The following is a 57,671-nucleotide window of genomic DNA, read 5'->3' on the forward strand; positions in this document are numbered from 1 at the left end:
CATCACAATGGCGACACCGCGTGTTTTGGCAAAACGAGTAAGATAAGCCGCGGTTTCACGCACCTGCGCCACACTCCCCGGTGATGATTGGATATCCGCCATATGCATCACCTGAATCGAGTCGATCACCATCAGCCTGGGTTGTTCCTGCTCGGCAATCAGGCAGATCTGCTCAATGCTGGTCTCCGACAACATATTCAAACCACCGGTAGGCAGGCCAAGGCGGTGAGCGCGCATCGCGACCTGCTGCAAAGACTCTTCACCGGTGACATACAGGGTTTTCATCTGTTGGGAAAGTTTACACAGTACTTGCAACAGCAAGGTACTTTTCCCGGCCCCGGGGTTACCGCCGATAAGGATCGCACTACCTGGTACCACGCCCCCACCCAACACACGGTCGAACTCGACAAAACCACTGGAAAAGCGCGGCAGCTCTTCCAGACTGATGTCCGAAAGCTTCTGTACTTTGCTGATCCCGGTCTCCCCGGCATAACCACTGAAGCGCTCATTGCGAGCAGCCGAAGAAGAGACAGCAGCCAGACGCACCTCAGTAATGCTGTTCCAGGCATGACAGGCGCTGCATTGCCCCTGCCAACGCGGATAATCTGCGCCGCATTCATTACACACAAACGCTCGTTTGGCTGCTTTTGCCACAAGTTACCTCAAATCAAATTTCAAACTGCCGCTGAGGACACAAAATACGCCCATCAGGTCAGCATGGCGAATCGACACCTGCGCTTGCTCATAAACCTTGGGTTTGGCATGGTAGGCAATGCCCAACCCGGCAACCTGCATCATCTTCAGGTCGTTGGCACCATCACCAATTGCCACCGTTTGTTGTGGCGGGATCTGCAGCTTTTCAGCCAGTGCCTGTAGGGTATTGGCTTTATATTGCGCATCCACCACCGTCCCTAACACTTCACCGGTTAATTTACCGTCACGGATTTCCAATTCATTGGCCGCGACTTCAACCAGCTTCAACTTGTCACGCAGGTACTCGGCATAGTAGGTAAACCCGCCAGAGGCAATGGCGACATGCCAACCCAGTGCCTGCAGTTTATGGACCAGGCTGGTCAACCCTGGCATCAATGGCAGTTCATCCCGTACCTGCTTGAGAATATTGGCATCAGCACCTTTCAGTGTGCCCACTCGCTGGCGCAAACTGGCGGCAAAATCGAGCTCACCCCGCATCGCACGCTCAGTCACCTCGGCTACCTGCTCACCCACCCCCGCCAGCTTGGCAATTTCATCAATGCATTCAATCTGAATGGCCGTTGAATCCATATCCATCACCAGCAAACCCGGGGTGCGCAAATGCGGAATATGGCTCAACGGCGCCACATCCAACCCACTCTCCGCCGCCAGCAATTTGGCGCGTGTCGATAATGTCCCCGCCAGACGGACAATCTGATAGTCCTCCACACACCAGGCGGTGACAATCACCATCGGGACGGCCAGTTTGCGCTGGAACTGCGTGATACACGCTTTATCCAGTTTTCTGCCATATAATAGCCAACCGGTATTACCGGCACGATAATCCAGTGGCATCACTTCGTCACCGCTTAGCGAAAGCGGTAGCCCCGGCCATTGAGAGATCTCAGCGGGAAGATCACAATAGGTCAGACTATTTGGCATCATTTACTCCTGAAAAAACGCGCATCAATACGTCACTTCAAACCACAAAAAAGCAACTTGAAAGAGAGTGGGTAAAACTATCCTATCGTTGGCGGTTCTGGCAACATAAAGCGTCCAATCGTTGAAGGAAGCCTTATGGCTAAAGCTAAACTGAAATTCCGCCTGCATCGCACTGCTATTATCTTGATTTGCCTAGTATTACTGGTGTTGTTAATGCAGGGCGCCTCCTATTTTAGCCTGAGTAATCAAATGGCGCGATCTGAACAGGTGGAAGAATTGGCACAAACGCTAACCAAGCAAGTTGCTTTCAGCCTGGTGCCATTAATGGATAACAGCAATATTGATAGTCAGAATATTGACGCTATTCTCAAGCAGTTGACCGCACATAGTCGAATTCTGGATGCCAGTGTCTATCAGTTGGATGGTTCACTTGTTGTCCGAGCAGGAGAGCTGATTAATGTTCGTGACCGCCTGTCACTGGATGGTAAACGTGCGGGCAGCTATTTCACCCATCAGTTAGTGGAACCGATTGAGAGTAAAGAGGGGCCGCTGGGGTTTATTCGCGTTACGCTGGATACCCATACGCTGGCAACAGAATCCAAGCAGGTGGATAACACCACTAACCTGCTGCGCCTGATGATCCTGATGGCGCTGGCTATCGGCATTATTCTGGCGCACACACTACTCCAAGGGCGCCGTAGCAACTGGCAGCAGTCACCCTACTTGCTGACTGCCAATACACCGCTGGCAGAAGAACAGGCCACAGTTGAGCCTGCGGTAGAAGATAATGCGGGTGAGCCCCACAAGTAACCTCTACCCTAAATTTATGAGGCACACTCGCAGGTGTGCCCCTACTCGTGGGTATCTTATTCCTGATCCCCCAACAACACCGACTCCAACGCAATCACAATCATTTCGTTAAACGTGGTCTGGCGCTCATCGGCGGTGGTCGCTTCGTGACGCAGGATATGGTCGGATACGGTACAGATAGTCAGCGCTTTACAGCCAAACTCTTCATAGAGTTCTGCTGCGACGCCATAAATACCTGCCGCCTCCATTTCCACGCCCAAAATGCCGTACTTCTTCATCACCTGGAACATCTCTGGGTCTGGGGTGTAAAACAGATCAGCGGAGAAAATATTACCTACCCGCGCCGGTATTCCCTGCGCTGCTGCGGCATCAACGGCATTGCGCACCATGTCGAAATCGGCGATAGCCGCATAGTCATGATCTTTAAAGCGCATACGGTTCACTTTAGAGTCAGTACAAGCCCCCATACCGATCACCACATCACGCAGTTTAACATCGTCACGTACCGCACCGCAGGAACCCACGCGGATGATCTTCTTCACGCCGAATTCGGCAATCAGCTCACGGGCATAAATAGAGCAGGAAGGGATGCCCATACCATGGCCCATAACAGAAATTCTGCGGCCTTTATAAGTGCCAGTAAATCCCAGCATGCCACGCACCTGGTTAACTTCTACCGCATTGTCCAAAAAGTTTTCTGCAATATATTTAGCCCGTAACGGGTCACCCGGCATCAGGACAACATCAGCAAAATCGCCCATTTCGGCATTAATATGTGGTGTAGCCATTTTCTTTTCCTTCCACGTCAAATTGTTAGATTTCCGTCGTCATTCAGAGGGTAGCCAGACGACGGATGTTGGCGTTATTACAGCATCGATTGACCATAATCCATCGGCGACAGACCAAAATAAACGGCAACAGTCTGGCCGATATCAGCAAAGGTTTTCCGGTGGCCTAATGAACCGGGTTTGACTTGCGGGCCATAAACCAGCACCGGAATATTCTCGCGGGTATGGTCTGAACCTGGCCAGGTAGGATCACAACCATGGTCGGCGGTGAAAATAATGATGTCATCGTCGGTCACCCGCTGGAGTAATTCTGGCAGACGACGATCAAACTGTTCCAGTGCTGCTGCATAACCGGCCACATCACGGCGATGCCCATAGGAAGAGTCAAAATCCACAAAGTTGGTGAAGACAATGGTGTTATCACCGGCCTTTTCCATCTCGACCAAGGTGGCATCCAGCAACTCGTCAATGCCGGTCGCTTTTACTTTCTGGGTGATCCCCACGTTGGCATAGATATCGGCAATCTTGCCAATAGACACCACTTCTCCGCCCTTCTCTTCCACCAGTTTTTGCAGCACCGTCGGTGCCGGGGGTTCAACAGCCAGATCATGGCGGTTACCGGTACGCTGGAAGTGACCCGGTTGGTCACCGACAAATGGCCGCGCAATCACCCGACCGATGTTATAACCCCCTTGCGTCAGCTCTTCGCGGGCAATTTCACACAGTTGGTACAGGCGCTCCAGGCCAAAGGTCTGTTCATGACAGGCGATTTGAAATACCGAGTCTGCAGAAGTGTAGAAAATCGGCTTGCCGGTCTTCATATGTTCTTCACCCAGTTGATCAAGGATCACCGTACCGGAAGAGTGACAGTTGCCGAGGTAACCCGGCAGATTAGCCCGGGCAACCAGCTTATCCAGCAGGGCCTGCGGGAAGCTATTCTGGTGATCAGAAAAGTACCCCCACTCGAACAGCACCGGCACACCGGCGATCTCCCAATGCCCAGAAGGCGTATCCTTGCCCGATGAGAGCTCACTGGCATAACCATAGGCGCCAATAATCTCGGCATGGTTATCCAACCCTACCGGGAAGTGGCCGCTAGACTCTTCTGCCGCCTTACCCAGCCCCAAACGGCTCAAATTTGGCAACGTCAACGGGCCACTACGGCCCACATTGGCTTCACCACGCGCACAAGCAGCAGCAATATGGCCCAAAGTATCAGAGCCTTGATCGCCAAAACGCTCGGCATCTTCGCTGGCACCAATGCCGAATGAGTCTAATACCATTATAAATGTACGCTTCATTATCTCTCCTGTGTGCTTTCACACTTGGTTATTTCGGCTGCAACAGTATTGGCTGCAACTGACATAAATTATTGAGCGATGCGCTGGTACACCACCGGTGTTACCGCTGGGGCTTGATCACCCAAAACAATCGCATTACGTAGCGCATCTGCGGCCTGTTGCCAGCTCTGTTCATCGTTAGCGTGGATCACCGCTAACGGCTGCTGGTTATCCACACACATTCCTAAGCGAACCATATCCGTCAAGCCAACACTATAGTCAATACTGTCAGCAGCGCGAGTGCGACCGCCCCCCAGAGCAACCACCGCCATACCTAACGCCCGGGTATCCATAGCGGTAATGATTCCTGGCTGTTCAGCATAAACCGGCTTACTGAGTGTCGCCTCCGGCAGGTAGTGTTGGTAGCGCTCAACAAAATCGACCGGCCCTTGCTGCGCGGCCACCATACGGCCAAAGCGTTCCGCAGCCTGACCATTGTCCAACACCGTCTGCAATTTATCCCGGGCATCTGCCTCATCGCGCGCCAGGCCACCGGAAAGCAGCATTTCCACGCACAGCGCCATGGTAACGTCCAACAAACGTGGATTACGGTATTCCCCAGTCAGGAAACGCACCGCTTCCCGCACTTCCAAGGCATTACCGGCACTGGAGGCCAACACCTGGCTCATATCCGTCAACAATGCGCTGGTTTTGCAACCAGCACCATTGGCCACGGCAACAATCGCCTGCGCCAAATCTGCTGAAAGTTGATAGGTTGGCATAAAGGCCCCGGAACCCACCTTAACATCCATCACCAAAGCGTCGAGCCCTTCCGCCAGTTTTTTCGCCAGAATAGAGGCAGTAATCAGTGGAATTGAGTCAACGGTGGCAGTGATATCGCGGGTGGCATAGAAACGTTTGTCCGCCGGAGCCAACGAACTGGTCTGGCCGATAATCGCCACCCCCACTTGCTTGATGATTTTGCGGAACTGCGGGTCATCAGGGAAAATATTAAAACCCGGGATGGATTCCAGTTTATCCAGTGTACCACCGGTGTGCCCCAGACCACGGCCAGAGATCATCGGTACATAACCGCCACAGGCGGCCACCATTGGGCCAAGCATCAATGAGGTCACATCCCCCACCCCACCAGTGGAGTGCTTATCTATAACCGGGCCATTGAGGGATAAATCTTGCCAGTCCAGCACGGTGCCGGAATCACGCATTGCCATGGTTAGCGCCACACGCTCTGCCATGGTCATATCGTGAAAGTAGATAGTCATTGCCAGTGCGGCAATCTGCCCTTCGGAAACCACATTGTCACGGATCCCGTTAATGAAAAAGCGGATCTCCGCTTCGCTCAGTGGCTGACCATCACGTTTTTTACGGATTATTTCTTGTGCCAGGAACAAGGCATCCTCCTATTAAAAAGGCATTTATTCAGGGCTATTCAAGCTGACCGAGGGAAACACGGGGAAATGCCGATTGCTGCAGGATAACCTGCCTGGCTGCCCATTTGGCGACAACAGGCCAACACGTTGCTGTTGGTGTCATCTTGGTTGAATGCGAGTAAATTCAGCGCAGATAGCACCGAGGTGGTTAATTCAGTCATAAAACTCTCCAACTTATCACTTTGGTGTTGGCGAGCGGACTTGGTTCCTTGAAGATAGCGCATGAGATGAGTGTCCCACGGCGGCAACTGAGATCCTTCTCACCGCGTGTAGCCCTTCAATATTGAATAGCCTGTCTTACTATTTGAACATGATAACGCCAGGTCATTAGTGATTAACATCACAACACAGTAAAACGAATTGCAATATAACATAAATTTTTGTGACTTTTATCACGCAAAATGATGTTATCCGCTCTGGGAATTCACGTTGTAACTAGGTCGCATCAGATATCATCATTAAACACCCAGACCTTCTGAAACATAAGGGCAGACCCGCAGGCCTGCCCTTATCGATAACCTGACGCCTTGCTGTTCGTCGTTACAAAGCCAAGAAAAACCCGGCAATAGTGGCACTCATCAGGTTGGAAAGCGTCCCCGCTGCCACGGCTTTCAAGCCGAAACGGGCAATATCATGGCGGCGGTTAGGGGCCATGCTACCCAGACCACCGAGCAGAATGGCAACGGAAGAGAGGTTGGCAAAACCACACAAGGCAAACGAGATAATCGCCTTGGTATGGGGTGACAATACCTGTAACCCTGCTGCTGCCACCACGTCATCTGGACGCAGGTAAGCACCAAAGTTCATAAAGGCCACGAATTCATTAACCACTATTTTTTGGCCAATAAATGAACCCGCCGTCATCGCTTCATGCCACGGCACACCAATCAGGTAAGCCAGTGGGGAGAAAATCCAACCCAGGATCAACTCCAACGAGAGCTGTGGATAGTTAAACCAACCACCAACGCCCCCCAAGATACCGTTGAGTAATGCGATCAACGCAACAAAGGCCAACAACATCGCCCCAACATTGAGCGCCAGTTGCATACCGGATGCAGCCCCTGAAGCGGCGGCATCAATCACGTTGGCTGGGCGATCCTCAGCAGCGATCAACTTCATGGCATCATCTTGATCACGGGTTTTTTCCGTTTCCGGCACCATCAACTTGGCAAACAGTAATCCACCCGGTGCTGCCATAAACGAAGCCGCAATCAGATACTCCAGCGGTACCCCCATTTGGGCGTATCCCGCCAATACCGAACCCGCTACCGAAGCCAAACCACCGCACATCACGGCAAACAGCTCAGACTGGGTCATGGTGGCAATATAGGGGCGCACCACCAATGGGGCTTCGGTCTGACCCACAAAGATATTGGCAGTGGCTGACAATGATTCAGTACGCGAAGTGCCCAGCAATTTCTGCAAACCACCACCGAGGACCTTAATCACCAACTGCATAATCCCCAGATAATAGAGCACCGCAATCAGCGAAGAGAAAAACACAATCACTGGCAGCACACGTAATGCAAAGACAAAACCGCCACCACCAAAGACTTCAAACATTTTGTCGGAAACCAGGCCGCCAAAGATAAAATTGACCCCTTGATTACCGTAGGCGATGACATTGGCCACCCCTGACGACATACCGCCAAGAATTTGCTGCCCCACCGGGACATAAAGAACCAGCGCCCCAATAGCGACTTGAATAATAAAAGCACCGAGCACAGTACGCAGATTGATGGCGCGTCTGTTGCTGGAAAGCAGCACAGCAATGGCGATCAGTACCATCATACCGACCAGGCTCATGATGAGTTGCATGGAAAATACCCCTGTTGCGAAAAAGAAACCCTCAGTACCGTTCAATATAACGAATAGCCTAAGGGTGATAACCTGCGCAATTATACTGGGCCAACCACCGCAAGACTCGATTTATGTCACAAACATATACAACTTGAGGTAAACCAATGCCACATAATGTGATGGATAGCACGTTTTCAGTGGTAAACATGTCGCCTGCTGGGGATTGACTGCCATATGAGTCAACCTCAATCGCAAGAAGCGCCGTTAATTCAATGCAAACAGGGAACAGGCGTTCTGCTGGAGATGTTCAGCAATTTCATCTGGCGGTTCTGGCCGAAGTTGGCAAAGAGCCTGAAACACCTCCAGCACCCGCTCTGGCCGGTTTGCTTGCCCTTGGTAACCAGCTAATGGCATATCTGGCGCGTCCGTTTCCAGCAGTAGACAACTCAGTGGCAACTGAGCCACCACGCTACGGGTTTTCTGCGCGCGCGGGTAGCTGATGGTGCCCCCAACACCGATGTAATAACCCAAGCCAACAAACGCCTCGGCCTGCGCCAAACTACCAGCAAAACCATGCACCACCCCACCACGGGGAACATCGCACCGGCGTAGGACCGCTGCCAGTTGATCATGGCTACGGCGGGAATGCAAAATCATCGGCAGATCGTACTGTTTAGCTAACTTAAGTTGCGCCTTGAGCAACGCTTGTTGCCGCATAAACTGTGGGTTGGCCATAAACAGATCCAAACCCGCCTCCCCCACCGCCACCAATTTGGCGGGCTTGGTGGCCAGTAAACCCGCCAGTTGCTCCAGCTGTTGATCCTGATGCTCGGCGATATACAACGGGTGTAGGCCCAATGCAGCAAATAACGGGGTATGGTCAGCGGCTAACTGCAGAACACGGGCAAAATTTTCAGCGGTGACCGCTGGCACAATAATCTGCCGCACGCCCGCTTGAGCAGCCCGAAGTAGGCTGGCGGGTTCATCACCACTAAAAGGGGGAAAGTCAAAGTGACAATGGGTATCTGTAAAAATGTAGCTCACAGCACACCCTCTATTAGAGTAAGATCGTTACCCCGCCGCCTTTAATCTATGGCGACGGGCACTGAGAACGACTTAGTGTTCCCGCGTTTTGCGGAACAGCACTTCAGGATAACGCTCCTGCGTTAGGTTGAGGTTTACCATGGTGGGGGCAATATAGGCTAGATTTTCACCGCCATCCAACGCTAGGTTCAGCTCACTCTTGCGCTTGAACTCTTCAAATTTCTTCACGTCATCACACTCCACCCAACGGGCCGTGGAGACGTTCACCGACTCATACAGCGCTTCCACGTTGTATTCGCTTTTCAGGCGGGCAACTACCACATCAAACTGCAACACCCCAACCGCCCCCACGATCAAATCGTTGTTGGCAATGGGGCGGAACACCTGTACTGCCCCCTCTTCCGAGAGTTGCACCAACCCTTTCAGCAGTTGTTTCTGCTTCAGTGGGTCACGCAAACGGATACGGCGGAACAGTTCAGGGGCAAAGTTCGGAATGCCGGTGAACTTCATATCTTCACCCTGGGTAAAGGTGTCGCCAATCTGAATGGTACCGTGGTTATGCAGGCCAATAATATCGCCAGGGTAGGCTTCTTCAACGTGGGAGCGGTCACCAGCCATAAACGTCAGAGCATCAGAGATCACCACGTCTTTGCCAATACGTACCTGGCGTAGTTTCATCCCCTTCTCATAACGGCCTGATACCACGCGCATAAATGCCACACGGTCACGGTGTTTAGGGTCCATATTAGCCTGGATTTTGAACACAAAACCGGTGAATTTTTCTTCTGCGGCGACCACTTCACGGGTGTCAGTTTTACGTGGCATCGGTGCGGGCGCCCAAGACACCAGCCCATCAAGCATATGGTCAACACCAAAGTTACCCAGCGCAGTACCAAAAAATACTGGGGTCAGTTCACCTGCCAGGAAGGCTTGCTGATCAAACTCGTGGGACGCCCCTTGTACCAGTTCCAGTTCGTCACGCAACTGGGCGGCCAGGTCTTCACCCACCGCGGCATCCAGATCCGGGTTATTCAACCCTTTAACAATGCGCACTTCCTGAATGGTATGGCCTTTACCACTCTGATAGAGATAAGTTTCATCTTTATACAGATGATAAACCCCTTTAAACAACTTACCGCAGCCGATGGGCCAAGTAATGGGTGAGCAAGCGATTTTCAACTCGCGCTCCACTTCATCCATCACTTCCATCGGATCACGAATATCACGGTCCAGTTTGTTCATAAAGGTGAGGATCGGCGTATCACGCAGACGGGTTACTTCCATCAGTTTACGCGTCCGGTCTTCCACCCCTTTTGCCGAGTCGATCACCATCAGGCAGCAGTCCACGGCGGTCAGCGTGCGGTAAGTATCTTCGGAGAAGTCTTCGTGCCCTGGGGTATCCAGCAGGTTAACCAGGCAATCCTGGTAAGGAAACTGCATCACCGAGGTGGTAATCGAAATACCACGCTGCTTTTCCATCTCCATCCAGTCTGATTTGGCATGCTGATTGGAACCACGGCCTTTTACCGTACCGGCGGTCTGGATAGCCTGCCCGAATAACAGTACTTTTTCAGTAATGGTGGTTTTACCGGCATCAGGGTGCGAAATGATGGCGAAGGTTCTTCTTTTGTTGATTTCATTAAGAAAATCTTGGTTTGCCATATATAAATTCTTTTAGTTTGTACACGGATTTGTACACACTTTTGGAAGTACTCTCTTTTCAGTTCTTCGCTTGTCAAATCCGTCGTGTTAATCGTAATTGGCGGCTATTTTCGCTGATCATGACTTTATAAACAATCAATGGTTGTCTAATCGGTTACCATTTAGTCTCAGCGTGCGCCAGTACTCAATCTATTCAAGACTTGACTGGAGCAGAATGTTGGCTCACTGATGAAAGGTTCGCTGACACGCCAGGCGATGGAGTACACGTTGAATCACTGGACATCGCTGGTCGGCTATTGTGAATACGGCTATTGTGAATATGAGCAATGCGTTGGCGGAGAATGCGATACGGCCTTTTGCGGTGGGCAGAAAAGCGTGGTTGTTTGCCGACAGTTCGCAAGGGGCCCGAACCAGTGCCTGCTGCTATTCACTGATAGAAACAGCGAAAGCCAACAAGCTGGAACCTGCGGCCTATATCCAACATGTGCTGGAACGCATTGGTGAAGCGGATACGGTGGACAAGATAGAAGCACTGTTACCGTGGAATGTCGACTGATTGGGTATAAAGCTTATGAATATAATAAAAACGTGCAGCTCCAACATACATTAGAACTGCACGAGGCATTTTTTAACTAACCATGATTACTTAAGGTTTACGTCTAGTAGACCAGAAGCAAGCGCAGGCGCTAGGCCCGGAGTTAGTGGCAAGCGAGGAATGACTAGACAGTGCATTAAGTGGTAAATATCTTGTTTACCATCCCATACTACGCTTGTACCTGCTTGGTTATTTACATCAAGCTCTTGCCACCATGAACAACCTTCGTAGTCGATTAGGTAAGTACGGCAGTAGTCCCACCATGTGCGGTACCAATCTTCGTATTTCTTCTCGCCTGTCACTGCGTATAGTGCGTAAGCAGTACCAATCGCTTCAACAGGAGCCCAACGAATACGCTGACGTACAACTGGCTTACCGTCCCAGTCAACTGAGTAAACGAAGCCCGGTGCGCCATCTACGTGCCATGCATCACGTACAGTGGCATCAAACAGACCAATTGCATCTTCTAGCAACCATTCTGGGCAATCTGCACCGATTTCTAATAGCGTTGCACGTAGGTGACAGATTAAACGGCCCCACTCAATCCAGTGACCCGGTGTACCGCCGTAGGCGCGGAAGTGACTTGCTGGGGTTTCTTTGTTGTAGTCTGGAAGTGGATTCCAGTTAGCATCAAAGTGTTCGTTTACACGGTAGCTTAGGCTCTTCGCTGTTTTGTTGATCATGAACTCAGTGATGTTTAGAGCGCGATCTAGCCACTTCTTATCTTTGGTTACATCGTAAACGATTAGGAATGCCTCCACAGAGTGCATTGCCATGTTACCACCACGGTAATCTTCCGTTTCAGTCCACGTTTGATCCCACGACTCGTAACACATCTGCTTCTCTTCAACCCAGAAGTGTTTTTCGTACACGGTAATCGCTTCATCAAGTAGAGCGTGAGCACGTGGGTGCCCCGTTGTAACCGCACTTGCCGCACCTAATAGTACGAATGCGTGTTGATAGCCTTGTTTAGATGAGTCAACGATACCATCGCCTGAGTTATCGATTGTCGCGTACCAACCACCATGAGTGTGGTCTTTTAGTGGGCCTTCAAGAGCAGCAATCCCGTGCTCTACTAGGTCATACGCGCCTGGACGCCCCATGTGTGCAGCAAGTGCGTAACAGTGTAGCATGCGTGCAGTGATCCAAAGACGAGTGCCCATCTCTTCACGAATGTTACCGTTGTTACCCACCCAACCAAATCCGTTAGGAACAACTGAACGACGGCCGAATTCAAAGATACGATCTGTTTCAGTATCTAACCAAGAGGTGTGAGATTTGGTGTTAATCCACTTCATATTTGTTTCCTATTATTTCTTATATCCATTTAATTTGGGTATTTAACTTAAGCGGCGATTTGCTTGTTTTGAATTATCCGTTCGCGACTTGAGTTCGAATTTCTTCAGCCAGGTTGTGCACATCAAAGAACACCACTTGAATCTTGTTGTCCGGTAAACGGATAAACCCGAGTGCACCTTGGCGACGCAGTAAACCTTCGTTGATAATTTCTAAATCTTTAACCTGAATACGTAGGCGTGTTGCGCAGTTATCGATTCTGCCTGCAACGATGTTCTCAATACCGCCCATTGCTTTAAGGATTTTTTGCGCCTTAGCCTGTAAGTTGCCTTTATCGTTAATCATCGACTTTCTCTCTTATAACGAAGAACCAAAGACTCTTTGATGCTTAGTGAAATAGTGTGTAGCTACATTTGCTGTCTAGAAGCAGCACCTTTTACGTGCCGCATTTACTCAATTGACTACATGATGCCAGCCAGTTGAGGTAGACCGATTACCAATGATGGGAAGAATGAAATCAGGAAGATAATTGCCATTTCTACAATTAAGAATGGAATGATTTTCTTAGAGATTTCAGATACAGATACTTTCGATACACCTGATGCTACGAACAATACTAGACCCATTGGCGGTGTTGCCAAACCGATTGAAAGGTTTGCACACATAACCACACCGAAGTGAACTGGGTCGATACCCGCTGCAGTCATAATTGGTGCAAAAATCGGAGCAAAGATTAGGATTGCAGGACCCGCATCTAAGAACATACCAATGATGAAAAGCAGTACGTTGATAATTGCAAACAGTAAGTAAGGGTTCTCAGTAATACCATTCATAAAGTTAGCAACCATAGTCGACACACCAGATAGACTGATGAGTGACGCAAAACCACTTGCTGCTGCTACGATAATCAGAATCGATGCTGCGTTTACTGCAACTTTTGCAAATATAGCGTATGTAGCCTTAACGTTGGTTGCTTTGATGATGTATAGCGATACTACGATTGCGTATGCCACTGCTACCGCGGCTGCTTCCGTAGGAGTAAAGATACCGCCATAGATACCACCAAGAATAATGACTGGTGTCATTAGTGGTACGATAGCAAGACGTAATGCTTGACGGCGTTCCATAGCAGGCGCACGTTCCATAGGCTGTACGTCGGGATATTTTGTAATTTGGAATCGATTTACGATCATCAAACCGATGCAGAGAATAAGGCCTGGCGCCACACCCGCTAAAAACATGGCAGCTACAGAAGTATTCATTACGAATGCGTAAATTAGCATTATTCCTGATGGAGGAATGATATTGCCCAGAACTGTAGCCGCAGCCGTTAGCGCTGCAGCGTAACCCGTATCGTATTTATACTTTTGCATCTCCGGGATAAGCATGCCGCCGATCGCTGACGTCGCCGCTACCGCAGAGCCGGTAAGTGCGCCAAATATTGTTGCAGCAAGGATAACTACATGACCTAAACCACCACGTAGATGCTGAACCATGGTTTGAGCAAACGCGACGATACGTGGTGTGATACCACCAGCGGTCATACACTCACCCGCTAGCATGAAAAATGGCAAAGCAAGTAGTAGGAAGCTATCTAAACCAGAATAAAGACGCTGGTAGAGCATGTTCGCAAACAACATTTGGTCGTTTTGGAACAGCGTAATCATTGGAGATAAACCCAATGTAAATAGTACTGGTACACCGACAATAAGCAGTACTAAGAAATAAATTATAAAAATTGGAGAAACCATTTTTAACGCCCTCTTAAGATGCTACTGCAGGTTCGACTTTTTCGTCTTTCTTTTCCGCTTCAGAACTTGTGTCTTTAATTGCTGATGGCTCGTATAGTGCAACCGTTGCTTGAGTTAGAGAGACATCAGTAAAGTCGCCTAATATGCCACGAAGACATTGAATAATTTTCTGCAGTGCATAGACCATGGTGACTGCCATCATTACTGGCGGAATGATGTAGATTACATACATTGGAATTGGCAAGCTGTCGGCCATTACCGAACCTGTGTTAAAGAAGTTCCAGCCAAATTTAATCCAAACCGAAAAAACAAGAATCGCCGAAATATGAGCAACTAAACCTAACAATGCAAACATACGAGGAGACTTCTTCTCAACAATTTCAGTGACGAAAGTCATTGCGATGTTTTTGTCGGCCAAGTACACGAACGGCAGGCATAGATAAGTCATGTAGATCATCAAGAATCGTGCAGCTTCGTCTGTCCAGCTTAAAGGCTCATTAAATACGTAACGACAGAGTACTTGGAAAACAACCGCCACTGTCATTACTAGCAACAAAATACCAGCGACTGCGCGCAGTACTTTTGCCACAGGGGTCGTTACCGTATTCAATGCTTTTTCTAATGTACGTAACATAGAATCACCATTATTTTTATATACCCTTCCTGTTTCTTCAAACCGCTTGGGTGTTAGCTGTGCTCTGTGACCCTAGTCACATAGTTGGCTATGCTTCTAGGGATTCCATCGCTTGCCGCCTTCAAGCAATTCAAAGTATTTTGGGTATAGGCCTTTCGGAAAAATTGGGTGCAGAGGTAAATAGCACCCTGTTTTATTATATTTATTGTTAAATTACGCTTTGCCGTTTGAACCAAACAGGCGGATTTTGTGGCGAACCACTTCTTTCATTGATGCAATACCAGTATTCATTGCGTCTGCAAGTACGTAGTCTTTTGCGTTTGCTTTCCAGTGAGCTTGTAATCCCTCAATGAAGCCTTGGCGTAGTTCGGTATCAACGTTGATCTTCGCTACACCGCGTTTCACCGCTTCGATAACTTGCTCATCTGGCACACCTGAACCACCGTGAAGAACGACTGGTTTTTGAACTGCTTCTTTGATTTCTGATAGACGGTCAAATTTCAGTTGTGGGGTTGTTCTGTAAAGACCGTGTGCAGTACCGATTGAAACTGCAAGATAGTGAACGCCCGTGCGCTCGGAGAAATCCAGAGCTTCAGCAACTGTGGTGATCATCGCGTCTTTTTCATCAACTGTGATGTCATCTTCTGTGCCACCGATCTTACCGATCTCACCTTCAGCACCTAGACCTAGCGCGTTAGCTACGCCGACAACTGCTTTCGTAATACGTACGTTCTCTTCGAAATCTAGCGCTGAACCATCGAACATAAGAGATTGGAAGTTACATGTCGCAGCTTGCATGCATTGCTCAAACTTACGGCTGTGGTCTAAGTGAACACACACTGGAACAGTGATTTGGTGGTATTCGATTAATGAGTCAATCGCAGTACGAAGTGGCTTCATGCCCATTTCGTTAATTGCTTTTTGACCAATTTGAATTATGATTGGCGCTTGCTCTTCTTGGGCCGCTAATAGTATTGCTTTGATCGTTTCTAGGTTGTGAGCTGTGAAAGCACCGATTGCATAACCATTTTTCCACGCTTCGTTAATCATTGTGTTACCAGATACGTAAGCCATTTTATTTCCTCGTAATATTTTTTAGTCTCATCGACTTTGATTTTGCTAAGACAGAAGTTACCAATCCAAGTTGTCAATTTCTGTTAGATGGATAACACTTTCTGTCACTTTAATGACATTCATTGCCATAAATGTACACGGAGTCACAAAACACTCAATAAGCATAAATTTCTGCTAGAACTCAATCTATTGTCATCTTGTCGTTTGCCATCTACATACAACTCACTGTTTCAACGAGATATTGTCGGCGAAATCAACAACCGCAAAATAACGCCCCACTCCTTTTGAGTTAGAGGCCAAACAGCAATCGACCACTTATCAACATTGATGATTTCGACAGCGTAGCCCTTCATTTTGACCGTGAAGATACCTTGCGTATTTATGGCCCTTCTTAGTCAAAAGAAACGAAAAACCATACATTTAAAGCAATGAGAAATTGATAGTTAGAAGGAACAATAATCAACAAATTCCATACCAAAATGTCAGAAAATGTTGCTTAACCTTCACCTCAGATAAACCAATTAACGATCAGTTTTTATTTCACTTTTGGCTCAAGACCTGAACTTACGCGAAGTTGTTCTAGTACAGCAGTCCAGTCTTGACGACCACGACCCGCCGCACGAGTTAGGTTGTACATTTCTCGAGCCGCTGCGCCACAAGGCATTGGAACCTTAACTTGGTTAGCAAGATCCAGTGCAATACCTAAATCTTTATGCGCTAGGTCTACCATAAATACTGGGGATAAATCGCCCGCTAGCACCTTACCTGGCCACGTGGTTGTAAAGTGTCCTTTACCTGCAGGTGTACCGCTCATCACTTTCATTGATGTTTCCCAATCTAGACCAATTGCCTCAGACAAGGTTGCCGCTTCTGCAGACAAAGCGTTTAGAGCAATACTCATGTAGTTGTTGATGATCTTAACGCGAATGCCTTTACCTGCTCCGCCACAGTCAACGGTTTCATTGCCCATACAATCGAACAGTGGCTTAGCGCGCTCTATCTGCTCTTTCGTACCACCTGCCATGATAAGAAGCTCACCGCGTACAGCATGCTCAGAAGTACGGCCTACCGGAGCTTCCATCATTGAGAAACCAAGCTCTGACATCTGTTTGATTAAGCTATCCGTTTCAAGCGGGTGGATGGTCGACATGTCGATAAGTAGCGAATTTTTGTCTAGTGTCGTGGTAACACCGTTCTCACCTAAGATTACATTTTTAACCAGCGTGCCGTTTGGCAACATAGTGATAACGAATTCTGAATCTAATGCCGCATTAGCAGGTGATGTCGCTGCTGTAGCGCCTTGTTCAACTAGCTGCTGGACTGCATCTTGGTTGATGTCAAAAACTTTTACTGAGTGGCCGCCCTTGATTAAATTGAGCGCCATGGGCGTACCCATTTGACCCAAACCAATAAATCCAATAGTAGACATTGTTCTTTCCTTCACGTTAGCGATTAACTTGAGACAAATATAAACATAAAATGACATTGCAACCATAATCAATGTCACATTTTGTTGTTTTTTGTTTACTTTGGTCGTTTTGTGATTGTAGTCCTAGTTAAAACTACAGATGTGAATATACTGCAGACATCAATTTGCGAAATCGCACTCCAAAAAGTAAACACATAGAGATTAGAGTTATGACAATTGCATGTTTAGGTATTGCGGTACTTGACCGTATTCAACGTGTCGCCACTTTGCCAACAACAGGCGGTAAATACGTAGCAAAAGACTACTTTGAAGTGGGTGGCGGACCTGCTGCGACAGCGGCTATCGCGGTTGCCAAGATGGGGCACCAAGTAGATTTCATCGGGCGTGTTGGTCAAGATGGCGTGGCAGATACCATGTTATCAGAGCTTGCCAGTTACGGTGTTAACGTCGATAAAGCCGTTCATGTGACCGGCGCTTCTTCTGCTTTCTCCACAGTTCTTGTGGATGATGAAGGTGAGCGAATGATCATAAATTACCAAGATCAATCACTCAGCCGCGATACAAAGCAAATTGAACATATCGACTTTTCACAATATGAAACTATTCTGACTGACGTACGTTGGCCAGAAGGTGCGAAGTACGCTTTAGAACAAGCGAAAAAGTTCAACATCCCTTCTGTTCTTGACGCTGACCTAGCACCAGATCCAATTTACGAGCTTGTGAAACTAGCCGATCATGTGGCGTTCTCTGAGCCTGGCCTTGAAAAATTCACTGGTTGCAGTGACCCAATTGAAGGTCTAAAAGTTGCTAAAAAACAAACAGATGGTAAAGTTTATGTTACAGTAGGTTCACAGGGCTGCTACTGGCTAGAAGGTGACGAAATTTGTCATGAGCCAGTAATCAAAGTAGATGTTGTGGACACTACTGGTGCAGGCGATGTTTTTCATGGTGCTTTAGCGGTTGCGGTCGCAGAATCGAAACAAAGCCGTGAGGCGATTGCTTTCTCAAACCTAGTGGCAGCGTTAAAATGCACTAAAAGAGGCGGTCGAGAAGGGATCCCGGCTAGATCAGAAGTGGACCAAAAACTACAAAAGTAAACAAAATGAAGGACTGACGTGACTAATCCCAGACAAGATAAGTTAATTCAGCTAGTTAATGACAAAGGTTATTACAGTGTAGAAGAACTAGCAGAAATGCTAGACGTTTCTACACAAACGATTCGCCGCGATATAAAGAAGCTCAGCAATGATCGTTTGGTGATTCGTCACCATGGTGGTGCAAGCTCACCGGCAACCAAAACTAACCTTGATTATGAAGTGCGTCAGGTGTCAGACACCGAGCAAAAGCATGCAATAGCCAAAGCAATTGCCGATTTGATCCCTGATAACTCTACAGTGTTCATCACTATAGGAACAACTGTGGAAGTCATAGCCAGTCATTTAGCCAAGAAAAATAATTTGCAGGTCATTACCAATAGCCTTCGCGTAGCAAGTGTTTTGCATACGAATAAGTCTATAGATGTATTGATACCTAGTGGTAAGGTGAAAGCGTTCAACGGGGGTATTGTTGGAACTGAAGCTATGGATTTCATCTCTAACTTCCGCTTTGATTATCTCATTACCAGTGCAGCATCATTGGATGTTGATGGTACCTTACTTGAGTATGACCTGAATGAAACAATGATCACTCAGACGGTCATGAAATCGGCTCGTCACGTTTTAGTCGCGATGGATTCAAGCAAGTTCATTCCTAAAGGGTCTATTACCTTAGCGAACATTAAAGATGTGACCTACTTCTTTACTGACTCCAAACCCAGCCCTTCAATTGAAGCTGTGGCGAAACAAGGTGATACCAAATTGGTGATTTGCTCGTAAGTATATTCTCAAGAGAAACTGCTCCTCGTGGAGCCGTTTTTGTTTTGGTGCTGTACTCAAACGCTCTATCTACCTTTTTTTCGATAAATAGAGCATTATTTGTACTCAGTTGATCATTTTTGCGCAAAGCGATGAATTGTTTTCTCTTGATACACTTCGCCTGGGTTTAATCGGGTCGATGGGAAATGCACGTTATTCGGGCTATCTGGATAGTGTTGGGTTTCCAAACACATACCATGGCATGACTCATAACGCTCACCATGACGCCCTACCCAACACTTGTTTGACAGCTTGAATCCATTATAAAACTGCACGGCTGGCTGAGTTGTCAGAACCGTCATCATACGTCCACTTTGCGGTTCATAAAGCTCCGCCGCATAGTTGTACTCCCCTTCTTTTTTCGAACCATCGAGAATACAGTTGTGGTCAAAACCGCCTAACGGCATCATCGCTTTATTCAAAGCAATCTGCTTGGTCTCGGTGAAATCGAGGCCGGTTCCCTTAACCGATAGAATTTCACCGGTTGGAATGCAATTATCATAAACCGGGGTGTAAAACTGGGAATAAAGCTTCAATTCATGTTGATCAACTGTGCCGGAATCATGGCCAGCTAAGTTGTAGTAACTATGGTTAACTAAATTAATTACGGTAGGCTTATCAGTAACAGCTTGGAAGTTATAGTGAACTTGATTGAATTCATCCAAACCGATGGTGTGAGTAACATTCAAAGTGCCACCGTAACCACCTTCACCATCGAGCGATACTCGCGTTAGATGAACGTATGTTGCCTCTTCTTGTTCCTCAATCTCGAAATCCCATACGTACTTATCAAAACCTTTAGCGCCACCGTGAAGGTGTTGCCCAGTTGGTGCTTCGTTGGTTTCTAATTGAAACACTTCACCATCTAGCTCATAACGCCCCTGCTCAATACGGTTAGCATACCGACCCGCTACCGCACCAAAGAAAGGATGACCTCCTAGGTATTTTTCTAGACTTTCGTAACCAAGCACGACATCCGCTGCGACACCATTGCGATCTGGCACTTTAATTGAAGTCACAATACAGCCATAGTTGGTCAACTGCAGTGAGATACCTTGGCTATTGGTAAGCGTAATCAGCTTTACCGGTGCAGTTTGACCTTCAACTTGTCCCCAATTTTCAATCTTCAGTTCCACGTAGTTACCTCATTTACCACTTTATCTGTTAGCCAAGTGATACCATCACTATCACTTAGCATTTCTATTTGTTCTATCTAACCCGCTTCAGTTTGCTCTTTCGTTCCCACTGAGCAGCGAATACCGCGTTGATTAAAGTAGTTGGCAATGTCACTCACTCGAGCCTGAAATTCATGACGGTCGAATAGCAGCGATTTCATTTTGTAAGGCAAACCCAACGACTGATACTTTTCTTCACCCAAGCGCATAAAACTGAGCAGTTGCAAGATGTTTACTCGACCATTGAGTTCCTGCTCGATAAAATCAGCGGTGGCTGAAATATTGGCATCATCGTCATTGATACTTGGTATCACAGGAATTCTTAAAATCAGCTCTTTATCGAGTTTACTAAGCGCTTTTAAGTTATTAAAAATCTTACGATTATCAACACCGGTGTATTTCTTATGCTTGGCACTGTCCATTAACTTGAGATCAGAAATAAACAGGTCCGTATAAGGCAGAACCTTTTCAATCCGGTTCCAATTGACATAGAAGCTCGACTCAAGACAAGTATGGATGCCCTCTTGCTTACAAGCTTTGAACAACTCAACCACAAAATCACTTTGCAGCAGAGGTTCTCCGCCAGAAACCGTCACACCACCGCCTGAGCGGTCATAAAATCCGCGGTCTTTGCGTATCAGCTCCATGCACTCATCGACAGACATCGACTCGCCCCACTGTTTTATTGCTTCCGAAGGGCACTCTTCGACACAGTGCAAGCAACTGGTGCATTGATGTCTATCGATTTGCTGCAACATCGCGTCTGAATAGATCAGCATTTTGTTATCAGGACAGACATCAAAACACGAGCCACAATGCTCAGTGGAAATACATTTGTTGTGGTATACGCCTACTTCAATATCACGTTTAAAGCTTTCAGGGTTACCACACCAATCACAGCGCAAAGGGCAACCTTTAAGAAATATTTCAGTGCGAATACCTGGCCCATCATGCAGCGTGAACCTTTGGATATTTAGCACTATCGCCTGATTTGACACAATTCACCTCAACCTTGTGTTAAAACGTGAAAACCCAAACCACTTTTTAGCCTGCATACTATTGGGCAATGGTTTGGGTATCACTATGGGTTAATTAGAATCGTAGTTCTGTACGTTGGATCAAATCGTCCTGCAGCGGTCTACCAAGCTCGACAAAGTAAGCGCTATAACCAGCTACTCGCACCAACATATCGCGGAAAAGTTCTGGATTCTTTTGCGCTGCGCGCATTTTTTCCGAACTCATGATGTTGAATTGCACGTGCATACCCTGCTTACCCATGTACTCATCAACAAAGCTCAACAGAATATCGCGTCCTTCAACGCCGGAAACCGCATCTTCAGGGAAACGCAAATTTAGCAGCGTACCGTTTGTCGCCAAGCTATGGTCGACTTTGGTTACTGAGTTTATCACTGCCGTTGGGCCGCTAATATCGTGTGAGCCACCCGCGGTGTGCACAGGTCCCATATTGTCAGAGATAGGCTCACCGTTTTTGCGTCCATCCAATGACGCGTTAGTGTATAGCCCCATCCCTACGTTAGCGTTTACAGTGTAAACACCTGGGCTGAACTTACCACCACGTGGATTTTGGCGACCTTTAATATGACGGCAGTAACATTCGAACATGTAGTTAAATAGCTCATCCGCTTCGTCGATATCATTGCCATAGTGTGGGATCTTTGAGCTATTGACCAACGCATACAGTTTTTGGTGACCATCCCAGTTATCTTTTACCGCGTCTAACAGCTCTTTACCTGTGTATTTCTTATCATCAAACATTAGCTTTTTGATGCTTGCCAATGAGTCTGCACAGCTTGCAATACCCGCAGCTTGTGGTGCTGTGCCATTGTATTTAACGCCGCCATAAGTCATGTCTTTACCTGACTCGATACACCCTTCAAAAAACGCTGAAATGTAAGGCGTTGGTTTTATCATGCGATGCATCTTGTCGGTAATATTGAGGCAACTACACAGTTGGTCACACCAATAAGCAAACTGCTTGTCCACACTCTCTAACACTTCCTCAAACGATTGATAAGTTTCAAGGCTGCCAGTATCAGGGCCAAGCTGCATACCAGCATTAGGACCAGACAAAATACGACCGCCGTTGATCACCATTTCCATCATTTTTACGGTGTTAACATAGCCCGCATCAAGCCAACCGTGCTCTTTACCAGGAATCGTCGGTTCAACACAGCCAACAACCGCATAATCACGCGCTTCTTCAAGCGTAACACCTTTACCTAACATCGCTTTAATTGCTGGACCATCATTGAACAACTTCGGATGACCGTAGCCTGCGCGAATACATTCAATGGTTTTGACTTTAAGCTCATAGGGCGTTTTGTCGTGCAAACGCACACACACCCATGGGTTCATCATGCGAGTATGCACTGACGCTTCAAGCATCAGCATTGTCAGATCGTTGGTTGCATCATTGCCTTGCAGATCAACGCCGCCAATGGTCAGGCTTTCACCACCAAAGCCGCGACCATTGCGCACTTTCACCGTGCCTTTGTCTTTCAGCTTGGTTGGGTTATTCATCTTAACGTAAAGCACTTCCAGCACTTCTAAAACAAACTCTTTTGCCACGCCATTTTCAGCGCGATCTTTGGCATAGAACGGCAGCATCCACTGGTCCATACGACCGTAAGAAATTGAGTGGCCATTACCTTCGATTTGCGTCATCGTCACGGCAAAGTTAAACAACTGAGCCGCTTGCCAAAATGTTTGCGGTACGCCACCAGCAATTTGGTAACAGTTCGCCGACATCCCTTGCAACTCTTGCTTACGAGCTTCATCCGTCGCGGCAAACGCCATATCTTCAGCTAGCAGTGCGTAACGTGTGATGTATTTAATTGCTGCTTCTAGCGCAATGATCGTTGCGGTGTAGTAATCACGCTTATCACCATAATCTGGATCTTGTTTTGACAACTCTGCAAAAGCTTGTTTTGCCTGCTGCAATACGCCGCTGTAGCCAAGCGTCATCAGCTTGTTGAAATCCATTGCGAAGTGACCAATACCAGCGAAGTGATAGTTGTTGGTTTGGAACACTTTCTCACCCATGTGAGAGCCTTTTTTCTGATCATCATCTAAGTTCGCCGTGATGAACTCATTGGCACTCTTGCCTTTCCAGTAAGCGCACAACTCAAGAATCTCAGCACGCTCTTGCTCATTACGAATATAGAACTGATCGTTTGGGCGCTCTTCAAATGGCGAGTTAAGAATTTCATCAATGATCCAGTCTACCGAGAACTCAGGGTAAATTGGTGATGCTTTGGCAGGCGCTGCAATCTCACCAAGAATCAAATCTTCTTCGTAGATGTGCAACGTACTGTTCAGCAGGATATTTTGAAACGCCAATGCACATTGAACGATACGCGGCATGGTTTCATTGTCACGATACGCTTCTGTTACTAAACGCAATCTTTCAACATCAATGTCGTATGAGCGATCTAAAAAAGTTTGGCGCAGACGATTTACGCGTGGGAACGGAGACCAATCCGCATGCCCCACTTCGTAACCCAAACCATAAACCTTATCAAATGCCTCTGTACCTATTGCATCAGTGCGGGCGGTTGTTTTTAGTTCAAATAACGTCTCTTTGTCTGCTTGGAAGTTTTCCATAGATAACCTCATAAAATAAAGAATCAAAATGCCAATGCTCAACTCTTTGAACCAACTAGGCGGTTCAAAGTCACTATTTAAACATTGGCATTTTGACTGCACGCAATGCCCGAAACTACTGAGGTTTATTATACGAAAGAGGTAGAAGTTATATGGGAGGATGGTCACAAAGCGAAACGATGCAGACAAAAAACAACAAAATGTGACACAAATAATGGTAATTAATTATAATAAATCTATAGTAATCCTACATTCACTAAGCTCTAAACATGGATTTATGGACACCACGATAATTCTTATTTCGCTGATTATAGCACTAGCAGGCTTTACTCAAGGCTTGACTGGCTTTGGCTCAGCACTCGTTTCCGTACCTTTACTGTCACTCATTGTTGGTGCTCAAACGGCAGTTCCTATTGCGGGTATTTTCGGCTGGTTGGTGACGTTACCAATCGTGTGGAAAATGCGACATTCTATTCAACGCCAAACAGGTTTGATCTTGTTTGCAGGCTCAGTACCGGCTTCTTTTGTCGGCGCAAAACTGCTGGCAAGCATGCCATCTCAGTACATTCTATTGACGATGGGGGCAGTATTAATTATTTCTAGTATCCACTCGCTACGTGCGACTAAGCCTTTGTTTAAAAAGGCTTCAGTGCCATTAACTGTTGGTGTAGGCTTTACTTCAGGCGTGCTTGGGGCGAGCGTGGGTGAGTCAGGTCCACCAGTAATTGCATACACATCAATGCAGCCTTGGACAGCAGACCAAACTAAGTCAACACTAGCGTTCTTCTTTATGCTGCAAATGATCGGTGCCAACGTTAGTTTCTGGAATGAAGGGTTATTTACTGAGCAAGTTATCTCACACGTTCTGTCGGCAATACCAGCGTTCGTGCTTGGTTTAACTGGCGGTATGATTGGCTACCACTTCCTACAGAAGTACAAAATCAATTACCACAAAATCGTGCACAGTTTCTTGTTAATAATGGGCTTGATGCTGGTGTTCAAAAATGTAAGTTTTTAGACATTTTGGTGATTTGATCAGTTCTTGGTAAAACGGCACTCCTGTTGAGTGTCGTTTTTGTTTTTTGTTATGTGGTTGCTAGCTCAATAGGTTTCATCGCTAGACTCAAGCTCTCAGGTGTTGAACACTAACCTTCAACTATGCGGTAATCATCACTAAGCCCGAATATTGTCATTCTTGCGCATGCGGGAATCTCGCTTTTAGTGTTGTTTGGTGATGCTTAAAATTGTGGTATGGGCATGTCACCGAAGTGGCCCCCAATTTTCGGACATAACTTTAAGTGGTTGATCTGTTTTGATAGTACCCAACAATACAGGGACAGATTATGACTAGAAAACGTAGAAACAACTCTCCTGAATTTAAAGCCAAGGTAGCACTCGATGCGGCTCATTCAAAAGCGCCAGTGGGTGTTTTGACTGGTTTTTGGTTGAGCCATTTTTCCGGTTGGCTTCAATGTCTTGAGCCAGATGTGAATCAAGTTCAGCAGCCAAAGCAGCTTCCGTCAACTGTTTGATTAACGGCGTTAAAATGCTATCTTTTCCCGTTAAGGCTTGGCCATCCTGCAGTGCTTTCAGGGCTTTATCGAAATCGAAGGGTTGGGAAATGTGTCATTCCTTTTTTGGATATATTACTGGAATGACACAGGATTTCTAACACTCCCCAATTAATTAGAATTGCTTGATAGCGGCTAGCAGGTCAGCATCTTGGGCTTGTTTGCGGAAGAATACTGGTGGTTGTCCAATAGGTGCATCAACCTTAATCCAGCCACCAGTGAACGTTTCACCAGTCCATATATGTACCCATTCATCTTTAGGCAGGTAAAGCTCTTTCACTGTTTCGCCTTGGTTGTAAACCGGAGCCACCATTAAATCGCGACCAAACAGATATTGGTATTGAATTTGATACGCTTCAGAGTCTTGCTCGTAGTGCATAAACAGTGGGCGTTGAACTGGCATACCTTTAGTTGCATTCTCTTCTACCGCTGCTTTGATGTACGGCATAAGGTGCTTGTAAATCTTAGTCATACGCGCAAAGTGGGCTAGCGTATCTGTATCCGTATCAAATTGGTGATTATCATCTGGTCGATTGCCTTCATGAGTGCGCATTATTGGCGTAAATGCTGCCATTTCCGCCCAACGTTGAAACAACTCTTTAGAACGCGTGTTACCATGCAACGTTGTGTAGCCACCGATATCACTATGGCTAATACCATTACCCATTAGACCAGCAGAGAGCGCAGCTGGAATGACCGATGCTAAACCGTCATCTTTTTCCCAAATTACTGATTGATCACCTGCCCAGAGAGTGTGACAGTAACCTTGGATACCAGTAGCACCAGCACGCATGAAGAACAGAATGTCGTCAGTTTTGCCAGCTTCTTCAATCGCTTCATGCTGTATTTTTGCCCAACGGTACGGCCATTTGTTGTGCTCAATTTCAGCACTAACACCGTTATAGAGCGAGCAGTCTGTTGGTAGATATTCACCAAAGTCCCCCATCCAACCGTCAAGGCCGAAATCGATCATGTTCTGCTTGATAACACCCTTGTACCATTCACACGCTTCAGGGTTCGTAAAGTCAACCACGCCACACTCAAACTCACCAAAGTCTACAACGTATTTTGAACCGTCTTCTTTTGTTGCTAGGTAGCCTTTCTCAAACCCTTCCTTGTACAGCGGAAAATCTTCCAATACGTAAGGGTTGATGTAGCCTAGGAAGCGAATACCCTGCTCTTTTAACTGTTGAATCTTAGTATCTAGACCAGGATAAAGAACCTTGTTCCACTGCCAATCCCACTGCAGACGCTTACCAAATGAAGTCATTTTGATGCCTTGCCAGTCTTGACACCAAACACCGGCAACTTCAATCCCAGCCGCTTTGGCTGCTTCAACTTTTGCAATTGTGATGTCGGTCCCCCCCTGAATACCAAGGATCACACCATTGTAAACCCACTCAGGCAGTGCTGGTTGACGTCCAAATACGCCAGTAATATTGGTCATCAGTGCAGGGAATGACTCTTCGGCATCAAACAGTAGATACTCCGGAATATTCCAACATTGCAACTCATGATAGTCAGCGTGAGTAAAATCGAAATCAGCGTAAGCGCACGTTTCTAGATGGCAGAAGTATTTTTTATCAGAAACAAACGTTGGTTGTGGGTAGTTTGTGGTGTAATAATCACCGCCCGCCTTATCTTTAACATCTGCTTGCCAAGTTGTGTAAGTATTTTTGTTACGACCAACCCCTGGTTCAGAACTCCATAGTGGGAAGCTTTTGCCACGAAGATTGAGGTAGCTTAGTTGTTCGCCACAGCCGTACACCGATTCTGATTCACTTGCTGCAATACGAACCCAAAAACGGTTGTACTTTTCATCAAATGCAGTGAATTCAACTTTAAGGCGTGCCTCTGCCGTTTCAAATATCCTAGCTTGCAATACAGCCTCACCATCAAGACTAAAGGTAATGACGACGTCATCTGAGTTTTCTGTGATTGCGAATTTCTTCAGCGGTAAACGCTCTGACACATAATCAGAAATATCAAAGTTACCGCGGTACATATCAAAAGTGCCTTGCCCAATACCTAGGTACAAAGAGGGGCTAACTTGTGAGTGTTCAAATACAGTTCTGTTTTTGTGGCTAATAGTAAAACCTGATGGCGTTTGGGTAAGTTTCATTCGAAAATCTTCTGAAATAGAGATAAAATTTTGGCGCAACCTGGGTGTTCACCCAAGGAAAAAGCCTTCGGTGTGCTGCGCCTAGCTAGCGTATAGATGAAATTTGTTGCTCTTAACGAATTGACGCTGCAATAAGATTGCTAGTGAACACCGCTACAGCGTCAATCGAGTTAGATTAGGTACTGATTACTTAAATTGGATGTCGTATTCTGCTTTGATCTTCGCTTCACACGTTTTGATTTCGTTCTCAAAACGTTCTAGCCATTTCTTACCTTCCGGGCCTGTCTCTTTCAAAAATTCTTCTCTAACAGGTGCCGCAGCCGTAACAAATGCTTGTTTTTCAGCTTCTGTTGGGCTGTAAACTTTACCGCCAGCTTTCTTGAATTCTTCATACGCTGTGTATTCGCGGTGTTTAGGGTATGAACGTAGGTATTGGTTTTGTGCCGCGATACCATCGATTACCACTTGTTTTAGCTCATCCGGGAGCGACTTAAATTTCATGTCGTTGAATACCCAAGCGCCGCCCATGTAACCGTGACCATCAAGGATCATGTAATGGATACTTTCATGGAACTTGTTCATGATGATATCTACGATACCGTTTTTAGTACCGTCAACCATACCCGTTGAAAGTGCTGTGTACACTTCTGGCCATGCGATTGGTGTTGGTGCACCGCCAAGTGCTTTAACAAGGTCTTGCTGAGTTTTTGCCGGTACCGTACGAAGTTTTAGACCTTTTACGTCACCCGGTACTTTTACTTCTTTCTTGGTTGTTGCGATGTTACGCCAACCACCAGAGTTCGATACTGCCATTAGACGCACGTTTGGTGCACGTTGCATGAGCTCTTTACGCACGTCCGCAATGAGTTGTTCGTTGTCGTACACACACTCTGCTACGCGGTCATTTGGTAGTAGGTATGGCAGGTCGAATGCACCAACTGGTTGCCAGAAACCGCCTAGCTCAGGAATCGTTGTTTGGAAGTAATCGAACATACCCGCTTGTACCCCAGCGATACACTCTTTTGCGTTGGCACACAGCTGACCTGCGGGGTAGATATCAACTTGAATTTTACCGTTAGAACGAGACTCTACATAATTCTTCAATACAAGTAGCGATTGGTGGTTGTAGCTATCTGCTGTCGTTACATGTGGAATAGTTAGTTTGTAATCCGCTGCATTTGCAGCACCAGCCGCAAGAAGAGATGCAGTGGCAAGGCCCAGTAGTGTTTTCTTCATGTTGTTTCCTTACTCATTATTGGTGCGGCTCATTTATTAGGGCAAAGAGCCGTGGGACTAATTGAGAATTAATTTGCCTGTATTTCTATTTTTTGTTGTTTTTTTAACCTAAAAATGGTGATTGAGAGCATAATCGCGTTAAACATATCGTTTAGTAAGCCACCATAAGATCCAACCAAGACCGCATTGATCATCCAAGTTAAGGTGCAAATCAGGAATGCAATTCGCATTCGCATGCCTTCGGAAATAAACAGTGCGTAGCAACTAATGATTGATGCAATCGCCGGTAACACATCACGTGGCTCTGAGTAGAAATAAACACTCATCGCTATCTGCACCGCAAGGAACAGGTAAAAGACTTTAAGTCCTTTATATTTCACTGAAACTAGCGCACGGAACGAGTTTATTAATAAATTCAACCCAGCCACGACAGCGCCAAGCAAGGTATAGTGAATTGAGAACGTCAAACAAGAGAGGCAGATAACAGCTCGCATGCGATTGTCGTTAGTTGTAAATGATGCAAATAGGTTTAAACCTAATGCCACAAATCCCAATGCTTGGACCAGTGTCTCATTCATCTAATTTTCTACGCTCAACTTTTGTTTTCAATTTCGCTCAATACAATTCTTGGCAAAAAAATCTATATAAAGTTCAAGAGCTTATGATTGCAAGGGTTTGTCGTTTTTCTTACGCGGATTGACTATAAATTACATATTCGATTAGTTATAATGAATAAAATTCAGCTTTCGATTCCAAACCAGAATGGATACAGATTTACTTCGCACTTTTTGCCAACTTGCCGATGACAAGAACTTCCGTGTTGCCTCGCAACACCTCTATATCACTCAATCCGCGCTAACTAAGAAGATTCAGCGCCTCGAAGAACAGCTAAAAGTTTCATTATTTGAACGCGGTCGACATGGCGCAGAATTAACCCCAATGGGTAAGGTTCTACTGCCAGAGGCAAAGCGGGTTCTTAAAGGCTTTGAATCATTTCAACGCTTAGCAACCTTCGTTGCTGAAGGTACCTCCGGTCATCTTAATATCGGCTTTGGTATCTCTTCTTTCCACGAAGCGCCAAACTATATTGCTAAGTTCAAGCAAGATTGCCCCGATGTTCACGTCACGCTTAATGACTACCCTTCTCACCAACTGGTTGAAGAGCTGCAATTAGGTAACCTGCAACTGGGTTTTGACCGTTTATCAGTCGATCCGCCGCTTAAAGCTATCCCGCTATACTCGGACCGCCTGGCCATCGCGATTCATAATGAAGAGATGTTAAACTTTGATAATCTGTGGGGCTCGCTTAGTCACTACAACTATCTAGGCTTGAGTCGTGATAAAAACCCGACCCTTAATAAGCACATCACCAATTATTTGTGGGAAGCAAAGCAGCGCCCAGCGGTGTTTGAAGAGGCCAACGACATTGTTACTGCGTTAGCACTGGTTTCAGCCCGTTTGGGTTACACCATCATTCCTGCAAGCGTAGCGCGGATCAGCCAGCCGCATATTCGCTTTATTCCGCTAACAGGCAAACACTCCGAGTGGGAAATTGGGCTACTTTGGAACAGCGATATCACCGATCCGGTGCGTGAAGCGTTTATTAAGAAAGTGGTCAGCAAGTAAAACCGCTCTCAGCGCTGACTATAAAAAGAGTATTGGCGGCTATTTCCGCCGATTTACCCACCGCTGACAATCAATGGTTGCCAGGTCAAACCCCACTGCTTGTTAACCCAAAGGCAGCGCCATCACTATTGCGTCTTCACGCCCCTTCACTGCCGGGTAATAGTTATGGCGCACCGTCACCTGGTTAAAACCAAACTCTTCGTAAAGCGCAATGGCAGCCAGATTAGAGGCGCGCACTTCCAACCACAGAGTGGCAATACCGCGTGCAGTTAACTGTTCGATCACCGCTGTCAACAGGGTGCGCCCTCGCCCTTGGCGTTGCCAGGTGGGGTGAATGGCGATATTAAACAACGTCGCTTCATCAAGCACTATCTGGGTTATAGCGAAACCGGCCATCTGCCCATCCGCTTCCAGTTTCAGGTTAAGGTAACGCTCACCTTGATTACTGGCGAAGGTCGCTGCTGTCCAGGGAAATGCATGGCTGGCTTGTTCAATTTTAAACGCGGTGGCCAGGTCGGCCGTGGTCAGGGTAGAAATCGTGTTCATGATGACAAATCTGCTGCCACAGTGCCCGTTTGGCACCGGCATTTTGAGAAAGCTCGGCCAATGCCGGGCTAAATAACTGAGCACCGGGTACCGCAAGCGGCTCCTCAATGCCCAGCCGCCAACTGTTGCACTTAATATCTTCCGGTAACATGGCCACCTGGTCCGGTGTCAAACCATAGGCTTGTGCCGCTGTTAACCCCAGGCTGCGCAGCACATCACAAAACAGCTCATCATGCGGTTGCGGCAAAACCTGCGCCACCACCAGCAAACGCACCTCCGGTGGCACGCTGACCGCCACTTCCCCCTGTAACACACCAGGACGACGCAATACCCATTGCGTAATGCCTAATTGTTGTAACAACCAGTCGCGTTTTGCTGCCATGCTGCTCCCCGTGAGTTAAGTGCGTTAGCTATTTTCTGCCGCGTCATGCTAACAAACCCTCAAGCTCTGCGCCATGCTTGCTTTAGTTCTACTCTGCAACTGCCCCCCTTTTAGGTATATAATCCCGGTTCAATTTTGAGGAGCTAAAACTGATGTCTGCCATGACCCCCGCCAGTGAAGTGATACTGCGCCACAGTGATGAGTTTATTAAACGCCGCGTACTGTTCGCTGGTGACCTGCAGGATAGCCTGCCCGCCCAATTCGACGCTGCAGATGTGCGGGTTCATACTCAGCAATATCATCATTGGCAGTTACTCAACCGCAGCATGGGCGACAATGCACAGTTCGGCTTGACGGTGGAACCCGAGTTTATCGCCGAATGCGACACACTTATCTATTACTGGCCGAAGAACAAACCGGAAGCACAGTTCCAACTGTGCAATATTCTGGCTCTGCTGCCGGTGGGGATAGAAGTCTTTGTGGTAGGTGAGAACCGCAGTGGGGTGCGTAGCGCGGAACAACTGTTGGCAGGCCATGTTCAGCTAACCAAAATCGACAGTGCCCGCCGCTGTGGGTTATACCATGGCAGCCTAGATGTGCAGACTCAATTTGAGCTAGCGGAGTGGTGGCAAAGCTACCCGATACATGACCTGGAAGTGAAAACATTGCCGGGTGTATTTAGCCGCGATGGGCTGGATGTTGGCAGCGCGCTGCTCCTGTCAACGCTGGAAAAACACCAGAAAGGCAAAGTGCTGGAAGTCGGTTGCGGTGCTGGCGTGGTCGCCGCCGTAATGGCCCGGCTGTCACCGAAATTGAAACTGACCCTGAGCGATGTGAACGCAGCGGCGGTTGAATCCAGCCGCGCCACGCTGGCGGCTAACGATATAGCCGGTGAAGTTTTGGTGAGTAATGTCTATTCGGATATCACTGGTCGTTTTGACCTGATTATTTCCAACCCGCCGTTCCACGATGGTTTAGCCACCGACCTAACCGCCGCAGAAATGCTCATCCGTGGTGCGGTAAAACACCTGCCGATTGGTGGCGAATTACGCATTGTGGCCAATGCCTTTTTACCTTACCCGAAAATTCTGGATGCCACGTTCGGCAGCCATGAAGTATTAGCGCAAAATGGCCGTTTTAAAGTCTATAAAGCGACGGTGGGCCGCCCAGCGCGGGAAGCAAAAAAAAGATAATTAATCGGTTCTGCTTTATGACCGAAAGAGCAAAAAAATCGGCCTGTATTGCTCTCGTAGGGTACCCGTGTCATTCAAGCTGTAGCAGACGTTTGCGTTTTTCCCCCACTAGGAAGAATTCAAACGTGATTCAATAACGCATCGCGTTTTTACGCTACAACTTGAATGAACATGGGGGTATAAGCACTTTATCTATGCCTCATCATGCATAAAATAGGCTCATGACTTTATATTTCTCGCCAAGCATACACGCACGCTGTAACGCTAGCGGCAAGGAGTTACACTGCTCTACCCTGTTCACAATACCCCCTTTGCTTTATCAATAACCGCGATATGTCGATAACACTGCATGAACCAAAAACAGCGCATTACCGGCGTCGCATCGCCCAGCCCTGCACCAACAAGAAGATGGCGTTTTTTACAGCAAACGCTGCTAAACAGGGAAATAACGGTTGACGAAACCTGCAAAATCTCTAGAATTCGCCACCGTGGTTGTGTTACTCCGGTAACGTTTTGGTACTGCGAAGGTGGCGGAATTGGTAGACGCGCTAGCTTCAGGTGTTAGTGTCCTTACGGACGTGAGGGTTCAAGTCCCTCTCTTCGCACCAAAAAACATCACAGATTTATATTGCACAGCACTTATGCGAAGGTGGCGGAATTGGTAGACGCGCTAGCTTCAGGTGTTAGTGTTCTTACGGACGTGAGGGTTCAAGTCCCTCTCTTCGCACCAAGCTGGTGATATAAATCAATCAATGCAACACATCTTTTGTGCGAAGGTGGCGGAATTGGTAGACGCGCTAGCTTCAGGTGTTAGTGTTCTTACGGACGTGAGGGTTCAAGTCCCTCTCTTCGCACCACTTGATGGGTTCTCTTCTTGTTGTTCCTCGCGGTTTAATCGATTAAAAAAGCTGACTGGCTCTGATGGCATTTGCCACTTTTAACTGCGCTTGGCTATTTTTTCCTCAACTATAAAAAACTTTTACTATTCCTCGCGTTTTGCACATGCCATCAAGGCGATAGCGCATTACACTTAGCTCATTAACTTGATGAGTTGACCGTATACAAGCGACGCATCGAGCGCAAAAATTCCCAATACTATTTTATATGGACAATGATCGTTGAAGACTTCACTCTCCACCTTATCGCTGTTGCTGGGGTTATGTACCCCATGGGTTAGCCAAGCCAGCAACTCACAACTGACCTCGCAGATTGTCGACAAATATGCTGAACATATGTTCTTCAACAGCGGCGCAATCGGTATGTCGCTGGTAGTGATCGACAATAATCAAGTGGTGAACCGCAGTTTTGGCAGCACCAAACCGGGTAACAATCAACGCCCGCAGCCCGACTCGTTGATCCGCATTGCCTCCATCACCAAGCTGATGACCAGCGAAGTGATGGTTAAAATGGCGGCTGAAGGTAAAGTCAAACTGACCGACCCACTGCGTAAATATGCGCCTAAAGGGGCTTATGTTCCCGCTTACAGCCCCTCTCAGCCGATAACGCTGCTGAATTTAGCTAGCCATACCAGTGGATTGCCCCGTGAACAACCCGGGAAAAAGCCGCCAAAGACACCGGTCTTTACCTGGCCGACCAAAGCACAGCGCTGGCAGTGGCTGGCACATGCCAAGATCACCACACCACCCGGGACTCACGCGGCCTATTCTAACTTGGCTTACGACCTACTGGCGGATGCGCTCTCTCGTGCTGCAGGCAAGCCCTACAACGCCCTGCTGCGTGAAAAAATCACTACCCCCTTGGGGATGGTGGATACCACATTAACCCCGACCGCTGAACAGTGCTCACGCTTGATGGTGGCCGCGGTCAATCCCAGCACCTGCCGGGATACCAGAGCCGCAGCTGGCAGTGGTGGCGTTTACTCCACCCCGCGTGATATGCAGCGCTGGATGCAGCAATTTCTTTCTTCTAACGTCACCGGGCCACGCAAGCCCACCGCTGCCAGTGAACAAACCATGTACTTCCAACGCCAGAATTTGGTTACCGTGAAGGGTATGGACGTTCCCGGTGAAGCATCGGCCCTGGGTTTGGGTTGGGTTTATATGGCACCTCAAGCGGGCCTGCCGGGGATCATTCAGAAAACAGGTGGTGGCGGTGGATTTATCACCTATATGGCGATGATACCGCAGAAAAATATCGGCGTATTCGTGGTGGTGACCCGTTCAGAATTGAGCAAGTTTACCAATATGAGCGACCCGGTTAATCAGTTGGTGGCAGATTTAGCGGCTAACCAGGGTTGAAATAAGTTGACCCAACATGGGCACACCACGGGTGTGCCCATTGCTGATATCTCTCGATGACTCAGATCACTGACAACTAAAACGGAAGGTCTTCGACTGGCACGGAGCTAGTTGAGTGAATTCCCCTTTAGCCGCATGCTGCTGCGATAGCGGTTGTTCATCCATCGCTGTTTCCACCCACTCTGTTAATGGCCGTGTGGTGGTTAACTGCCCGCTGAGCGTGCCTTGTTCCGCCGGGTTGTACACGCGGATAATCAGAGCTTCAGCATCTTCAGCTTTCTTCAACACACTCAACACCGGGCCAGATTCTGCCATCGACAGCAGGCTAAAATGCAATGGTGTGCGGACATTAGCCAGATTCAGTTTCATCGCATCAAACGGCAGTTTGTTGTAACAACGAACCGGCGTCACATAGGCCCGGGCCTGTTGCATCACGCCCGCCTGATGAGGGTCGCCAGCAAAACTGAACAAGCTAAAGCGACAATGCAATTTGCCACGCATTTGTGAGTCTGGCGTTGGCAGTTTAATGCCGGAAGGACGCCCAGGGCGTAGCAACAACTCCTCCTTACCCAGCACCCCGACAGAACGGAACAGGGTTAAGGCAAAGGTATCGCGGCGTTCACCGATAATTTCAAACTCACGCAGCCCTTCAGTAAACAGCGCTAGCCCGTGTTGCTTATCATGCAGTGCCGCAAAGTTCATCAATTGCCATACCGGGATCGGCGCTTCCTTCCAGCCCTCTTGCTGCCAATGGGCCATCGCAGGATCGTCCACCGGGCGGGTAATGGTACCAAATTGGTTATCTGCCAGTACCGTCTGGCTGGCAAATGGCGTTGGGATCAGCACACGGACACGGTGATCATCGGCTTGGTTATCTAACCACATTTCGATGTCGATCCGGCGGCTGTTATGCGCCAACGTCACTTCACAGCGCACATCAAGGTAACCGTCACAACGGCGTTCTGCCCGCTGTTGCAAATTAACCGGTAAGGCCATACGTAGCGCCAGTGTAATGCTACTCTGCCAGGCTTCATGCTTGATAGCGGTGGTGACGGCGCTTTCAGTTGAATAGATCAACCACTCCTGACGGGAAGGTGAATAGTCATACTCATCACCATCGTCAGAACCTTCTTCCAGTTGTAGCACCTGCTGATAACGGCAACCGGTCTGCTTATCTTCAATATCCAGCGTGCCATTGGCATTGAGCCCAATACGGTAATAGGCGTTTTCCAAACATTCTGCCGCCGCTACCGATGGCTGGCGCTGTTTACCCGCTTGGTTAGCGTGAATATGCAAGGTGCAATAGCCCATCGCTGGCAGTGGCTGATACAACTGGATGTCGTACTCCATAAACGGGTCGTAGTTGCCGTAGTGCACAATCTGGCGGTCCACCAACCCCGGGTCAATCTCCCGCGCAGCACGGATAAAATACTCCACCGGTTGCCCTTGCTCATCAAGCAGCGAGAATTGCTGGGCGCGAATGCGGATCGTGGTGTTGATCACCTCACTACGCGCATAAGGCAACAAGTTAAAGAAGGTCAGTTTATCTGCCACCGACCCGGGTGCATCACCATGCTGTACTGGCATATTGTCGACAATCTTGCGCATATAGAAACGGACCAGGTTCTCGGCCATATCATCTGCCAAGATAAACCGCGTCATAATCTCCTGGTGCACCTTGTCACTACAGCAACAACCAATACTGTCGTGGGCATGGTTTTTCAGGATCTCTTTCCACATTTTTTCCAACAGACCGTGATGGTATTCAAAACCCAACGACCAGGCGATAGCGGCCAATGGCTCAAGGATATTGACGATTTTGTTCTCAATCTCGGCATGAGCAATCTTAATATCCATACGGGTCGACGAAATAGTGCGGTGTACACGCATATACTTGCCGTCGTTGAACTCGCCTTTTAATGTCGCCAAACGTTCACGGCTAGCTTCAATCTGCTCGAATACCTGCTCAAAACGGCTCATCACAAACTCGCGCTGCGGGTAAATCTCGCGCAATTTAGCCATTACCTGGAAAATATTCTGTTGCAGTGGCATCTGATCGTGGCCGTTAGGCAGCAGAATATCTTTGGTGACTGAGGCGTTTTCCAATACGTTGAAATAGCTATCCAACCGTTTACGCAACCCGGCTTCATCTTCTGGCAGGTATTTACCAATGGCATAACCTAATGGCAATACTTGTGCCGCCACTTCACTGCCATCGTTGCTCTGCCAAAAAAACTCAGTCTTATCGGTGCCATGGCGTTCGGAACAGCCGCGCCAGAACATGGCGCGGGTAATACCAAAGCCATTGAAAATATGCGGTAACTGCGAAGACATACTGAAAGAATCTGGCAGATAGCCAATCTTCATCGGCTCACCAAAGGCCAGGCAATCACGCATGCCATACATCAGGTTACGGACAATGGATTCCCCCGACACCACCATGGTATCGGTTTGGCTATACCACGGGCCGATAATCAGTTTACCTGCCTGCACCAGTGCTTTCACCCGCTCACGGTTTTCTGGCTTGATGGCGAAATAATCCTCCAGCACTGCCGTTTGACCATCCAGCACATAGAAACGATACTCTGGGTCACTTTCCAGCCGGGCCAAGATCTCTTCCATGTTGTTAATCAGCAGGATACGTGACTCCTCGGTGGTGAAATACCACTCACGATCCCAATGCATATGCGGTGTAATATGTACGCGTGATACAGGTTTCATGTTCAATTCCTAAATAAGCCAGCGCCGCTTTTACGGCGCTAAAAAAAAATTACTCAGCTTTAACAATGGTGTATTTGCCTTGCTGCAGCGCATGGCGCCGCCAGAAGATCAGCACCAGCGTGGAGATTACCGTGCCAATCAGTGCCGCCCCAAACCAAATGGCTGCTGACAGCAAGCCCCCCAGGCCATTGTCATGCAATAAGAATAACGAGAAGATCCCGGCGCCCGGCGTTGATAAGCCAATGCCCATTCCACCAACAATCGCCCCCGTGACCATTGAACCCACCAGGAAGGAACCAATCACCCGCAGTGGATCTTCAATCGCCATTGGGATCGCCCCCTCGGTGATCCCGGCCAGGCCGAGCAGCCAGGTGGATTTCCCGGTCTCAATTTCAAACTGTTGGAACAGACGTGGGGCCAGCAGAGTAGAAGCAGTCACCGTGAAAGCGGAAACCATCTTGACTGCGCCAAAAATCGCATAGGGGCCGAACACACCATTAGCCATTGCCCCCAGGCAGAACGCATAGGCGGCTTTATTCACTGGGCCACCCAGATCAAAGGAACACATAAAGCCAAGAATAGCCCCCAGCACCAACGCATTGGCACCCGACAAGCTATTGAGCCAAGCGGTCAGGCTGTTGTTCAGCCAAGCTACCGGTTGACCAATCACAAACAGCATCAGGCTACCTGCCACTAAGGTGCCGATCACCGGATACAGGTAAAATGTCAGGAAGCCATTAAAGTTAGGGCTAAGGCGCACATTGTTCTTCACCCAACGCATCAAGTAACCGGCAATCAGGCCCCCCACCACACCACCGAGGAAACCGGAACCGATCATGTTGGCGGCTAACCCGGCGGCAAAACCCGGTCCTAATGCCGGTTTATCCGCCAATGAATAGGCGGTATACGCTGACAGCACCGGCACCATCAAGATCCCCAGCATGCCACCGCCCAATTTGCGGTACATCCACAGCCAGGAGTTCTCTTGGTCGAACAGATGTTGCAGGCCGAGCATTTGTGCCAGTAATACTGACACCGCTAACACGGTACCCCCGGCAACGATCAGCGGCACCGCAAACGAGATGCCGCTCAACAAAGCCTGTTTCAGTTCAGTCTTAACACTGGGTTTCTTTACTGGTGCTGCGCTTTGCTGAACCCGAGGGGCATCTTTCGCCTGTTCACCAGCAGCCAACGCCTGCTGTAAAATACGTTCAGCATGTTTAATCGGTTCCGCCACTGGCGTTTCAATACGCGGAATACCGTTAAAACGTTCTACTTCTTTAATCGCCACTTCGGCGGCAAATACGCAGGCTGTGGCCTGATTGAGTTGTTCAGCGGTCAACCGCCCTTCGATACCATTGGCACCTTGTTTCTCAACATAGACATTGATGCCCAGTTTACGCCCGGCTTTCTCAAGATATTCCGCTGCCATATAGGTGTGGGCGATACCCGCTGGGCAGGCAGTGACGCACACCACGGTTGGCCGAGACTGATCTTGCGGTTTCTCTTCTGCTTCCGGGGCACCGCCCGCCAACAAAGCCAGCAACTGCTCTGGGGTTGTCGCTTGCAGCACCGCTTCACGCACATCATCATCCACCAGCGCGGTCGTCAGGCTGGTCAATAACTGCATATGGGTGGAACCGGCTTGATCTTCAGGGATCGCCAACAGAAAGATCAGGTTGACGCTTTCCGGGCCATCAATCCCTTCCCATTGCAGTGGTTCTTTCAGTGTGGCAACAGCAAATGCGGCTTCTTTTACCGCCTTGCTTTTGCCGTGCGGTACCGCCAAGCCTTCACCCAGTGCAGTGGGGCCTTGTGCTTCACGCGCCAATACCGCTTGTAGGAAAGCGTCTTTATCATACAACTTGCCTTGATCTGCCAATTGATCAGCAAGTTGCTGGATAGCCTGATCACGTCCCGCAAATACCGTTTGCAGGTTTATCAGACTGGGATGGGTCAGGCTGCTCAGGTTCATCGTTATCCTCAGATTGGTTATCTTCACTCAGGTGCCGAGGCCGTTCCCTCGGCAAAATATGGCTCTATGATAATCATTGTTATAATACCATTTTGTGATCTATTTCAAATCAACACAATTTTTGTATTATATTTGTATCATATAACTTGGAGTGAAATGATAACAACTGCACAAATTATGGTGTTATCTGTTTTTTTATCCGCTCACGAAAGCTAGAATGCAGGCAGATCGTCACACAACCCCAGGGATACCCGCGCTGTGAGTAAAAAACCCATCTATCGCCAGATTGCCGATACCCTGCGTAAACAAGTTGCTGATGGTGAACTGCAACCCGGTGCAGCACTGCCGACGGAAGCCCAGATGCGTGAACAATATGGGGTTAGCCGAGTCACGGTGCGCCAGGCGTTGAAATTACTCACTGAAGAGCAAGTAATTGAAAGTATTCAGGGTAGTGGCTGGTATGTAAAAGAAGAAAAGGTCAATTACGACATCTACCAGCTCACCAGTTTTTATGAAAAGTTGGCTGACCGTAATGTGGAAACTCACAGCGAAGTACTCGCCTTTGAAGTGGCAAAAGCCAGCCCAACCATCGCCGAAGCACTACGTTTAACCACCGAAGACAAAGTGTATTACGTCAAGCGAGTGCGCTATATCAAACAAAAACCAGTCACACTGGAAGAAACCTGGATGCCGCTGGCACTCTTCCCCGACCTCAGTTACGAAGTGATGGAAAAATCAAAATACCATTACATTGAGCAGGTGAAAAAGCGGGTGATTGAGCGTAGTGAGCAGGAGATTATTCCCGTGATGCCCAGTGAAGATGTGGTTAACGCCCTCTGCATTGACCCACAAAAACCGATCCTGGAGAAAGTATCTACTGGCTTTCTTGACGACGGCACCGTGTTCGAATTCAGCCGCAACTTCTTTAAGAGTGATGATTACAAATTTACGCTAGTGGCAAAACGTGGGCGCTAACAGCGTGGCTTCTCTTATTGCTGGGTGTGCCAAAATTGAATATACGTACCATTACTCTATAAGCCAAAGCAGGATGGCGGTTCTAATGATTTGCCATCTCCCACTTTATTAGAGAGCTGACCTTTGGCTGGTGTAATCAGGGCAGACACAAAGGTCTGCCCTACCAAATAGCAACACGGATGAACCAAGGTCTAATCCCCTCAGCCCAAAGGGTCACCCTTTAATATCAGTTCACTTTAACTGGCATACCCAAGCGCGCTTTCATCGCAGTGTCGACTTCGCTTTGGTTGACAGCCGGATCCATCAATACTTTCTCCACAGGGGCTGTAATCGTCAGCGGGACAGGATCTTTCGACTTAATCTGTTCTTCGTTAGCCGATAACGGGTTATGTACTTCCACGTAGCGTGAGCCATCTGGCTCCACAGACACTTTTATCGGTTCATTGATAAACTGCACGCGGGTACCTACCGGCACCTTGTTAAATAAGTATTTGATATCGTCAGATCTCAAACGTACACAACCGTGGCTTACGCGTAAGCCAATACCAAAGTTGGCGTTAGTGCCGTGGATGGCATACAAACGGCCAATATACAGTGCATGCAAGCCCATCGGGTTGTCTGGACCCGCCGGGACGACAGCAGGCAGGATCTCACCTTCAGCCGCATACTCTGCGCGCATTTTCGCGGTTGGCGTCCAGGTTGGCCCTGCTTTCTTGCGCTGTACCGTGGTCACCCAATCCTTCGGGGTATCTGTACCCAACTGACCAATACCTATCGGTAATACTACTACGGTATTACTGCCTTTAGGGAAGTAATACAGGCGCATTTCCGCGCTGTTGATAATAATGCCTTCTCTAGGGGTATCCGGTAGCAGCAATTGCTGTGGAATCACCAGCTTACTACCAGGCCTTGGCAAAAAGGGATCAACCCCTGGGTTCGCTTCCAGAATATTACTAAACCCCATCTGATACTCAGCCGCGAAGCTCTCCAGCGGCAGTTTGCTATCTGCAGGAATCGTAATTTCAATATTCTCACCGATAAGGCGGCTTCCCTTGGCGGGTAACGGGTATACAACAGCGGATGCTGCCTGGCTGAACACAGTCAGGGCAGTAAACAGGGTTAATAACGCGCGAATGCTCATTTTCATCTTCGTAATTAGAGTGGTGGCCATGTTAGCTATTAAAAGTCTATACACGGGTTCTTTCAAGTTGAGGCCAGAATACTACCCTTGTCACCGTGGTAACTGTACCCCCGATTGAGGGATGGATAAGCCAAATAACAGAGGAAAGCCAGCTTCCCTGCAGCTTGAAAGACAACGAGTATATGTCGTCTCCGATCAAATGTGACCGGACGCGCATTATATGTGCACTTGGTAGCAAGAGGGAAATATTACTCGCGTAAACTCCCCTCTTTTTTGGCGCCCAATAGCGCCACTACCGAGAATTGTTTCTCCCCACATCGCCTTTGTTAAGGGTTGTTACTCAAAAACCATGGCGGTACAACACTGAACCCGCCCATTTCCCCTCTTGATTCAACGCTAATAAAGAGCAATTGTCGCCATCACGCCACTTTCACCGACTTGCTCGCGTCATAAAAATGTCATCAAAAGCTGTTAATTAATGAGCCCGCCAATCTATCGGGCTATTAGGGATGACCCATAATGTCAAAAAAAACAGCACTATCTGCACTGTCTATCGCCATACTGCTTTCGCTCAACACGGCTTGGGCCATTGAAGCCAGGACTATACAAGCAACAGAGTTGATCTCGGGGTTCAGCCTGCTGAATAACAGCACTGCAGGGCAGAGGGTATTAAATGACAACCTCAATACGTCAATCGCCACCAATAACAACGCCTCTGATGCTGTGCGTGCCAGAGCCATCAGCGATAACACCATTGCGGCACTGATTGGCTCAATCAGCAACGGTTTACTGGTGGCAAATGCCCTTGGTCCAAAGATGTATGGCACTTTCGCTTCCGCTAACAGCATCAATGCCGCTAATTATACCGCCACCACCTTCTCTAAGAATTTCGAAGCGCTATTCTCACAAGTTAATGCGCTCATTCAGGTCGATTCCAGCTTTGCCAAAAACTACTATGCCAATGGCAGTGCCAATGGTAACCCCGCTCAGCTCGCCACGGGCATTAGTCTGCCAGCCGGTGGGGTCTATAACGTTTATGACTTGGCTTACCATCCTTCTGAAGCCAACCGTAATACCATTGGCGACTCCCGCCCTGTCCAGGTCGCCCCCGATAGCATCGACACGTTCAGTGCGCCTGATTTCTTCGGCGTTGAAACCGACTCGGCAGTGGCCATCATCCCCACGCTTAAAAGCAATGCGGCGTTTCCGAGTGGGCACGCCGCCTTTGGTTTTGCCAGTACGTTGCTGTTTGCTGAAATGGTGCCAGAGCGCTTCCAGGAATTCCTGTTACGGGGTTCGGAATATGGCAATAGCCGTATGGTACTGGGTGCCCACTATGCATTGGATGTGATTGGCGCACGGATCATGACCACCTACGCATTAGCACAAATACTGAACAATAACCCTGATTATTTGGGGCAAAATATTGCCAGCATTCTCGGGGCCCCGATGGTCACCACCAATGACTTCCAAGGGTTGATGCAAGCAGCTCAAACTGATTTACGCAGCCTGTTGGAACAGGGTTGTCAGAGCACCCTTGCCGAATGCTCCGCCGCAGACCAAGCACAACGCCAGGCTATAGCTGCGCAAAACAAAGCCGATTATCGTTACCGTATGACTTACGGCTTGGCAGTGATAGGTCCAACCGACCTTGCCCCGGTGGTGCCAGAAGGCGCTGAGGTGCTAATTGCCAGCCGTTTCCCTTACCTCACCGCTGAACAGCGGCGCGATGTGCTGGCCACCACCGAGATAGAATCCGGTCATGCTCTTGATGATGGCTCCGGTTGGGCCAGGATTAATCTCTACGATGCCGCGGATGGTTACGGTGCCTTTAACGGTAATATCACGGTGAATATGGATGCCAACCAAGGCGGGTTCAGCGCCTATGATGTTTGGGCCAATGATATTGCCGGTAACGGTAACTTTGTCAAAAACGGTTCAGGGGTACTCGAATTCACCGGTAACAATAGTTTCTCCGGCCCAACAACCGTGGCAGGTGGTACGCTGATCATCAATGGCTACTATGGGAACTCTGCGGTCACTGTTGATAATGGAGCTTTGCTGGGTGGTTCGGGTACGGTTGGCGCATTAACCGCGCAATCCGGTGCCATTATCGCACCAGGCAATTCCATTGGCACTTTGCAGGTAGCCAATAGTGTCACCTTCCAGCCGGGGGCTCGCTATGCGGTAGAAATTGCCACTGATGGCCGCAGTGACCAAATCCAAAGCCAAGGCATGGCCATACTAAAAGGTGCGGATGTGCTGGTCTCGCTCGAACACAGTGGCAACCTGCTTAGCCAAAATGAGGTCCACAGTCTACTGGGTCACCAATACACCATTTTAAGCGCACAGCTTGGGGTTCAGGGTCAGTTCGATACCGTACAACCTGACTATCTGTTCCTGGGGACCACGCTTAACTATCAACCTACCCAGGTCACCTTGAACGTGGGCCGCAACACGACCGCCTTCGCGGATATGGCATTAACGCCAAACCAGCGGGCGCTGGCTACTGCTGCGGATACCTTGCCAGCAGGCAACCCAGTTTATGAAAGCATCCTGACCAGTCAAAGCGCTTGGGAAGCACAGCAGGCCTATCGCCGCTTATCTGGGCAAATTCATGCGGATATGGCTTCAGCCCAGATCAATGACAGCCGTTACCTGCGAGATGCCTTGAATGAACGCTTGCGCCAAAGTGAAGGGCTTACCCGCTCACCAGACATTAAGGTGAATGAGGGGGGAGCTTGGGCACAATTCCTCGGGGCATGGGACCACGCCTCTGGTGACGCTAATGCGACGGGCTATCAGGCATCCACTTATGGCATCCTGATGGGGTTGGACTCCACCTTGGCACAACAATGGCAGCTTGGGGTGACCAGTGGTTATACCCGCACCTCACTCGACGGCGGCTACGGTTCCAATGCCACCAGCGACAACTACCATCTGGGGGTTTACGGCGGCAAGCAGCTTGATAACTTGGCATTGCGTGCGGGCAGCACCTATACCTGGCACCGTATCGAGACCTCACGCAACGTGAATTACGCTACTCAGTTTGATAACCCGAATGCCAATTACAGCGCTCGCACTCAACAACTGTTTGCCGAAGCAGGCTACAGCATCCAGGCGAGCACCGTGAAGCTGGAACCTTTCGCCAACCTGGCCTATATCAACTACCAAAATAACGGTATTGCCGAAAATGGCGGCGCAGCCGCGTTACACGGTGATAAGCAGCATACTGATGCCACCGCCTCAACACTCGGCATGCGTGCAGATACCCAGTTGCAAGCGGTTACCCTACGTGGTGAGTTGGGCTGGCAACACCAGTATGGTGATAGTGATCGTGGCATTGGGCTGATGTTCAGCGGTAGCAGCGTGCCATTTGTTAACAATAGCGTGCCGGTATCCCGTGATGCTGCGGTAGTGAAAGCCAACGCCGAAGTCACCGTTGGCAACAATGCAACACTCTCGTTGGGCTATGGTGGTCTGGTATCGTCAAGCCACCAGGACAACAGGGTTAATGCTGGCTTTACCTGGCATTTCTGATAGTTAAGCCTTCCGCACCGCATCTTCGCAGGAAGAGGCGGTGCAATTACGCTTTTTGGGTGATACTCAAACTCCCGGAAAATCGATTAAATACCTTTTCCCCGGGCTGATTAACTCATTACAGTACGATAAAGCAACTCATCGAGTTCACGGTCGCTGTCCGCCAGGCTGTCTGGTAACGCTTGCTGCCTGACATCCGCTGCCAGTTCCTTGGCAATAAACCCATGTATCCTCTCCCTGCGCGGGCCATATTCCGCTTCACCCGCACGCTGCTTCGACTGCAGCAACTGATGGATTTCCGCCAACAGCCGAGGTTCATCGACGGTTCCAGCCAATAGCTGGTCAAAACGCATCGGTGGTACCCCCTTGCCAGCTTCTATCCAACGCACCGCCAAGAGTGGGCGCAATACGTAAAAATATTTTTTTAGCCGTACTTGCTCCCCTTGTAGATAACCACGGAAGTTTTTCCGAGCCATCGACAAATAGTGCCAACGTGCCCGCTGGGCAGAAAACCACTGTGGGACCTGGCTGCGCAATGCCGCCACACTCTCTTGGCTCTCTTGATAGACCACCGGTGAATCCAGCCACTCGATCAACGTCGGGTTACCGCGTTTCAACAAACCTAAGGTCTTACGCCACTCCCAGCCACACACATCCAATTCCTGATCGATGGGCAGCTCTATCACATCCCGCTGTGGTTCTACGCGCAGATACCATTGCGCCTGATGAACATACAAAAAACGCACATCGTAATCACTGTCTGGGGAAGCGAATCCCCAGCCCCGGCTACCAGACTCGCAGGCATACAGCACCCGCACCTGGTAACGTTGCTCAACGTCGCGCAGTACCTGCCTGACTTTTTCACGCATGGCACTGCTAACACCATTTAATTGCTCTTCCATATTCTTATCCTTTCACGCACACCACTTGCCGCAGGGTATGAACCACTTCCACCAAGGAAGATTGTGCCGCCATCACGGCATCGATATTTTTATAAGCCATGGGGATCTCATCAATCACCTCATGGTCTTTACGGCATTCCACATGGGCTGTCGCCTGGATCTGATCAGCCACAGTAAAACGCTTTTTCGCGGCAGTACGGCTCATTACGCGCCCCGCTCCATGGCTGCAGGAACAGAAGCTTTCTTCGTTACCCAACCCGCGCACAATGAAACTTTTCGCCCCCATCGAACCGGGGATAATCCCCATCTGCCCCGCTTGCGCCGATACCGCGCCTTTACGCGTTACCCAGACCGACTCACCAAAGTGTGTCTCACGCTGCACATAGTTATGATGGCAGTTCACGGCTTCCTGCTGTGTGGTAAACGGCTTGGTTATAGTCCGCGACAACACCGCCAGTACGTGTTCCATCATCACTTCCCGGTTATGGCGGGCAAAGTCCTGCGCCCAACCCACTGCTTCCATGTAATCCTCAAAATGCGCGCTACCTTCGGCAAAGTAGGCCAGATTACGATCCGGCAAGTTAGCGATATGCTGCTGCATATCCTGTTGAGCCAGAGTGATAAACAGCGAACCAATGGCATTCCCCACACCACGAGAGCCGCTATGCAACATCACCCACACCTGCTGAGCTTCATCCAGGCAAACTTCAATAAAGTGGTTACCGGTTCCCAGGGTTCCCAAATGCAGATGGTTGTTCGTCTTCAGCAACTGTGGGTATTTATCGGTCAAGCGCTTAAAGCGCGGGGCTAATGTCGCCCAATATTTATTGACGGTTGCTGGCGGTTCCCCCCAGGCACCTTTATCTCTTTTACTGCGCGTTGACGAGCGACCATGAGGAACCGCCTGTTCAATGGCACTACGCAAGCCTGCCAGATTATCCGGCAGGTCGGCGGCGACCAAGGAAGTCCGTACCGCAATCATGCCGCAACCAATATCCACCCCCACCGCCGCAGGGATAATAGCCCCACGAGTCGGGATCACACTGCCAATGGTCGAACCTTTCCCTAAGTGCACATCCGGCATCACCGCCAGATGTTTAAAAATAAAGGGCATTTTTGCTGTATTCAGCAATTGCTCACGTGCTTCAGGCTCAACGGGTACACCTTGTGTCCACATTTTGATTGGAGCACTGTTAACTGGCGCGATTAATTGATAGTTATTTTTCATAGCGTTAGTCATCTTTTCTCTTTGATATCATCATTCCCGATCTTCACATTAGTTGCGGGAACATAAAGTCACTCTCGTTGCTTGATACATTGAAGCTTTCAGCCGAACCTATCATTACTGAACATCAACTTGAATGAACTGGTATAGATATAGCGAAAGACGTGCCAATTTCGAGTAAAACAGTGATAAAAATTTTAATGCATTGATATTTAATAAATAAAAAATCTATTATTGGTAACTGGAACCCATAACTACAAAGGTATATCTTATCCTTAAGGATAACAATTTATCTTAAGGGATAAAATGAAACGCAGAGTTGTGATTGGTGTGCTGGGAACCACACTGGATAGGCGCGGTAAACGAGAGAACCGTTGGAAAAAATGGCGCCCAACCGTCGGTGTATGCCAACAACCTGACCTCCCCATCGACCGCCTGGAACTGTTACATCAACCCCGAGACAAAGGGATGGCGCAACAGGTCGCGGAAGATATCATCGCAGTCTCGCCAACCACGCAAGTGGTATTACAACCAGTGGCACTGCAAGACCCTTGGGATTTTGAAGAGGTCTATAGCGCCTTTCTCGACTTTGCCAACCGCTACCCATTTGATACCGAAAATGAAGACTATCTGGTGCATATCACCACCGGTACTCACGTGGTACAAATCTGCTGGTTTCTGCTGACGGAGGCGCGCTATTTACCCGCAAAACTGCTGCAAACCGCCCCAGGTGAAAAAACCGAGCCGGTCTCCCCGCCGGGGCTCTATTCAATCATCGACTTGGATCTTAGCCGCTACGCAGCCCTCACCAGCCGTTTCTTGCATGAGCAACAGCGCTCAGTGTCATTTCTGAAATCCGGCATTGAAACACGGAACAGCACGTTTAATGCGCTGATTGACCAGATAGAACGGGTGGCCCTACGTTCTAATGCGCCCTTGCTACTTAACGGCCCTACCGGTGCCGGTAAGTCCTTTCTGGCAGAACGTATCTATCAACTACGCTACTCACGCCATTTAATCACAGGACGTTTTGTCGCGGTGAACTGCGCAACGTTGCGTGGCGATAATGCCATGTCGACCCTATTCGGCCATGTCAAAGGGGCATTTACCGGGGCCTTGCAAGCCCGAGCCGGCCTATTGCGTGAGGCCAACGGTGGCATGTTGTTTCTTGATGAGATTGCCGAGCTCGGGCTGGATGAGCAGGCGATGCTATTGAAAGCAATTGAAGAGAAGAAGTTTTTCCCTTTCGGTTCTGACCAGGAGGTGAGCAGCGATTTTCAATTAATCGCTGGCACCCATCGCAATCTGCGCGACTGGATTGCCCAAGGGCGTTTCCGTGAAGACTTATATGCCCGTATTAACATGTGGACTTTCGTCTTGCCCGGGCTAGCGGAGCGCCGTGAAGACATCGAGCCCAATATCGATTATGAACTACAGCGTTTTGCACGTAGCAACCAGACCCAGGTCCGTTTTGACCAAGAGGCACGGCAGCATTATCTAGCATTTGCCCGTTCTCCGCAGGCCCCCTGGCACGGCAACTTCCGTGAGCTGGGTTGTTCCATCACCCGGATGGCAACCCTGGCAGAACAGGGCCGCATCACGCGGTCATTGGTAGAAGAAGAAATCAACCGGTTGAAATTACAGTGGCAAGAGAGCAACACCGCATCACTTCCGACCCCATCACTCCCTGTCGAGCTAACCCCTATCGACCTATTTGAGCAAAGCCAGTTGGCAACCGTATTGCAGGTATGCCGTACTGCCACTTCGCTCTCAGACGCCGGACGGCAACTATTCGCCATTTCGCGCCAACAGAAGAAGCACCCGAATGATGCCGACCGCTTGCGTAAATATCTGGCCCGTTTTGGCTTGAGCTGGGATGAAATTCACAGATAGAACTGCTCTGTTTCAAGTTGCAGCCAACAGCGTGGCAACTTGAAGCAGGGTAAATAGTGAGGCTATTTCAATCCCAGATACGCTTTCGCCTCAGCCATATTATTATCGGTAATATCAATGAGTCTCGGCACTTGCCCTTTGCGATACAACAGGGCTTGCCAGCTCACTGCTTCGTCCGGTGCAGACGGTGTCTGGCGACTATCAAATATCATTCGCTGGTTTTCACCCAACGTAAAGATCAGATAGCGTTTGTCAGTACTCACTACCCGTACCTGCAGTGCTTCAAAACTCCGGGTTATCTCACTGGCATAATGAGACCAATCATCCATCATGGTAGAAAAATCCATCGCCTGTTGTGAATTCTCATCAGTGAATGTTTGTATTACTGGCTGGATCAGCACCAATTCCGTTTGATCAAGCTCAAACGTATCATCTCTAACCCCTGTTTGATCATAAGCTTTGTAGCCCGTCACTGGCATCTCGGCGGCGCCACAGCTCCCGGCGATCAGCAGTAGGCCTAAAAAAATACAGCAATACCTGTTACCCACATTAACTCCTTATGATCTTACCCAGCAATTGTGGACTCGACTGCCAATCAATAGGCAAAAAGGTGATGCCACTGACATACCCTAATACCTATCGTTCTACCACTAATTAATAGACAACAGGAAAGAATCAACGCAGTCGCATGATCGCTTATGCCCGGTCAACCTTGTTATCAGAAGTCATCATTGATCACTTTTTTGGTGTGATGCACTGAGCGTGGCATAAGCGATAAGATTTTTTCTGCATTTGCGGTATGTAGCGTCATAGATGCATGGTCAGGTGTAAAAAGCGGAACGCCTACAATGGTAGCCAGTTCAAATACCGCGCCAATTGCACACCCCATGTCCCCTTCTTCAGCACGATAAACGAGCCCACGTGAAACACCAGCACGTTCCGCCAGTTCCTCAACCGTGAGTTTACGTTCAATACGCGCAGTTCGAAGCATCAACCCTAATAGTCGTGCGGCATCGCGACTATAGCGAGAGTAGGTGCGAGTAGATGGTTTGGCCATTACATGCCTCTTTGTTTTATTAATAGAGCATTACTTATCACTATGTACTATTTATAGAAAAATAAAAATTCCTTGGTCCAATGGCAAAAATTATTTTGTTCCATAAATAGACCACTCATTCATAATAAGCTCCATTAATGGAACGTGAAATAAAACCTCGCTCTATTGATACTAGCGATGGAATCTTGCGACTGACATTGGGGATGTGAAATGAGCTAACGGCTAAACAGATCAGCATGTGAACACGTTCCAGCTCAGATAGCAGTATTGGCAACCATGATTTCACATAGCGCTGAAGCAGGTCAGTTAAGACGATTCTTAATGAACGGCGATCTTTATAGGTCGCTACTTTGCCTTATGTTTCCGCCAGTTGTTGGCATTCTCTGGTTATTGTACCATCAGTTCTCTAAGCATTAAGCGGTCAGTCAGCGCTGCTAGTCGCGTCTAATTAAACCCAATGTGTGGATAACCGTTATCAACACTTAACGACCAAGACCCGAATAGAGGAAGATAAAATGGCATTTTACGAGCATCAGGAAGAATTCGCTGGTTATAAGGTAGTCGCTTGGGAACCGGGCCATCCCTTGAAAAATCTGCATAATACCGCCTACCGTATTGGTCTTGAGTATGATGACCCCCTTAGCTTTGCTGATAAACTCCAACAGTATCTGAGCGACCCACTGGCTAACCAGACCCAGGCTCTAGTGGTTGGGCAGTGGAGCCCAGAGTCCTATGAAGAAAACTCGTCAGCTGCCGCCGACGCCCTGATAAAAGCAGCAGCACATCTCCCTCAGCTGCGCGCGCTGTTTTTCGGTGATATCACGGTTGAAGAGTGTGAAGTCAGTTGGTTGCACAATACCGATGTCAGCCCACTGATGAATGCCTACCCCGCCCTGACTCACTTCACCGTCCGTGGCGGCATCGAACTGGTATTTTCAGATCTGCGCGCCAATAATCTGACCCATTTGGTGGTTCAAAGTGGAGGGTTAAGTGGGGAGACCGTGCGCCAAATTGCCCAAGCCAAATTATCCAACCTGATACATCTAGAACTCTATTTAGGTACCGATGAGTACGGTGCCAGCTACCAACAAGATGATCTGGCGGAACTTTACCAAGGCAACAATCTGCCAGCCTTGCGCTACCTCGGTCTGCGCAACGCAGAGGACCAAGATAATATTGCCATGGCTGTCGTCAAGTCGGCCATTTTGCCGCAGTTGGAAGTATTGGATCTCTCATTGGGGACACTCAGTAATGAGGGAGGAAAGGCATTGTGCCAAGCCGCAGATGCACTCCGTCATTTGAAAAAACTCGATTTGCATCGCCACTATTTAGACGACGAGATGATGGCTCAACTTAAAGGGTTGGGCATGATCGTGGACGTTTCTGAGCAAGAAGACGCAGAAGATGACTGGCGCTTTGTCGCCATCGGTGAGTAACCCACCTTATGTTGTCTCCGAGTTCCACGTTAACTCCGCGTCAGGTGGTGGTGATAGCACCACCTGGCAGCCGACGAGTCACTGCACTGCAAAATACCCTCTCCAGGCTGAACTGGCCAGCTGCGCAAGTGATCAGTTATGCGCAGGTCATGCAGGATGGTGCCGCACTGGCACGCCAATGGGAACCCAATGTCATTTTGCGGTTGGACTCGCCAGGGGAAGACCTGGCAACCGAACGCTTATTGCTCGCGTTGGGGACGCAGGATCAGGGGGATTTATCGATAGCTCAGCTTGCGGCGTTGGATCTGGAACAGGGGCGGTTGATGCCGACTCGGCAGTGGTATCGTGGTTTTGGCCGCTTTCTGCAACATCTGCACCATCATTTACCTCCCATCGCCCACTTCCCTGGTCAATTGACCTGGCAACCAGATCAGGTCTTGGCGATGTTTGATAAGCGGGTGACACAACAACGTTTTGTTCAAGCGGGCCTACCGGTGCCTCAAGCATTGGCGGAATGTGACAGTTATGAGCAGTTGCGCAGTAATATGGTAGCGAGTGGCTGCCGCAGAGTCTTTATCAAACTGGCTCATGGCAGCAGCGCCTCTGGTACCGTCGCCCTGCAGGTCGGGCGGAAAGGGCTACTGGCATCAACGACCGTTTATATGGATAGCGTCGCTGGGGAACTGAGGTTGTATAACTCCCGCAAACAACGCCACTATCGGGATGAGCGCCAAGTAGCAGGTTTAATAGACGGTTTACTGCGCCACCATCCGTTGCAGATTGAACGTTGGCTACCCAAGATGGGCATGGAAAACCAAGCCATGGATCTCCGTGTGGTGGTCACCGCCGGTAAGGCGACTCACACACTGGTCCGGTTGGGGCGTGGTTGTATGACCAATCTGCACCTAGGGGGGGAGCGCGGTAATCTTGACCAGTTAATCGCCCGTTTGGGTGAAGAGCGCTATCGCGAGGTGTTGACTCTGGCTGAACAAGGAGCCGCTTGTTTTCCTGGCGCACTCTATGCTGGCCTGGACATCTTAATCACCACTTCCGGGCAGACGGTGTTGTTAGAGGCTAATGCCTTCGGTGACTATCACCGCCAAGTGCTATACCGTGGGCTGGATACCTATGCCACTCAACTGTTGGCGCTGCAGGAACCGCTGTAATGAAAGACCTTATCGGTAGCCACGACATCCTGTTCATCACGCTTGATAGTTTGAGGTTTGATGTCGCACAGCAGGCCCATAATGCTGGGGAAACCCCGGCGATCAGCCGTTATTTACCCGCTCAGGGCTGGCAGAAACGTCATGCGCCAGGCACCTTTACCTACCCGTCTCACCAAGCCTTTTTTGCCGGGTTCTTACCGACCCCCTGTGAGCCGGGTAAACATCACCGCTTATTTGCAGCGCAATTTTCTGGGTCGACAACCACCCATGCAACGACCTTCACTTTTGATGAAGCAGATTTACCGGCGGCCTTGAGTGCTCGTGGCTACCATACCGTTTGTATCGGTGGTGTGGGTTTCTTTAATATGCGTCCACCGCTTGGCACCCAATTCCCAGCGCTATTTCAGGAGGCTTACTGGAATCCTGGAATGGGCCCCAGTAGCCGTCAATCGACCCAACGGCAGGTCAGCAAGGCGTTAAACGTTCTCCAGGCGCTACCACCGCACCAGCCCCTGCTGTTATTTATCAATGTCAGTGCGACCCATAAACCGACGCATATCTTTACTGATGTCACGCGGGATTCGTTGGCTACGCAAAGAGCAGCATTGTCCTATGCCGATGCTCATCTGGGCCGGTTGTTCGCCACCATGGCACTACGCCGCCCCACGCTGGTGATCCTATGTGCTGATCACGGTGAGGCATTTGGCGAAGATGGATTCTTCGGCCATCGTCTGGCTCATCCCACGGTGTGGGAAGTGCCCTATGCACAGTTTATTTTGTAGGATATGTCATGTTGTCAACTAACCATCCTCTGTTAGATTCACCTTATCACTCATACACCTATGCCTATCCACATAAAACCGCCTATCGGCCGTTTAGCCCACGTTCGCTGAGTGATGTATGGCAAGAACAAAATAAACAGGCGCTGTTTTTATATCTTCATATTCCCTTTTGCGAAATGCGTTGTGATTTCTGCAATCTGTTTACCACGGTCAATGCCTCTTCAACCATAGAGACTGAGTACTTAAACGCCCTTGAGCGCCAAGCTCGGCAGACCAAGCAATCACTCGGTGACATGAAAGTGGTCCAATTGGCCATTGGTGGCGGAACACCGACTTATCTCAAACCCGCCGAATTGGAAAGAGTGTATCGGATTATCGATATCTTTAACGTCGATTATCCCCGTGTTCCTGCCAGTGTTGAAGTCAGCCCGGCAACGGCAACAGCCGATCGGTTGCATATTTTAGCCGCACACCACACCCAAAGAGTGAGTATCGGCGTACAAAGCTTTGTGGAAAGTGAAGTGAAAAGCGTCGGCCGCCCACAGCGCAACGCGAAAGTATTTCGTGCCCTAGAGGCTATTCGCCACAGCGGCATTCCGGTGTTGAATATTGATCTTATTTACGGTTTAGCTTATCAAACCCCACAAAGTTGGTTGTTGTCGCTACAAACCGCGCTGGAGTTTCAACCCGAGGAGCTATTTCTTTACCCGCTGTACGTTAGGCCGCTGACGGGTATCGGACTGTCCGGCAAGTCCTGGGATGATGAACGTTTTGAGCTTTATCAGCGTGGGCGTGACTATTTGCTGGCGCACGGTTATCAGCAGGTCAGTATGCGCATGTTCCGCCGTTCCGCTAGCCTCGCAGGACAAGGGGAGTATTGCTGCCAGAATGACGGAATGCTCGGGTTGGGTTGCGGAGCCCGTTCCTATACCCATGAACTGCACTATTCCAGCGAATACGCCGTGGGGCAGGAGAGCGTCAAGTCGATCCTGCAAGATTATATCCGCCGCAGCCCGCAAGATTTTGCCAAGGTCAACTACGGTTTCCAACTTAATCAAGATAACCAACAACGACGGTTTATTATTCAAAGCTTGCTGCACAGCAGTGGGTTGTCGTTTCCGCTGTATCGGCAACGTTTCCACAGTGATCCCCTGCAAGATTATCCTCAACTACAGTCACTGTTTGCTGCTGGTTTGGCACAACAGACCGATAAGCGCATCACGCTGACCGCACAAGGGTTGGCTTATTCAGACGCCATCGGCCCTTGGTTGTATGCCGATGAGGTCGTCCACCAGATGTCCAGCTATAAGTTAAGCTGATCATGCGTTCCCTTACTGTCTTGTACCGGGGGGTTTTAAGCAGCTGTAATTACGGTTGTGGCTACTGCCCATTTGCCAAACACCTGGAGAGCGCAGCTGAACGGCAAGCAGATCACGCCTCGTTGTTGCGCTTTACCCAATGGGCGCAGCAGCAGAGTGATCTGGCACTTAAGCTGTTTTTTACCCCCTGGGGTGAAGCGCTAGTACGCAAACATTACCAGCAGGCACTCATCACATTAAGCCAGACAGCACACATCGAAAAAGTGGTGTTTCAAACCAACCTGAGTGGTCGATTGGATTTTTTGCAGGAAGCAGAAAGAAGTAAAGTCGCCTTATGGGTGACCTATCATCCTGGCGAGGTGACGCTCGCGGATTTTTTGCGTCAAATAACTGACCTGATGGCCTACCAAGTGCGCTTTAGCGTCGGTGTTGTCGGCAAACCGTCCCACTTTGCAGCAATAACCGCCTTGCGGGCCGCATTACCGCAAGAGGTCTACTTATGGGCGAATGCCTATCGCAATGGGTCACGGTTGTATCCCTATCAGCCGGAGCAGCTTGCCTTTCTCAACCAGATAGACCCGCTGTTCAATATCAATGCGCAAGATTATCCGAGCCGTGGTAAAGCTTGTCTCACCGGGGAGCAGGTCATCAGCGTCGATCAGGACGGGACCATTCGGCGCTGCCACTTTATTGATAAACAGTTGGGGAATATCTATCAGGAAAACTACCGGGAAGTGTTGAAGCCTCGCCCTTGTTCACGCACACAGTGTTATTGCCATATCGGTTATGTCCATATGCCAGAACGGCAACTCTACCCGCTGTTTAACAATGGCATCCTGGAGAGGATCCCCCTAGCCGTACTAAGCGAAAAGTAACACCGATGATTGCTTGAGCTGGAATATTTTATCGGGAGTGCCAAAACACGGTTTTTGTGAGTCATGTCACCCTTTGGCCCTTGGCTCCCCGTGGCTGGTAACAACAGCAAAAACCACTCACTGGGCCATTCCAACCGCTCACCCGCTTATTAAACCGCTGACTGAAATTAAGATGTATTCACTTCCCTAGTGCAGTGATGATGAGCTGTTCCTAAACCTGCCCCTGACCAGGGGGAAGACGTTACACCCAATGTCCGCCAACAGGCCTGTCATTCTTGCCTGAAACATCTAATAACCGGACTTATCACTCACTATTTATTGCAGACTGGAATAAGGATACCTCAATGAAACGCGAGGGAATTTTGAAACATCTCCCATGGATGTTGCTGGGAATACTCGGGGCAGGTTGCCTGGGTGTTGTCGCATTACGCCGGGGAGAAAGTATTAGTGCATTATGGATTATCGTTGCTTCGGTAGCGGTCTATCTGGTGGCTTATCGCTACTATAGCCTGTATATCGCCACCAAAGTGATGCGCTTGGATGCCACCCGTGCAACACCTGCGGTGGTGAATAACGATGGCCTGAACTACGTACCGACCAATAAAAACGTGCTGTTCGGTCACCACTTTGCGGCCATCGCCGGTGCCGGACCACTGGTTGGCCCCGTATTGGCAGCGCAGGTGGGCTACTTGCCTGGTACCCTGTGGCTATTAGCCGGTGTGGTACTGGCGGGTGCGGTACAGGACTTTATGGTGCTGTTTATCTCCTCACGCCGCAACGGCGCCTCTCTTGGCGAGATCATTAAAAAGGAAATGGGCCCGGTCCCAGGCAGTATTGCGCTATTTGGCTGCTTCCTGATTATGATCATCATCCTGGCGGTGCTTGCGTTGATCGTGGTAAAAGCCCTGGCAGAAAGCCCATGGGGGGTATTCACCGTCTGTTCTACCGTGCCAATCGCGCTGTTTATGGGCATTTACATGCGCTACCTGCGCCCTGGCCGGGTGGGTGAAGTCTCTGTTATCGGCATCGTGTTGTTGATTGCATCCATCTGGTTTGGTGGGGTCATTGCCCACGACCCATACTGGGGCCCAGCGCTAACCTTTAAAGACACCACCATCACCTTTACGCTGATTGGTTATGCCTTTATCTCTGCCCTGCTGCCAGTATGGTTAATTCTGGCACCACGCGATTACCTGGCAACCTTCCTGAAAATCGGTGTTATCGTCGGGCTGGCGGTCGGTATTGTGATCCTCAACCCAGAGCTGAAAATGCCTGCGGTAACACAATTCGTTGATGGCACCGGTCCGGTATGGAAAGGGACCCTGTTCCCATTCCTGTTTATTACCATTGCCTGTGGTGCCGTTTCCGGCTTCCACGCATTGATCGCCTCCGGGACCACACCAAAATTGCTGGCCAACGAAATCGATTCCCGTTTTATCGGTTACGGTGCCATGCTGATGGAATCCTTCGTGGCTATTATGGCACTGGTCGCCGCTTCGATTATCGAACCGGGCTTGTACTTTGCCATGAACACCCCACCAGCAGCGCTGGGCATCACCATGCCTGACCTGCACCGCCTGGGTACCGCAGATGCGCCAATGATTATGGCCTCTTTGCGTGATGTGTCTGCACATGCTGCGGCCACCATCAGTTCCTGGGGCTTTGTCATCACCCCTGAACAGATCCTGCAAACCGCTGTAGACATTGGTGAACCTTCTGTTCTTAACCGTGCAGGTGGCGCGCCAACACTGGCAGTCGGTATTGCTCAC

Annotated in this window: 46 protein-coding genes, 3 tRNA genes and 2 pseudogenes (2 of these 51 cut by a window edge); 20 read left to right on the top strand and 31 right to left on the bottom strand. The window is 48.9% G+C overall.

Features of this window, described 5'->3' with window-relative positions; all coding sequences use genetic code 11:
- A protein-coding gene (gene radA, locus AC2A06_RS05865; protein WP_023489427.1) for a DNA repair protein RadA crosses the window boundary here: on the bottom strand, nt 1-654 show its beginning. 732 nt of this gene lie to the left of the window's left edge; 654 of the gene's 1,386 nt are visible here — the first part of the coding sequence; the start codon lies at nt 652-654; its stop codon lies beyond the left edge, outside the window.
- Between the two features lie 3 nt (nt 655-657).
- Complete coding sequence (gene serB, locus AC2A06_RS05870; protein WP_023489426.1) at nt 658-1,635, bottom strand: phosphoserine phosphatase; 978 nt, start codon at nt 1,633-1,635, stop codon at nt 658-660.
- A 135-nt stretch (nt 1,636-1,770) separates the two neighbouring features.
- Between serB and AC2A06_RS05875 the strand changes: the two genes are divergently transcribed.
- Nucleotides 1,771-2,445 carry a YtjB family periplasmic protein gene (locus AC2A06_RS05875; RefSeq protein WP_473196861.1) on the top strand — a complete coding sequence of 225 codons (675 nt, stop codon included), beginning with the start codon at nt 1,771-1,773 and terminating at the stop codon, nt 2,443-2,445.
- Between the two features lie 56 nt (nt 2,446-2,501).
- On the opposite strand, the gene deoD is transcribed toward AC2A06_RS05875, so the two are convergent.
- From deoD to prfC, 7 genes are all read right to left on the bottom strand, one after another.
- The gene (deoD, locus tag AC2A06_RS05880; protein WP_484379667.1) at nt 2,502-3,233 is read right to left on the bottom strand and encodes a purine-nucleoside phosphorylase; all 732 of its coding nucleotides are present in this window, start codon (nt 3,231-3,233) and stop codon (nt 2,502-2,504) included.
- A 77-nt stretch (nt 3,234-3,310) separates the two neighbouring features.
- Nucleotides 3,311-4,534, bottom strand: a complete 1,224-nt coding sequence (gene deoB / locus AC2A06_RS05885) for a phosphopentomutase (protein ID WP_484379668.1) — start codon at nt 4,532-4,534, stop codon at nt 3,311-3,313.
- A gap of 68 nt (nt 4,535-4,602) precedes the next feature.
- Nucleotides 4,603-5,925: a thymidine phosphorylase gene (gene deoA, locus AC2A06_RS05890; RefSeq protein ID WP_484379669.1), complete on the bottom strand. Its 1,323-nt coding sequence runs from the start codon at nt 5,923-5,925 to the stop codon at nt 4,603-4,605.
- 38 nt (nt 5,926-5,963) lie between these two features.
- Nucleotides 5,964-6,125 carry a hypothetical protein gene (locus AC2A06_RS05895; RefSeq protein WP_484379670.1) on the bottom strand — a complete coding sequence of 54 codons (162 nt, stop codon included), beginning with the start codon at nt 6,123-6,125 and terminating at the stop codon, nt 5,964-5,966.
- Nucleotides 6,126-6,504: 379 nt separating this feature from the next.
- Nucleotides 6,505-7,770, bottom strand: a complete 1,266-nt coding sequence (locus tag AC2A06_RS05900; RefSeq protein WP_484379786.1) for a NupC/NupG family nucleoside CNT transporter — start codon at nt 7,768-7,770, stop codon at nt 6,505-6,507.
- 258 nt (nt 7,771-8,028) lie between these two features.
- Nucleotides 8,029-8,808, bottom strand: coding sequence for a TatD family hydrolase (locus AC2A06_RS05905; RefSeq protein ID WP_484379671.1), 780 nt, complete (start codon nt 8,806-8,808; stop codon nt 8,029-8,031).
- A 72-nt stretch (nt 8,809-8,880) separates the two neighbouring features.
- Nucleotides 8,881-10,470, bottom strand: a complete 1,590-nt coding sequence (gene prfC, locus AC2A06_RS05910; RefSeq protein ID WP_484379672.1) for a peptide chain release factor 3 — start codon at nt 10,468-10,470, stop codon at nt 8,881-8,883.
- A 204-nt stretch (nt 10,471-10,674) separates the two neighbouring features.
- On the opposite strand from prfC, the pseudogene AC2A06_RS05915 reads away from it, so the two are divergent.
- Nucleotides 10,675-11,026, top strand: a pseudogene (locus AC2A06_RS05915) (transposase domain-containing protein); the annotation flags it as partial.
- Nucleotides 11,027-11,112: 86 nt separating this feature from the next.
- Here the strand turns inward: AC2A06_RS05915 and AC2A06_RS05920 are convergent.
- The 6 genes from AC2A06_RS05920 to yihU all read right to left on the bottom strand — a co-directional run bounded on the left by AC2A06_RS05920 (nt 11,113) and on the right by yihU (nt 17,249).
- Nucleotides 11,113-12,363 (bottom strand): AGE family epimerase/isomerase, encoded by a 1,251-nt coding sequence (locus tag AC2A06_RS05920; RefSeq protein ID WP_484379673.1) that lies wholly within the window; start codon nt 12,361-12,363, stop codon nt 11,113-11,115.
- A 73-nt stretch (nt 12,364-12,436) separates the two neighbouring features.
- Nucleotides 12,437-12,706 (bottom strand): PTS sugar transporter subunit IIB, encoded by a 270-nt coding sequence (locus AC2A06_RS05925; RefSeq protein WP_023492867.1) that lies wholly within the window; start codon nt 12,704-12,706, stop codon nt 12,437-12,439.
- Nucleotides 12,707-12,822: 116 nt separating this feature from the next.
- Nucleotides 12,823-14,112: a TRAP transporter large permease gene (locus AC2A06_RS05930; protein WP_473196853.1), complete on the bottom strand. Its 1,290-nt coding sequence runs from the start codon at nt 14,110-14,112 to the stop codon at nt 12,823-12,825.
- A 13-nt stretch (nt 14,113-14,125) separates the two neighbouring features.
- Entirely contained in the window at nt 14,126-14,746 is a 621-nt protein-coding gene (locus tag AC2A06_RS05935; RefSeq protein ID WP_473196852.1) for a TRAP transporter small permease, read from the bottom strand.
- Nucleotides 14,747-14,959: 213 nt separating this feature from the next.
- The gene (locus AC2A06_RS05940) at nt 14,960-15,820 is read right to left on the bottom strand and encodes a class II fructose-bisphosphate aldolase (protein ID WP_473196851.1); all 861 of its coding nucleotides are present in this window, start codon (nt 15,818-15,820) and stop codon (nt 14,960-14,962) included.
- Nucleotides 15,821-16,355: 535 nt separating this feature from the next.
- Nucleotides 16,356-17,249, bottom strand: coding sequence for a sulfolactaldehyde 3-reductase (yihU, locus tag AC2A06_RS05945; protein WP_023492829.1), 894 nt, complete (start codon nt 17,247-17,249; stop codon nt 16,356-16,358).
- 209 nt (nt 17,250-17,458) lie between these two features.
- Between yihU and AC2A06_RS05950 the strand changes: the two genes are divergently transcribed.
- Nucleotides 17,459-18,346: a PfkB family carbohydrate kinase gene (locus AC2A06_RS05950; RefSeq protein WP_484379674.1), complete on the top strand. Its 888-nt coding sequence runs from the start codon at nt 17,459-17,461 to the stop codon at nt 18,344-18,346.
- 18 nt (nt 18,347-18,364) lie between these two features.
- Nucleotides 18,365-19,123: a DeoR/GlpR family DNA-binding transcription regulator gene (locus AC2A06_RS05955; RefSeq protein ID WP_473196848.1), complete on the top strand. Its 759-nt coding sequence runs from the start codon at nt 18,365-18,367 to the stop codon at nt 19,121-19,123.
- Nucleotides 19,124-19,236: 113 nt separating this feature from the next.
- Here AC2A06_RS05955 and AC2A06_RS05960 read toward each other — a convergent pair whose 3' ends face one another.
- The 3 genes from AC2A06_RS05960 to hpfG form a co-directional block, all read right to left on the bottom strand.
- Nucleotides 19,237-20,298 carry an aldose epimerase family protein gene (locus tag AC2A06_RS05960; protein WP_484379675.1) on the bottom strand — a complete coding sequence of 354 codons (1,062 nt, stop codon included), beginning with the start codon at nt 20,296-20,298 and terminating at the stop codon, nt 19,237-19,239.
- A gap of 77 nt (nt 20,299-20,375) precedes the next feature.
- Entirely contained in the window at nt 20,376-21,335 is a 960-nt protein-coding gene (gene hpfH / locus AC2A06_RS05965; protein ID WP_484379676.1) for a (2S)-3-sulfopropanediol dehydratase activating enzyme, read from the bottom strand.
- 94 nt (nt 21,336-21,429) lie between these two features.
- On the bottom strand, nt 21,430-23,961 hold the full coding sequence (hpfG, locus tag AC2A06_RS05970; protein ID WP_484379677.1) for a (2S)-3-sulfopropanediol dehydratase: 2,532 nt from the start codon (nt 23,959-23,961) through the stop codon (nt 21,430-21,432).
- A gap of 277 nt (nt 23,962-24,238) precedes the next feature.
- Here hpfG and AC2A06_RS05975 point away from each other — a divergent pair, with 277 nt between their 5' ends.
- Nucleotides 24,239-24,979, top strand: a complete 741-nt coding sequence (locus tag AC2A06_RS05975) for a sulfite exporter TauE/SafE family protein (protein ID WP_484379678.1) — start codon at nt 24,239-24,241, stop codon at nt 24,977-24,979.
- A 407-nt stretch (nt 24,980-25,386) separates the two neighbouring features.
- Here AC2A06_RS05975 and AC2A06_RS05980 read toward each other — a convergent pair.
- The 4 genes and pseudogenes from AC2A06_RS05980 to AC2A06_RS05995 form a co-directional block, all read right to left on the bottom strand.
- Nucleotides 25,387-25,584 (bottom strand): annotated as a pseudogene (locus tag AC2A06_RS05980) (IS256 family transposase); the annotation flags it as partial.
- Nucleotides 25,585-25,647: 63 nt separating this feature from the next.
- A complete protein-coding gene (locus tag AC2A06_RS05985; protein WP_484379679.1) occupies nt 25,648-27,654 on the bottom strand; it encodes an alpha-glucosidase in 2,007 nt (668 codons plus the stop codon).
- A gap of 186 nt (nt 27,655-27,840) precedes the next feature.
- The gene (locus AC2A06_RS05990) at nt 27,841-28,890 is read right to left on the bottom strand and encodes a TRAP transporter substrate-binding protein (RefSeq protein WP_484379680.1); all 1,050 of its coding nucleotides are present in this window, start codon (nt 28,888-28,890) and stop codon (nt 27,841-27,843) included.
- A gap of 68 nt (nt 28,891-28,958) precedes the next feature.
- The gene (locus tag AC2A06_RS05995) at nt 28,959-29,468 is read right to left on the bottom strand and encodes a YgjV family protein (RefSeq protein ID WP_484379681.1); all 510 of its coding nucleotides are present in this window, start codon (nt 29,466-29,468) and stop codon (nt 28,959-28,961) included.
- 184 nt (nt 29,469-29,652) lie between these two features.
- On the opposite strand from AC2A06_RS05995, the gene AC2A06_RS06000 reads away from it, so the two are divergent.
- Complete coding sequence (locus AC2A06_RS06000) at nt 29,653-30,516, top strand: LysR family transcriptional regulator (RefSeq protein WP_473196842.1); 864 nt, start codon at nt 29,653-29,655, stop codon at nt 30,514-30,516.
- Nucleotides 30,517-30,618: 102 nt separating this feature from the next.
- Here the strand turns inward: AC2A06_RS06000 and rimI are convergent, their stop codons facing one another.
- Complete coding sequence (rimI, locus tag AC2A06_RS06005) at nt 30,619-31,062, bottom strand: ribosomal protein S18-alanine N-acetyltransferase (protein ID WP_023492689.1); 444 nt, start codon at nt 31,060-31,062, stop codon at nt 30,619-30,621.
- Complete coding sequence (locus AC2A06_RS06010; RefSeq protein ID WP_484379682.1) at nt 31,013-31,444, bottom strand: DNA polymerase III subunit psi; 432 nt, start codon at nt 31,442-31,444, stop codon at nt 31,013-31,015. The genes rimI and AC2A06_RS06010 overlap by 50 nt, the downstream gene beginning before the upstream one ends.
- 152 nt (nt 31,445-31,596) lie before the next feature.
- Between AC2A06_RS06010 and rsmC the strand changes: the two genes are divergently transcribed.
- The 5 genes from rsmC (at nt 31,597) to ampH (ending at nt 34,895) form a co-directional block, all read left to right on the top strand.
- Nucleotides 31,597-32,637 (top strand): 16S rRNA (guanine(1207)-N(2))-methyltransferase RsmC, encoded by a 1,041-nt coding sequence (rsmC, locus tag AC2A06_RS06015; RefSeq protein ID WP_484379683.1) that lies wholly within the window; start codon nt 31,597-31,599, stop codon nt 32,635-32,637.
- Between the two features lie 521 nt (nt 32,638-33,158).
- A tRNA-Leu gene (locus tag AC2A06_RS06020) sits at nt 33,159-33,245 on the top strand.
- 35 nt (nt 33,246-33,280) lie between these two features.
- Nucleotides 33,281-33,367 (top strand) — tRNA-Leu (locus tag AC2A06_RS06025).
- Nucleotides 33,368-33,407: 40 nt separating this feature from the next.
- Nucleotides 33,408-33,494, top strand: a tRNA-Leu gene (locus tag AC2A06_RS06030).
- Nucleotides 33,495-33,782: 288 nt separating this feature from the next.
- Nucleotides 33,783-34,895: a D-alanyl-D-alanine-carboxypeptidase/endopeptidase AmpH gene (gene ampH / locus AC2A06_RS06035; RefSeq protein WP_235186792.1), complete on the top strand. Its 1,113-nt coding sequence runs from the start codon at nt 33,783-33,785 to the stop codon at nt 34,893-34,895.
- A gap of 66 nt (nt 34,896-34,961) precedes the next feature.
- Here the strand turns inward: ampH and mngB are convergent, their stop codons facing one another.
- Both mngB and mngA read right to left on the bottom strand, forming a co-directional pair.
- A complete protein-coding gene (mngB, locus tag AC2A06_RS06040; RefSeq protein ID WP_484379684.1) occupies nt 34,962-37,616 on the bottom strand; it encodes a mannosylglycerate hydrolase in 2,655 nt (884 codons plus the stop codon).
- Between the two features lie 49 nt (nt 37,617-37,665).
- Nucleotides 37,666-39,591 (bottom strand): PTS 2-O-a-mannosyl-D-glycerate transporter subunit IIABC, encoded by a 1,926-nt coding sequence (gene mngA, locus AC2A06_RS06045; RefSeq protein ID WP_484379685.1) that lies wholly within the window; start codon nt 39,589-39,591, stop codon nt 37,666-37,668.
- Nucleotides 39,592-39,849: 258 nt separating this feature from the next.
- Here mngA and AC2A06_RS06050 point away from each other — a divergent pair, with 258 nt between their 5' ends.
- Nucleotides 39,850-40,566 (top strand): GntR family transcriptional regulator, encoded by a 717-nt coding sequence (locus AC2A06_RS06050; RefSeq protein WP_484379686.1) that lies wholly within the window; start codon nt 39,850-39,852, stop codon nt 40,564-40,566.
- 226 nt (nt 40,567-40,792) lie between these two features.
- Here AC2A06_RS06050 and AC2A06_RS06055 read toward each other — a convergent pair whose 3' ends face one another.
- Nucleotides 40,793-41,713 (bottom strand): L,D-transpeptidase family protein, encoded by a 921-nt coding sequence (locus tag AC2A06_RS06055; protein WP_484379687.1) that lies wholly within the window; start codon nt 41,711-41,713, stop codon nt 40,793-40,795.
- Nucleotides 41,714-42,226: 513 nt separating this feature from the next.
- Here AC2A06_RS06055 and AC2A06_RS06060 point away from each other — a divergent pair.
- Nucleotides 42,227-45,247 (top strand): autotransporter outer membrane beta-barrel domain-containing protein, encoded by a 3,021-nt coding sequence (locus tag AC2A06_RS06060; protein WP_484379688.1) that lies wholly within the window; start codon nt 42,227-42,229, stop codon nt 45,245-45,247.
- 110 nt (nt 45,248-45,357) lie between these two features.
- On the opposite strand, the gene AC2A06_RS06065 is transcribed toward AC2A06_RS06060, so the two are convergent.
- Complete coding sequence (locus AC2A06_RS06065; RefSeq protein ID WP_484379689.1) at nt 45,358-46,149, bottom strand: nucleotidyltransferase domain-containing protein; 792 nt, start codon at nt 46,147-46,149, stop codon at nt 45,358-45,360.
- A 4-nt stretch (nt 46,150-46,153) separates the two neighbouring features.
- Complete coding sequence (locus AC2A06_RS06070) at nt 46,154-47,389, bottom strand: RtcB family protein (protein ID WP_023490342.1); 1,236 nt, start codon at nt 47,387-47,389, stop codon at nt 46,154-46,156.
- A gap of 291 nt (nt 47,390-47,680) precedes the next feature.
- Here AC2A06_RS06070 and rtcR point away from each other — a divergent pair, with 291 nt between their 5' ends.
- Nucleotides 47,681-49,267, top strand: a complete 1,587-nt coding sequence (rtcR, locus tag AC2A06_RS06075; RefSeq protein WP_484379690.1) for an RNA repair transcriptional activator RtcR — start codon at nt 47,681-47,683, stop codon at nt 49,265-49,267.
- A 62-nt stretch (nt 49,268-49,329) separates the two neighbouring features.
- Here rtcR and AC2A06_RS06080 read toward each other — a convergent pair whose 3' ends face one another.
- Entirely contained in the window at nt 49,330-49,815 is a 486-nt protein-coding gene (locus tag AC2A06_RS06080) for a hypothetical protein (protein WP_484379691.1), read from the bottom strand.
- A 170-nt stretch (nt 49,816-49,985) separates the two neighbouring features.
- On the bottom strand, nt 49,986-50,324 hold the full coding sequence (locus AC2A06_RS06085) for a helix-turn-helix domain-containing protein (RefSeq protein WP_484379692.1): 339 nt from the start codon (nt 50,322-50,324) through the stop codon (nt 49,986-49,988).
- A gap of 515 nt (nt 50,325-50,839) precedes the next feature.
- Here AC2A06_RS06085 and AC2A06_RS06090 point away from each other — a divergent pair.
- From AC2A06_RS06090 to AC2A06_RS06115, 6 genes are all read left to right on the top strand, one after another.
- Entirely contained in the window at nt 50,840-51,760 is a 921-nt protein-coding gene (locus AC2A06_RS06090) for an STM4015 family protein (protein ID WP_484379693.1), read from the top strand.
- An 8-nt stretch (nt 51,761-51,768) separates the two neighbouring features.
- A complete protein-coding gene (locus tag AC2A06_RS06095; protein ID WP_484379694.1) occupies nt 51,769-52,926 on the top strand; it encodes an STM4014 family protein in 1,158 nt (385 codons plus the stop codon).
- Nucleotides 52,926-53,708 carry an STM4013/SEN3800 family hydrolase gene (locus AC2A06_RS06100; RefSeq protein WP_484379695.1) on the top strand — a complete coding sequence of 261 codons (783 nt, stop codon included), beginning with the start codon at nt 52,926-52,928 and terminating at the stop codon, nt 53,706-53,708. Before AC2A06_RS06095 ends, AC2A06_RS06100 begins: the two co-directional genes overlap by 1 nt.
- A gap of 8 nt (nt 53,709-53,716) precedes the next feature.
- Entirely contained in the window at nt 53,717-55,027 is a 1,311-nt protein-coding gene (locus tag AC2A06_RS06105) for an STM4012 family radical SAM protein (RefSeq protein ID WP_484379696.1), read from the top strand.
- Nucleotides 55,028-55,029: 2 nt separating this feature from the next.
- The gene (locus AC2A06_RS06110) at nt 55,030-55,902 is read left to right on the top strand and encodes an STM4011 family radical SAM protein (RefSeq protein ID WP_484379697.1); all 873 of its coding nucleotides are present in this window, start codon (nt 55,030-55,032) and stop codon (nt 55,900-55,902) included.
- A 344-nt stretch (nt 55,903-56,246) separates the two neighbouring features.
- Nucleotides 56,247-57,671, top strand: the 5' portion of a protein-coding gene (locus AC2A06_RS06115) for a carbon starvation CstA family protein (RefSeq protein WP_484379698.1). The gene runs 729 nt beyond the window's last position; the window shows 1,425 of its 2,154 coding nt (coding positions 1-1,425); it begins with the start codon at nt 56,247-56,249; the stop codon falls past the right edge of the window.

It is taken from the genome of Serratia sp. HNCC26DJ244, assembly GCF_057180565.1.

Excerpts from the sequence above, each read along its gene's own strand:
- mngA (WP_484379685.1), bottom strand. The coding sequence starts at position 39,591 with ATGAACCTGAGCAGCCTGACCCATCCCAGTCTGATAAACCTGCAAACG.
- AC2A06_RS05875 (WP_473196861.1), top strand. The coding sequence starts at position 1,771 with ATGGCTAAAGCTAAACTGAAATTCCGCCTGCATCGCACTGCTATTATC.
- AC2A06_RS05935 (WP_473196852.1), bottom strand. The coding sequence starts at position 14,746 with ATGTTACGTACATTAGAAAAAGCATTGAATACGGTAACGACCCCTGTG.
- mngB (WP_484379684.1), bottom strand. The coding sequence starts at position 37,616 with ATGAAACCTGTATCACGCGTACATATTACACCGCATATGCATTGGGAT.
- hpfG (WP_484379677.1), bottom strand. The coding sequence starts at position 23,961 with ATGGAAAACTTCCAAGCAGACAAAGAGACGTTATTTGAACTAAAAACA.
- serB (WP_023489426.1), bottom strand. The coding sequence starts at position 1,635 with ATGCCAAATAGTCTGACCTATTGTGATCTTCCCGCTGAGATCTCTCAA.
- AC2A06_RS05900 (WP_484379786.1), bottom strand. The coding sequence starts at position 7,770 with ATGAGCCTGGTCGGTATGATGGTACTGATCGCCATTGCTGTGCTGCTT.
- AC2A06_RS05895 (WP_484379670.1), bottom strand. The coding sequence starts at position 6,125 with ATGACTGAATTAACCACCTCGGTGCTATCTGCGCTGAATTTACTCGCA.
- AC2A06_RS06085 (WP_484379692.1), bottom strand. The coding sequence starts at position 50,324 with ATGGCCAAACCATCTACTCGCACCTACTCTCGCTATAGTCGCGATGCC.
- deoD (WP_484379667.1), bottom strand. The coding sequence starts at position 3,233 with ATGGCTACACCACATATTAATGCCGAAATGGGCGATTTTGCTGATGTT.
- AC2A06_RS05920 (WP_484379673.1), bottom strand. The coding sequence starts at position 12,363 with ATGAAGTGGATTAACACCAAATCTCACACCTCTTGGTTAGATACTGAA.
- AC2A06_RS06090 (WP_484379693.1), top strand. The coding sequence starts at position 50,840 with ATGGCATTTTACGAGCATCAGGAAGAATTCGCTGGTTATAAGGTAGTC.
- AC2A06_RS06100 (WP_484379695.1), top strand. The coding sequence starts at position 52,926 with ATGAAAGACCTTATCGGTAGCCACGACATCCTGTTCATCACGCTTGAT.
- AC2A06_RS06000 (WP_473196842.1), top strand. The coding sequence starts at position 29,653 with ATGGATACAGATTTACTTCGCACTTTTTGCCAACTTGCCGATGACAAG.
- AC2A06_RS06065 (WP_484379689.1), bottom strand. The coding sequence starts at position 46,149 with ATGGAAGAGCAATTAAATGGTGTTAGCAGTGCCATGCGTGAAAAAGTC.
- AC2A06_RS06110 (WP_484379697.1), top strand. The coding sequence starts at position 55,030 with ATGCGTTCCCTTACTGTCTTGTACCGGGGGGTTTTAAGCAGCTGTAAT.
- AC2A06_RS05990 (WP_484379680.1), bottom strand. The coding sequence starts at position 28,890 with ATGAAGAAAACACTACTGGGCCTTGCCACTGCATCTCTTCTTGCGGCT.
- AC2A06_RS05985 (WP_484379679.1), bottom strand. The coding sequence starts at position 27,654 with ATGAAACTTACCCAAACGCCATCAGGTTTTACTATTAGCCACAAAAAC.
- rsmC (WP_484379683.1), top strand. The coding sequence starts at position 31,597 with ATGTCTGCCATGACCCCCGCCAGTGAAGTGATACTGCGCCACAGTGAT.
- rtcR (WP_484379690.1), top strand. The coding sequence starts at position 47,681 with ATGAAACGCAGAGTTGTGATTGGTGTGCTGGGAACCACACTGGATAGG.
- yihU (WP_023492829.1), bottom strand. The coding sequence starts at position 17,249 with ATGTCTACTATTGGATTTATTGGTTTGGGTCAAATGGGTACGCCCATG.
- AC2A06_RS05925 (WP_023492867.1), bottom strand. The coding sequence starts at position 12,706 with ATGATTAACGATAAAGGCAACTTACAGGCTAAGGCGCAAAAAATCCTT.
- AC2A06_RS05975 (WP_484379678.1), top strand. The coding sequence starts at position 24,239 with ATGGACACCACGATAATTCTTATTTCGCTGATTATAGCACTAGCAGGC.
- AC2A06_RS06060 (WP_484379688.1), top strand. The coding sequence starts at position 42,227 with ATGTCAAAAAAAACAGCACTATCTGCACTGTCTATCGCCATACTGCTT.
- AC2A06_RS05950 (WP_484379674.1), top strand. The coding sequence starts at position 17,459 with ATGACAATTGCATGTTTAGGTATTGCGGTACTTGACCGTATTCAACGT.
- rimI (WP_023492689.1), bottom strand. The coding sequence starts at position 31,062 with ATGAACACGATTTCTACCCTGACCACGGCCGACCTGGCCACCGCGTTT.
- AC2A06_RS06070 (WP_023490342.1), bottom strand. The coding sequence starts at position 47,389 with ATGACTAACGCTATGAAAAATAACTATCAATTAATCGCGCCAGTTAAC.
- AC2A06_RS06095 (WP_484379694.1), top strand. The coding sequence starts at position 51,769 with ATGTTGTCTCCGAGTTCCACGTTAACTCCGCGTCAGGTGGTGGTGATA.
- AC2A06_RS05940 (WP_473196851.1), bottom strand. The coding sequence starts at position 15,820 with ATGGCTTACGTATCTGGTAACACAATGATTAACGAAGCGTGGAAAAAT.
- AC2A06_RS05995 (WP_484379681.1), bottom strand. The coding sequence starts at position 29,468 with ATGAATGAGACACTGGTCCAAGCATTGGGATTTGTGGCATTAGGTTTA.
- AC2A06_RS06055 (WP_484379687.1), bottom strand. The coding sequence starts at position 41,713 with ATGAAAATGAGCATTCGCGCGTTATTAACCCTGTTTACTGCCCTGACT.
- AC2A06_RS06010 (WP_484379682.1), bottom strand. The coding sequence starts at position 31,444 with ATGGCAGCAAAACGCGACTGGTTGTTACAACAATTAGGCATTACGCAA.
- AC2A06_RS05930 (WP_473196853.1), bottom strand. The coding sequence starts at position 14,112 with ATGGTTTCTCCAATTTTTATAATTTATTTCTTAGTACTGCTTATTGTC.
- AC2A06_RS06105 (WP_484379696.1), top strand. The coding sequence starts at position 53,717 with ATGTTGTCAACTAACCATCCTCTGTTAGATTCACCTTATCACTCATAC.
- deoB (WP_484379668.1), bottom strand. The coding sequence starts at position 4,534 with ATGAAGCGTACATTTATAATGGTATTAGACTCATTCGGCATTGGTGCC.
- prfC (WP_484379672.1), bottom strand. The coding sequence starts at position 10,470 with ATGGCAAACCAAGATTTTCTTAATGAAATCAACAAAAGAAGAACCTTC.